General features: G+C 37.3%; 43 protein-coding genes and 1 tRNA gene (1 of these 44 running past the window's edge). 15 read left to right on the top strand and 29 right to left on the bottom strand.

All coding sequences use genetic code 11. The annotated features are described in order from the left end of the window. The 11 genes from RAH34_RS22010 to RAH34_RS21960 all read right to left on the bottom strand — a co-directional run. Positions 1 to 392 carry the 5' end (the start) of a pectinesterase family protein gene (locus RAH34_RS22010; protein WP_306597556.1) on the bottom strand. The gene continues 589 nt to the left of window position 1, outside the view, so 392 of the gene's 981 nt are visible here — the first part of the coding sequence; the start codon lies at positions 390 to 392; its stop codon lies beyond the left edge, outside the window. A gap of 16 nt (positions 393 to 408) precedes the next feature. Further along, entirely contained in the window at positions 409 to 1,317 is a 909-nt protein-coding gene (locus RAH34_RS22005) for an alpha/beta hydrolase (protein ID WP_306597555.1), read from the bottom strand. A 155-nt stretch (positions 1,318 to 1,472) separates the two neighbouring features. Beyond that, complete coding sequence (locus RAH34_RS22000; protein WP_306597554.1) at positions 1,473 to 3,140, bottom strand: glycoside hydrolase family 28 protein; 1,668 nt, start codon at positions 3,138 to 3,140, stop codon at positions 1,473 to 1,475. A 1-nt stretch (position 3,141) separates the two neighbouring features. Continuing rightward, positions 3,142 to 3,987, bottom strand: a complete 846-nt coding sequence (locus RAH34_RS21995) for a rhamnogalacturonan acetylesterase (protein ID WP_306597553.1) — start codon at positions 3,985 to 3,987, stop codon at positions 3,142 to 3,144. 585 nt (positions 3,988 to 4,572) lie between these two features. After that, a complete protein-coding gene (locus RAH34_RS21990) occupies positions 4,573 to 6,216 on the bottom strand; it encodes a glycoside hydrolase 43 family protein (protein ID WP_306597552.1) in 1,644 nt (547 codons plus the stop codon). A gap of 83 nt (positions 6,217 to 6,299) precedes the next feature. Further along, positions 6,300 to 7,553 carry a glycoside hydrolase family 105 protein gene (locus RAH34_RS21985; RefSeq protein WP_306597551.1) on the bottom strand — a complete coding sequence of 418 codons (1,254 nt, stop codon included), beginning with the start codon at positions 7,551 to 7,553 and terminating at the stop codon, positions 6,300 to 6,302. 11 nt (positions 7,554 to 7,564) lie between these two features. Next, a complete protein-coding gene (locus tag RAH34_RS21980) occupies positions 7,565 to 8,623 on the bottom strand; it encodes a DUF4861 family protein (protein ID WP_306597550.1) in 1,059 nt (352 codons plus the stop codon). After that, positions 8,607 to 10,025 (bottom strand): polysaccharide lyase family 1 protein, encoded by a 1,419-nt coding sequence (locus tag RAH34_RS21975; RefSeq protein WP_306597549.1) that lies wholly within the window; start codon positions 10,023 to 10,025, stop codon positions 8,607 to 8,609. The genes RAH34_RS21980 and RAH34_RS21975 overlap by 17 nt, the downstream gene beginning before the upstream one ends. Positions 10,026 to 10,059: 34 nt before the next feature. After that, positions 10,060 to 11,079 carry a pectinesterase family protein gene (locus RAH34_RS21970; RefSeq protein ID WP_306597548.1) on the bottom strand — a complete coding sequence of 340 codons (1,020 nt, stop codon included), beginning with the start codon at positions 11,077 to 11,079 and terminating at the stop codon, positions 10,060 to 10,062. A 75-nt stretch (positions 11,080 to 11,154) separates the two neighbouring features. Continuing rightward, the gene (locus RAH34_RS21965) at positions 11,155 to 12,990 is read right to left on the bottom strand and encodes a RagB/SusD family nutrient uptake outer membrane protein (RefSeq protein ID WP_306597547.1); all 1,836 of its coding nucleotides are present in this window, start codon (positions 12,988 to 12,990) and stop codon (positions 11,155 to 11,157) included. Positions 12,991 to 13,000: 10 nt separating this feature from the next. Further along, on the bottom strand, positions 13,001 to 16,018 hold the full coding sequence (locus tag RAH34_RS21960) for a TonB-dependent receptor (protein WP_114822175.1): 3,018 nt from the start codon (positions 16,016 to 16,018) through the stop codon (positions 13,001 to 13,003). 876 nt (positions 16,019 to 16,894) lie between these two features. On the opposite strand from RAH34_RS21960, the gene kduI reads away from it, so the two are divergent. The 8 genes from kduI (at position 16,895) to RAH34_RS21920 (ending at position 26,817) form a co-directional block, all read left to right on the top strand. After that, complete coding sequence (gene kduI, locus RAH34_RS21955; protein WP_306597546.1) at positions 16,895 to 17,731, top strand: 5-dehydro-4-deoxy-D-glucuronate isomerase; 837 nt, start codon at positions 16,895 to 16,897, stop codon at positions 17,729 to 17,731. A gap of 7 nt (positions 17,732 to 17,738) precedes the next feature. Continuing rightward, positions 17,739 to 18,521 (top strand): gluconate 5-dehydrogenase, encoded by a 783-nt coding sequence (locus RAH34_RS21950; RefSeq protein ID WP_306597545.1) that lies wholly within the window; start codon positions 17,739 to 17,741, stop codon positions 18,519 to 18,521. Positions 18,522 to 18,539: 18 nt separating this feature from the next. Then, positions 18,540 to 19,937, top strand: a complete 1,398-nt coding sequence (uxaC, locus tag RAH34_RS21945; protein WP_306597544.1) for a glucuronate isomerase — start codon at positions 18,540 to 18,542, stop codon at positions 19,935 to 19,937. A 251-nt stretch (positions 19,938 to 20,188) separates the two neighbouring features. Further along, positions 20,189 to 21,196, top strand: coding sequence for a sugar kinase (locus tag RAH34_RS21940; RefSeq protein ID WP_306597543.1), 1,008 nt, complete (start codon positions 20,189 to 20,191; stop codon positions 21,194 to 21,196). Positions 21,197 to 21,198: 2 nt separating this feature from the next. After that, complete coding sequence (locus RAH34_RS21935) at positions 21,199 to 21,867, top strand: bifunctional 4-hydroxy-2-oxoglutarate aldolase/2-dehydro-3-deoxy-phosphogluconate aldolase (RefSeq protein WP_306597542.1); 669 nt, start codon at positions 21,199 to 21,201, stop codon at positions 21,865 to 21,867. Positions 21,868 to 22,083: 216 nt separating this feature from the next. Next, positions 22,084 to 23,610 (top strand): MFS transporter, encoded by a 1,527-nt coding sequence (locus RAH34_RS21930; RefSeq protein WP_306597541.1) that lies wholly within the window; start codon positions 22,084 to 22,086, stop codon positions 23,608 to 23,610. 124 nt (positions 23,611 to 23,734) lie between these two features. Further along, positions 23,735 to 25,198, top strand: a complete 1,464-nt coding sequence (locus RAH34_RS21925) for a tagaturonate reductase (RefSeq protein ID WP_306597540.1) — start codon at positions 23,735 to 23,737, stop codon at positions 25,196 to 25,198. Between the two features lie 5 nt (positions 25,199 to 25,203). Continuing rightward, positions 25,204 to 26,817 (top strand): UxaA family hydrolase, encoded by a 1,614-nt coding sequence (locus tag RAH34_RS21920; RefSeq protein ID WP_306597539.1) that lies wholly within the window; start codon positions 25,204 to 25,206, stop codon positions 26,815 to 26,817. Positions 26,818 to 27,251: 434 nt separating this feature from the next. On the opposite strand, the gene RAH34_RS21915 is transcribed toward RAH34_RS21920, so the two are convergent. Next, positions 27,252 to 28,280, bottom strand: coding sequence for a LacI family DNA-binding transcriptional regulator (locus tag RAH34_RS21915; protein WP_306597538.1), 1,029 nt, complete (start codon positions 28,278 to 28,280; stop codon positions 27,252 to 27,254). 230 nt (positions 28,281 to 28,510) lie between these two features. Next, positions 28,511 to 29,536, bottom strand: a complete 1,026-nt coding sequence (locus RAH34_RS21910; protein ID WP_306597536.1) for an NAD(P)-dependent alcohol dehydrogenase — start codon at positions 29,534 to 29,536, stop codon at positions 28,511 to 28,513. Positions 29,537 to 30,665: 1,129 nt separating this feature from the next. On the opposite strand from RAH34_RS21910, the gene RAH34_RS21905 reads away from it, so the two are divergent. From RAH34_RS21905 to RAH34_RS21890, 4 genes are all read left to right on the top strand, one after another. Beyond that, complete coding sequence (locus RAH34_RS21905) at positions 30,666 to 31,799, top strand: T9SS type A sorting domain-containing protein (RefSeq protein ID WP_306597535.1); 1,134 nt, start codon at positions 30,666 to 30,668, stop codon at positions 31,797 to 31,799. A 222-nt stretch (positions 31,800 to 32,021) separates the two neighbouring features. After that, the gene (locus tag RAH34_RS21900) at positions 32,022 to 34,991 is read left to right on the top strand and encodes a response regulator (protein WP_306597534.1); all 2,970 of its coding nucleotides are present in this window, start codon (positions 32,022 to 32,024) and stop codon (positions 34,989 to 34,991) included. Positions 34,992 to 35,272: 281 nt separating this feature from the next. Further along, entirely contained in the window at positions 35,273 to 35,431 is a 159-nt protein-coding gene (locus tag RAH34_RS21895) for a hypothetical protein (protein WP_162800968.1), read from the top strand. Positions 35,432 to 35,556: 125 nt separating this feature from the next. After that, entirely contained in the window at positions 35,557 to 37,050 is a 1,494-nt protein-coding gene (locus tag RAH34_RS21890) for a hypothetical protein (protein WP_306597533.1), read from the top strand. Positions 37,051 to 37,210: 160 nt separating this feature from the next. On the opposite strand, the gene RAH34_RS21885 is transcribed toward RAH34_RS21890, so the two are convergent. From RAH34_RS21885 to RAH34_RS21875, 3 genes are all read right to left on the bottom strand, one after another. Then, positions 37,211 to 37,522: a hypothetical protein gene (locus tag RAH34_RS21885; protein WP_306597532.1), complete on the bottom strand. Its 312-nt coding sequence runs from the start codon at positions 37,520 to 37,522 to the stop codon at positions 37,211 to 37,213. Positions 37,523 to 37,798: 276 nt separating this feature from the next. Continuing rightward, positions 37,799 to 37,870: transfer RNA gene (locus RAH34_RS21880), tRNA-Arg, on the bottom strand. Between the two features lie 552 nt (positions 37,871 to 38,422). After that, on the bottom strand, positions 38,423 to 39,529 hold the full coding sequence (locus RAH34_RS21875; RefSeq protein WP_306597531.1) for an epoxide hydrolase family protein: 1,107 nt from the start codon (positions 39,527 to 39,529) through the stop codon (positions 38,423 to 38,425). Positions 39,530 to 39,873: 344 nt separating this feature from the next. On the opposite strand from RAH34_RS21875, the gene RAH34_RS21870 reads away from it, so the two are divergent. Beyond that, positions 39,874 to 40,515, top strand: a complete 642-nt coding sequence (locus RAH34_RS21870; protein WP_306597530.1) for an NAD(P)-dependent oxidoreductase — start codon at positions 39,874 to 39,876, stop codon at positions 40,513 to 40,515. Between the two features lie 147 nt (positions 40,516 to 40,662). Here RAH34_RS21870 and RAH34_RS21865 read toward each other — a convergent pair whose 3' ends face one another. Both RAH34_RS21865 and uvrA read right to left on the bottom strand, forming a co-directional pair. Then, complete coding sequence (locus RAH34_RS21865) at positions 40,663 to 41,430, bottom strand: methyltransferase domain-containing protein (protein WP_306597529.1); 768 nt, start codon at positions 41,428 to 41,430, stop codon at positions 40,663 to 40,665. Positions 41,431 to 41,517: 87 nt separating this feature from the next. Continuing rightward, a complete protein-coding gene (gene uvrA / locus RAH34_RS21860; protein WP_306597528.1) occupies positions 41,518 to 44,310 on the bottom strand; it encodes an excinuclease ABC subunit UvrA in 2,793 nt (930 codons plus the stop codon). A gap of 638 nt (positions 44,311 to 44,948) precedes the next feature. Here uvrA and RAH34_RS21855 point away from each other — a divergent pair. Together RAH34_RS21855 and RAH34_RS21850 are read left to right on the top strand one after the other, a co-directional pair. Further along, entirely contained in the window at positions 44,949 to 46,760 is a 1,812-nt protein-coding gene (locus tag RAH34_RS21855) for a TonB-dependent siderophore receptor (RefSeq protein ID WP_306597527.1), read from the top strand. A gap of 72 nt (positions 46,761 to 46,832) precedes the next feature. Further along, positions 46,833 to 47,549 (top strand): DUF2490 domain-containing protein, encoded by a 717-nt coding sequence (locus RAH34_RS21850; RefSeq protein ID WP_110008737.1) that lies wholly within the window; start codon positions 46,833 to 46,835, stop codon positions 47,547 to 47,549. Here the strand turns inward: RAH34_RS21850 and RAH34_RS21845 are convergent. The 11 genes from RAH34_RS21845 to RAH34_RS21795 form a co-directional block, all read right to left on the bottom strand. Then, complete coding sequence (locus RAH34_RS21845; protein WP_034694511.1) at positions 47,546 to 47,992, bottom strand: phosphohydrolase; 447 nt, start codon at positions 47,990 to 47,992, stop codon at positions 47,546 to 47,548. The genes RAH34_RS21850 and RAH34_RS21845 overlap by 4 nt on opposite strands. An 80-nt stretch (positions 47,993 to 48,072) precedes the next feature. Then, entirely contained in the window at positions 48,073 to 48,408 is a 336-nt protein-coding gene (locus RAH34_RS21840) for a YegP family protein (RefSeq protein WP_306597526.1), read from the bottom strand. A 26-nt stretch (positions 48,409 to 48,434) separates the two neighbouring features. Further along, the gene (locus RAH34_RS21835) at positions 48,435 to 48,749 is read right to left on the bottom strand and encodes a hypothetical protein (RefSeq protein ID WP_306597525.1); all 315 of its coding nucleotides are present in this window, start codon (positions 48,747 to 48,749) and stop codon (positions 48,435 to 48,437) included. Between the two features lie 145 nt (positions 48,750 to 48,894). After that, complete coding sequence (locus tag RAH34_RS21830; protein ID WP_306597524.1) at positions 48,895 to 50,670, bottom strand: acyl-CoA dehydrogenase family protein; 1,776 nt, start codon at positions 50,668 to 50,670, stop codon at positions 48,895 to 48,897. 114 nt (positions 50,671 to 50,784) lie between these two features. Further along, on the bottom strand, positions 50,785 to 51,153 hold the full coding sequence (locus RAH34_RS21825) for a four helix bundle protein (protein WP_306597523.1): 369 nt from the start codon (positions 51,151 to 51,153) through the stop codon (positions 50,785 to 50,787). Between the two features lie 54 nt (positions 51,154 to 51,207). Continuing rightward, positions 51,208 to 52,386, bottom strand: coding sequence for an acetyl-CoA C-acyltransferase (locus RAH34_RS21820; protein WP_114822156.1), 1,179 nt, complete (start codon positions 52,384 to 52,386; stop codon positions 51,208 to 51,210). A 105-nt stretch (positions 52,387 to 52,491) separates the two neighbouring features. After that, entirely contained in the window at positions 52,492 to 52,956 is a 465-nt protein-coding gene (gene tnpA / locus RAH34_RS21815) for an IS200/IS605 family transposase (protein ID WP_114822155.1), read from the bottom strand. 81 nt (positions 52,957 to 53,037) lie between these two features. Continuing rightward, complete coding sequence (locus tag RAH34_RS21810) at positions 53,038 to 55,431, bottom strand: 3-hydroxyacyl-CoA dehydrogenase/enoyl-CoA hydratase family protein (RefSeq protein ID WP_114822154.1); 2,394 nt, start codon at positions 55,429 to 55,431, stop codon at positions 53,038 to 53,040. Positions 55,432 to 55,484: 53 nt separating this feature from the next. Next, positions 55,485 to 55,937 carry a MarR family winged helix-turn-helix transcriptional regulator gene (locus tag RAH34_RS21805; protein ID WP_034694513.1) on the bottom strand — a complete coding sequence of 151 codons (453 nt, stop codon included), beginning with the start codon at positions 55,935 to 55,937 and terminating at the stop codon, positions 55,485 to 55,487. Between the two features lie 165 nt (positions 55,938 to 56,102). Continuing rightward, positions 56,103 to 57,026: an ABC transporter ATP-binding protein gene (locus tag RAH34_RS21800; protein ID WP_306597522.1), complete on the bottom strand. Its 924-nt coding sequence runs from the start codon at positions 57,024 to 57,026 to the stop codon at positions 56,103 to 56,105. Positions 57,027 to 57,125: 99 nt separating this feature from the next. Continuing rightward, positions 57,126 to 57,503 (bottom strand): GxxExxY protein, encoded by a 378-nt coding sequence (locus RAH34_RS21795; RefSeq protein ID WP_306597521.1) that lies wholly within the window; start codon positions 57,501 to 57,503, stop codon positions 57,126 to 57,128. Positions 57,504 to 57,671: the final 168 nt, after the last annotated feature.

Below are 57,671 nucleotides of genomic sequence, written 5' to 3'. Positions count from 1 at the left end.
CATGAGCTGTTTTGAATGGTCAGATTACTGATCTTACTATCATCGCCCATTACCAGAAGAGTATAGGAGTTGAAAGTCGTCATCTTTTCATGGAAAGCATCTGTTTTTCCTGAGAAATCATTGTTGGTAATAACCGTATTGTTTCTGTTTTCTCCTTCCAGCGTGATTTTATGCTTTGAAGAGGGAATAATCACTTTCTCATAATAAATTCCTGTTTTGATTTTGATTAAAGCTTCTGCCGGACCAAGATCTCTTACAGAATTGATTGCTTTTTGAATGGTGGTAAAATCTCCGCTTCCATCCTGAGCCACTGTAATGGTAATATACGGTTTGCTTTGCGCCCAGAAAATTTGAACCGCTGGCAAAAACAGAATTATAAATAATTTTTTCATAAGCTCTGGTTAAAAACTATTTCAACACTTTATTTAAAAAATCAACAGTATAGTTCAACGTTTCGGTGAACCAGGGTTCTGCAGACCAGAATGAATGGGGTGAGTCTTTAATTTCATGAAATTCAGTAGGAATGTTATGCGCCTTTAATTTTTTCATCATATCATCTCTTCCGGCATGAAATCTGGGTTGAGAACTGTTGATAAAAAGGGTAGGTGGTGTATTTTTACTCACATATTCCAGCGGTGAAGCTTCTGTCCAGTTTTTTAGGTTGGTATTTCGGTCTCCATCCAGCCAATAGGAGGCATAAGTACTTTCCTCTGCTTCAGGATGAATGAAGGATACAATTCCGTCAATATTGATGATCGCTTTTATATTATTTTTCTTTTGTACGCCAACCAGAGTGGCCATCTGAGCTCCGGCAGATTCGCCCAAAACGGCTATTTTCTTTTTATCTAAAGAATATTTTTTGTGATGAGTCTGCAACCATTGAATAGCGTTTTCTATGTCTTCAATTCCGGCAGGATATTTTGCAACATCCGCAAGACGGTAACCAACAGCGATGACAACAAATCCTTTTGAAGCTAATTCCATAGCCATATATTTTTCATTGTCTTTGCTGCCGGAAATCCATCCGCCACCGTGAACCATTGCGATTCCTGCATGTTTTTTTGAATCATCAATAGGGTAATATACATCGGCTTTTAATGATGAACCGTTGATATTTTTGTATTCAATATCCCTGTCTATTTTAATATTTGAAGGGACCGGGCGATCAATAGGGACAATGAAAGGATATTTCTTCTTTAACTTTTCAAAAGTTCCTTCATTGGTGTAAGGAGAAGCATTCGGTCTGCTTACCTGCCCGAATGCCATCGTCCCTACGAAGAAAATAGAAATATAAGTATGTCTTTTATTAAAAATCATTTTGTCAGATTTTTATATTGAAATCATTAAGAATTTTAAGCTATTAAGATGAATGAAGAAAATCCTTCTGATTGTTAAGTGGAATTTGTAGTGCAAAGTCTAACTTAATATTCTTAAAAATTTAACTCATCTTAATGGTTTATATTCTATCAGATTTATTGTATTGAGTTCTTAGCTACATCCGCTCCTATAGAAACTGTGCTCTTATCAGATCGTAAATCTTTAGGTAAAGCTACAGTTCCGGTTTTGTTTCCTAAAACTTTGATATAAGGTTTTATTGGTGATTCAAATTTCACGGTAGACAGATTGATATTTTTACTGTTATAAACCGTTGCTCCCGTTCCTTCCGTATATTTCAGGGTTACATTCTTTAACTGGATTCCATCTGCATCTACAATAGTCAATGCCTTTTTGGTATCGAATTTTGAATCTTCAATCACAATATTTTTAAGGTTCATTTCGGAAAGACCAAATAAGGTGATAGCTTCGTAAGAGTTGACTGCATTGATGTTTTTAAAGAATATATTTCTGAAAATAGGAGTTTCCTCTGTTACCGGATATACTTTTTCAGGCGATTTGTTTCCTTCCTGTTTCTGTCCTTCTTCTAAAACCGGGGAAGAACCTTCGTAGAACATATTAAAACCAATCGTCTGTGTCGGAATATTAATCATATCAATATTTTTGATGTAAATATTCTCAACAATTCCACCTCTTCCACGGGTCGTTTTGAAACGAAGTCCAATGTCTGTTCCGATGAAAGTACAGTCGGAAACATGAATATTTCTGGCACCTCCGGACATTTCGCTTCCTACAACAAATCCTCCATGACCGTGATAGACGATATTGTTTTTGATGATGACATTTTCAGTAGGCATTCCTCTTTTTCTGCCGTCTTCATTTTTACCGGATTTAATACAGATCGCATCATCACCCACGTCAAAAGTATTGTCGTAGATCAGTACATTTTTACAGGATTCAAGATCTACACCGTCCCCGTTTTGGGAGAACCATGGGTTTCTTACGGTAAGGTTTCTTAAAATCAGATTGGAACACATCAAGGGATGAAGATTCCACGCCGGGGAATTCTGGAAGGTGGGACCATCTAACAATACTTTATCACAACCCACCAGACTCACCATTACCGGACGCAGAAAGTCTTTTACCGTATTCAGTTCGTCTTTGGATATTTTATCAGGAACATTGAAGCTTGAGCTGCTCTCAAATCCTTTTTTATAGCTTTCTGAAGGATACCATGTCTTGCCGTCGGAAGATAATATTCCACCGGATTTGATGATTTCTTTCCATTCCGATTCTGCTACTTTACTTTTCTTAATGGCTCTCCAGGCATCTCCGCTTCCATCAATGACTCCTTTTCCTGTGATGGCAATATTGGTAGCGTTTTTTGCTGAAATAGGCGATTGGCAACGCGTAGTATTTAATCCTTCAAAACTTACATCTACCAGGAGATAATCATTTTTATCTTTGCTGAAAATAATGAAAGCGCCTTCTTCTACGTGAAGGTTGATATTGCTTTTCAATTCAATAGGTCCGGTGAGCCACATTCCTCTAGGCACAACCAATTTTCCACCTCCTTTTTTGCTAAGGTCATCGATTGCTTTTTTGAATGCCTGTGTATTTTTTACATTTCCCCCCGAAACTCCGCCAAATTGAGTGATGGAAACGGTGTTGGCAGGAAAAGAAGTTTCTACAACCTGTGGCATTGTAAACTCAATGTTTTTATAAATATCCATATTCTGAGCATAGGTATGCCCGGAAAACATCATGGTTACGGCTAAACTGATAATGGTAAGTGACTTCTTCATATTATTTTTTTTGAGTTTTAATTATATTTTTAAATTCCTGATAGACCAGCGAAGCAACTATCTTTGCGCCCTCAGGCTGAAAATGGGTATTGTCTTTCTGCCCTTTAGGATAGGCTTCATACGTATTTTCAGGAAGATTCATAAAATAATGACTGGTGGTAAAATCCTGTCCTTTTTTAGTAAAATACTCCATGGATAGTTTGTTTAAATCAATATATGGAACATTCATTTCTTTAGCAATATCAATGGGAGCCTGCCAGTATTCGCCGTGTACATTTTCAAGTTTTCCGTTTTTCCAGGGATAATTTCTTGCTACAGGAGCTACAATAACAGGATTTCCGCCTTTTTGTTTGGTCTGGGAAACAAATAATCTTAAAAATTCTTTATATCCCTGAATATTTACATAACGCTCAGGATGCCTTTCTGAACCGTCATTGTGCCCGAATTGCATGATCACATAATCATTGGGCTGAAGATGTTCATACACATACCGCCATCTTCCTTCCTGAAAAAAAGTTCTTGTACTTCTTCCACCATGTGCCCTGTCAATAACAACTACGGAATCTGTATTGATAGCTGGTTTCAGAGTTTCAATGCTGTCTTTTGCAAAGAAAGGCTGAAATACCTGCCCCCAACCTGTGATGGGATAGCGTACTTTCATATAATCTTTTCCTGGATCATAGTCTCCGGTGTAATCGGCCATCGTAGAGTCTCCGATAAGGTAGATATGCGTTACTTTTTTATTCTGTTTTGATATCATTTTTTTTGCACTATCCTGAGACTGGCATGCTGATAACAATATTACACTGAATAAAAATGAAACGGTTTTGTATATGTTTTTTTTCATTGCTTTTTTGTTGGATTTCCAACATGATTTTATTTTTAATCTCTCGCAGATTTTGCAGATGATCATGTTTGTTATCTTAAAAATCTATTTTATCTGTTTAATTTGCTTGCGTTTATATATTGTTTTGTTGGATTATCGCAAAGACGCAAAGGATTTTAATATTTCGTATAATATTTTAAGGCGCAAGAAAATCTAATATTTTCAGCCAAGTAAGCGGTATTCAATTTTATCGGAGATAAAATCTTTGCGTTCTTATAATTATTTATATTCTGATATTTCATTGCGTCTTAGCGTTTTCCAACATAATTTTATTTTTAATCTCTCGCAGATTGAGCTGATTTTGCAGATGACTGTGTATTAGTTTATCATTAAAATCTGCGTTATCTGCATCATCTGCGAGCGTTTTATTTCTTTTCTGTATGACTTTTTTGTTGGATAATCACAAAGACAAAAGGTTTTTATATGCGTTTTCCAACATAATTTTATTTTTAATCTCTCGCAGATTGAGCTGATTTTGCAGATGACTGTGTATTAATTTATCATTAAAATATGCGTTATCTGCATTATCTGCTTGCGTTTTATATTTTATTTCTTTGTCATTCTGAACCATTCAAAGTCTGCATATCCTCCACGAGGTGCTTTTGTTGTACTGATGCTATACAAACCTACTTTTGCTCCAATCCATTTTCCGGGTTTTGCCTGAAAAATCTCACCGGCTTTGATGAAATTCTTGCCATTTTCACTATAGCTGAATTGACATAAACCATTAGGCTCATTTACATTGACTTTTAAATAGACTTCGTTACTTTTTAATGGGGCTTCAAATAGTATTTTTTCTTCCCCGCCTTTATCTGCTTTTTCCGCTTTCCTGAGTTGGAGATAATAACCATCAGGTTTGTTGGTGATTACCAAAGACGCATGGTCTAACCCCATGATTAATAATCCTGCAGTTTTTCCTTCTTTGGCATCTTCCGGAGTCAGCTTCACCTTGGTGGAGGCTGCAAAAGTCGGAGCCGGAAATTTTTGGGTTAAGAGATTAGGGACATTCCAGAGATTTTTTTCTCCTTCCGGAACTTTGATGGAGAAAAGCCTTAAAAATTTTTGTCCGGGAAGTTTGGATGACCATACAATATTTTCATTAGCACTCCATTGCCATTGCAGTCCTAATTTCTCTCCGTCAAATTCATCGGTTTCAGGAGGCGTTGAAGCAGGGTAGTACTGTCCAACATCAGGCTTTTTATAAGTTGCAACAGGTTCGCCTATTCCGTTTTTATTATAATCTACTCCCATTACAGGCCAGTCTTTTTCCCATTTCATCGGCTGTAGGTGAATGATTCTTCCACCAGCATCCACATCCTGAAAATGATAAAACCAGTCTTCACCGGAAGGAGTATCTACCCATGCTCCCTGATGAGGCCCGTTGATGGTTGTTGAGCCTTGCTCCAATACTATTTTTTCTTCATACGGACCATAGATATTCTTTGATCTCAATACAAGCTGCCATCCTGTAGCTACACCACCTGCAGGAGCAAAAATATAATAGTAGCCGTTTCTTTTATATAGTTTAGGACCTTCAACCGTAGGATGGGCATCATGACCGTCAAAAACATGAACGCCTTTATCCAGAACTTTTGTTCCTTCGGGATTCATTTTATTGAGGGTTAAAATACTTTTTACTCCTGCACGGCTTCCTGCCCAGCCATGAACAAGATAGGCATTTCCATCTTCATCCCAGAACGGACAGGAATCTATTAATCCTTTTCCTTCCATTACCAAGACCGGTTTTTCCCAGATTCCCAACGGATCTTTGGTTTTCACCATGTAAATTCCAAAATCAGGATCTCCCCAATAAATATAAAATTCTCCTTTGTGAAATCTTATGCTTGGCGCCCAGACTCCATCACCTCTTTTCGGAGTAGAGAAATGTTCCTGAGGAAGGAGGTCCTGAATGGCGTAATTGACCAATTTCCAGTTGATCATATCTTTAGAATGAAGGATGGGAAGCCCCGGTGTTTCATTGAAGCTGGAAGCCGTCATATAATAATCGCTGCCCACACGGATAACGTCCGGATCGGAATAATCTGCATATAAAATCGGGTTTCTGTAGTTTTTTCCCTGATCGGCAGCCCAGACTTCGGAAACATAGTTTTTTTTCTGTGCCTGAAGATAAGCAGAAGCTACTGAACACGCTGTAATGGCAATGATATTTACAATATTTTTTGTCTTCATAAAATCAATTATACTTTACCTGACTTACCTATCCTTGTCAAGGTTTTAAACCTTGACAAGGATGAGAATTTCTCAATCTTTTTTTACTTTTCAAATTCTAAACTTGAAAGGATAAAAGGACCTGTTCCTTTCGGATCATTGGAGCGTACTTCTTCATTCACATAATATTCATAAGACCCGCTTCTGTAAGGTGTTCCGCCTAGTCCGGCTACTGCACAGCATTTATTCAAGCTTACTACACCATTTTCATCTACAGTGATTAAATTTTTGATAATTCCTTCATAGCCCTTTTTTGCATAAGCTTTATAGGATTGGGGTAAATAGCCTTTGTTTACAGATTTTATCATGGTGTACACAAACATAGATGAGCCTGTAGCTTCCAGATAATTTCCTTTCTCTCCGCCTTTGTCCAGTACCTGATACCAAAGTCCTGTTTGGGAGTCCTGTACTTTGATGACGGCATCACAATACAATTTTAAATAGGACAGTAGTTTTGCTCTTCCTGGATGATTTTGAGGTAAATAGTCCAAAACATCTACCATGGCCATTCCGTACCAGCCCATTGCTCTCGACCAGAAATTAGGAGAAAGACCTGTTTCTTTATTGGCCCATTGCTGCTGACGACTTTCGTCCCAGGCGTGGTAGAGCAGTCCTGTTTTTTTGTCTAAAAGATGCTTTTGAATCAGGTCAAACTGGTTGATGATATCACTGTATGCCTTTTCAGCTTCTTCTCCTTTTGAAAAATAGTGAGTGTAGTGCGCATAAAAGGGTTCGCCCATGTATAATCCATCCAGCCACATCTGATTAGGATAAATTTTCTTGTGCCAGAATCCGCCTTCTGAAGTTCTTGGCTGACCGTCAATCTGAGAACGCAGGGTTTGTAAAGCTTTCAAATATTTATCTTTTTTCTCCTGCTGGTAAAGGTAAAGAAGGACATTCCCGCAATTCAGCATATCGATATTGTATTTGGAAAGATCGTATGAAACGATTCTTCCGTCTTCTTTTACCATTGTGTCCCCGAAAGTTGTGATATACTGATAATATTCTTTGTTCCCGGTTTTTTCATATAGTCTTTCTGCGCCTTCCAGAACAATTGCTGTTGGATAGCTCCATTTAGGTGCTTTGTTATAATCCAGCATCCAGGCTTGCGGAAATCTTTTTATTTCAGAAAGTAGCATTCTTTGAGACCATGGAAGCTTAGCCGAAATTTTGTCGTTTGTTTCTGAATGTATTTCTGATGAAGTGTTTTGCAATGGCTTTTGTGCACAGGAAAAAAATAATCCGGAACAGGCAGTTGCCATAGCGTAGATTTTAATAGTGTTGTTGATAAAGTTCATGATGTTAAACTTTAAAGTTGTTGAGTTTGATCGAGAATATCCAGTTTTTGATCCAGATCCTGGTAAAAAGATTCTTCGGTTGTTAAGCCGTTGGATTCCTGAGACCAGGCTCCCAGAAAGTAATAGGATACATTTTTAGTCTTTTTGAAGACGATAGTGTGGGTAGATTTTGTTTTCACATATTTATCAAAGCTTTCCAGCGGATAAAAAACTGCCATTCCCAGATTGTCTTCTTTTTTGGCCAGAGTCTGCTGTCCGTAAGTAGCAATATAAGCCCATTTTTTATTTTTGCTGATTCCCTGTTTCATGGGAATATCTTTGAAAGCAACAATTCCGGTACAAAGACCTGAAATACTATTGCTCAGATTCAAATCTACTTTTACGAAACGGTCTTTGGGAAAAATCGTCAGTTTTGACTGCAAATCTACAGCATTGCCCCAGGTTTTCCAGCCTTTGTAAGTAATAAGGGCATAAGACTGATCTTTTTCATTGACTACTTTTGCATTCGTGCTTTTTACAATTTTAAAGGTTTCAACAAAATCATTCTGCTCATCATATCTTCCGTAAGAACCAATTCCTATGGTACGTCCGGATTTCAGAATATCCTGTCCCCACGGAGCATCGTGATGATAAGATTCAAAGCCGTCTTGGCCTACTTCCGGCAGTACAAGCCCTGATATTTTTTTACCGAAAATATCGGTGGCATTTCGCCAATCCAGATAAAGTCTGTAGCCAACCTGGTTGTTTTCAAGACCGATTCCTTCATACCTGATATAAGACGAATGATCGGTATGGGCTTCCGGAAGGGTGAGTTCCTGAACGTTTTTGAAAGCTCCCCCAATGTATTGATTGCCTTCCCATTTTCCACCTTCTTTTACAGAAAGTTCAGCGTAAGAAAATGGTGCTTTCGGGTTTTTCTTAATAGTTTCAATCACAGAAGTCTGTGCTGAAAGATGGGTGCTGATAAAAGCGGCTGCTAGGCCTATTTTAAATAAACTGAGTTTCATACTTTTTTCTGTTGGGTTACCGGTTTCTGATGATGAGTTTTCATGGTTATTGGTTCTGTTCATCAGTTATTTTGCGGACAATATCATTCATGTAGACTTCTATATTGTCATAGTTTTTATCCAGATCCCGGCCGTTGGCATTGGGTGATTTTGGATTCAAACGATGTTTGACTTCCCATTCATCCGGCATTCCGTCATTGTCCGAATCGGGGAGAGGTTTTGCCTGTTTTAAAAGGGGAAATCCTCCTGTGTCATTTTGGGAATCAATGATACCGTTTTTACTTCCTTTTGAGCCTGTGTAAGTGAAGCTTCCGGTTTCAATGTCTTTTATCACGTGACAATCAACAGCATCTCTTACCAGACTTGCTCCACTGGATTTGAGCATTTTCCTGTAAGCTTCCTCCGCAGAATGGGTTTTGATATTATTTTCAATATCATGGGGCTGATTGATTTTAATAGAATTTTTATCCTTTTCTGTTAAATTGTAGCTTGGTTTCATCTGGCTGAAAACACCTTCTGCCCAGTTATCTTTGGTAACTTCCGGACTTCCTTCCATCACATTTCCGTTGATATAGTATTTTCCCCAGACGTTATACACTTCTGTTTTGGGATTTTCATTTTTATCGATGGCGACAATTCTTTGTCTGGTTAAGGTTGCAGGGCCGGGTTTGTAATAATTATTAACGATATTCACGTTCATTCCTTCTCCTCCATAAATACTGTTGTGTCCCCAGTTGTAGATCAGATTATTTCTGAAATCAGTAAGGTCTGTCAGCGCAAATTGACTTCCGGCATATTCACCCAGTCTTGGATTTCTGCTGTCGTGATGGGCATAAATATTATGATGAAAGGATGCGGATTTACCTCCAGCAATTCCACCATAGCCATGTGCTCCTTTCTGATGGACAGAATTTCTAAGGCTTTCTGCAATGAGACACCATTGAAGGGTGGTTTTTTCATTGGCGTAAATGGACACTGTTTCGTCTGTAGACCAGCTCATAGAACAATGATCTACCATCAGATTTTTAATAAACCTAGCTCCCAAAGCATCGCCCTCAAACTTTTTCTGATCTCCCATTCTGAATCTTAGAAAACGGATGATAACATTATTTGCAGCGACAAATGTTTCATAATTGGCAATCGTAATTCCGTCTCCGGGAGCGGTTTGTCCGGCAATGGTAACATCGCCTTCTTTTATTTTTAAAGGAGACTGCAGGTAAATGGTTCCACTGGTTTTAAATACAATATATCTCGGACCTTTTTGGTTCAAAGCGAATCTTAAACTTCCTTCAGAGCTATCGTCTTTCAGGTGGGTTACAAAATAGACCTTTCCGCCACGTCCGCCTGTTGTGAATCTTCCAAAACCTTCAGCTCCGGGAAAGCTCAATACTTCCTGCGCATTAACCTGCGTAGAAATACTGTATAAAAGCCCTGTGGTGAATAGTTTGATGAAGTTTTTTGTCATGATTGAAGGTTTTCGTGTGAATGAGTCCGAATTATTATAAGCTCTTTTTTATATTCCACTGATCTTTTCCTTTAAGAATGTTCTCCGGAGTATATTTTTTCCTTTCTTCTTTACTTAATTGATGCGACCAGGGAACTCTTTGGAGCATATTGGCTCCGGCTCCTTTCGAATTACTTTCTGCATAAAATGTAGTCTTTTCTGCTTCCGTTTTGTTCCAGTTGTGCCATCCTTCAGACCTTATCGTTGAGTTAAGCTCACAGTCAATATAAACGGTTCTCGCAAAAGGCCTCCATGGTCTTCCCAGATAGACGGAATGGTCTTTTGCATTTCCAATAATTTTTGAATTGATAAAAATGAACCCAAATTCATTTCCCTGTGGAGTAGAAGCGGCTGTCACATAGCTTGCTGTTTCTTTGGAGTAAATAATACAGTTCTCAAAAACAGCTGTTCCCGCTCCAAAAATATAATCTGTTGTTCCTTCGATATAGCAGTTTTTAAAATAATTTCTAGACGGTTTTGTTTTGTCTTCAAGATCCTGAGCTCCTTTTAAATATAAAGTATCCTGATTTCCCAGGAACCTGCAATTTTCAAACGCAATTCTGTCACCGGAAGTCAATACGGCAACCGCCTGTCCGACTCTTCCGGAACTGTTTTCAAATGAAATATTTTTCGCTGTAAAATCATTTGAGTAAATAAATATTGTGGATGAACCTGTCGTTCCGATTTCCTTTCCTTCAGCGTTCTTTTTTGAGGCATAATCATCATAAGTAATGATGGTTTTTTCTGGATTTTCACCTTCCAGCAATATCGCTCCCTTTGTTTCCGGAATGGTGATCTTTTCTTTATAAATTCCACTTTTAATAAAAACTTTTGTTCTTGTTAAAGAACTGTTTTCAATAGCATCAATTGCCTGCTGAACGGTTGTGAAATCACCTTTTCCGTCTTTCGAAACCACGATGGTTTTATCCTTGGTTTTGAAAGAAAGAATGCTGAATAAAGCTACCAGAGCAATAGAAAACAGAGCCGTGTTTTTAAAAAAGATGGAAAATTTCATAAAGCAGTTTTGAGATAAAATACAGACTGATCCTGGTGGAAGACAGTCTGTATTTTGATATGAATGTTAAACTATCTAGTATCCGTAATCCTGGGTAAGGTTATAATTTGAATTGATTACATCGAGCGCAATAGGAAGAAGTTCCCTTTTGTTGGGCTGGAAATAATATGCATAACTTTTCACCGGATCTCCACTAATGTAAGATTGTGTCATAGCCAGTCTCCAGTTTACTTTTGTATACCCTGAAGGTGTTGCAACGCTCTGATTCGGATTGTAGAAAACATCAGCTTTGTTGATTCCGTTCACATAAATGTCCATGTCCAGTACATTTTGCTGAGCCGTTTTTGTAGGCACATAATTGGCAACGGTAGAAGCTGGTTTTTTATAAAAAATATACTCGGGAACATTCGCGTAAGCTCCGGTACCGTTCATGAAATCTGTAAGTTTCTGTCGGGTTTCATTGATCTTTGTTTCCAGAAGGTTCCAACGGATCAGATCATATTTTCTCAACCCTTCGCCTCCGAATTCCAATAGCCTTTCCTGAACAATATATTTAAAGAATTCAGTTTTGGAAGTTGGGATGGTTCCTATCTGGCCTACGTTACCGGTATAAGCCCTTTGCCTTACCGCCATTACAGCATCAATGGCTTCCTGGGAAGGTGCGCTGTGAAGTTCATTGTCTGCTTCAGCAAACATTAATAAAATATCGGCATATCGTAGCAATGGCCAGTCGATTCCTAAGTTCTGAGAAGTTCCGGTAATGCTCGTCCATGACTTTCTGAATTTTCCGTCATTCCAGTTGATGGAAGTCTGAAGATCTTCCTGTTTTGATGTGCTTACCCTGAAAATGGCAATATTAACATCTCTCCTCAAATCATATTTGCTGAATTCATAAAAATAGGTAGGAATGGCACTGATACCACCAGCAGATTTCCAGTCAGAATCATCATGTCTTAATCCATTATAATATCCTATTTTTGAATCTGTTCTAGAGTTTCCGCCAAAAGCTCCGACTGCAAAAATAATTTCATTCGTTGTATCCGGAGTGTTGGTATGTAAGGATCTGAAAAGTCCTTCATAGCTAGGGTTCAGCTTGTGCTGCCCGGAAGTGATGATATCTTTACATTCATCATAAGCAATCTGATAATATTTCTGAGGATTTGTGCCCTGTACCATCAATTGTGGGCTTCTTCTCAAAGAATATCCGGCTCTTGCCAAGGCTATTCTGGCTCTTAATCCTTTTACTGCTGCTTTGGAAAGTCTTTGTGCAGTAGTACCTCCTTCAGACTTCCATGGTACCAGCGCTGATGCTTTTGCCAAATCATCAAGGAGTTTTTCATAGATGACATCGCGGTCTGTTTTCGGAATATAAACGGATGGCAGATCTGCAGAAGGGACATCCTGAAAAGGAACATCACCCCAGTTTTTAATAAGATCGTAATAAAACAATGCTCTCAGGGTTAATGCTTCTCCCAGATAGCGGTCCATCAGCTTTTTATCAGCTGCAGATCCGGTTTGATACACTGGAGAGAGAGGAATATTTTTGATCACAAGATTCGCTCTTTCAATCCCGGTGTAAGTATCCAGGAAAGGTCTGAGTAATTCCGTATTGGTAGGCACTGCTCCGAAACAGCTTATTCCTCTTCTGTCGTTGGCATTATAATCTCCGGAGGTTCTGAGATCGTCTCCGGATTGAGAAAGGATGAGATTCATTCTCTGTCCATAGGTATTATCACCCATGGCACTGTTGTAAACCCCGACAAGGGCGGCAAAAGTGTCCGGTGCTGAGTCGAACTGTTGTTTCTCAGCGGTATTGGAAAGGTTTTCTACCTCTAAATAATCGCTGCAGGAATTAAGAGTAACCACGCAGGCAAGAGATAAGAAAAAACTTGAAAATTTATTTTTGTTCATAGCGTTCGTTTTAGAAAGTAATATCTACTCCTGATAAAATAAATCGGCTTCTTGGATAGGCAGAATAATCTACTCCCGGAGTTAATGGATTTCTTCTTGTATTGGCTTCCGGATCAAATCCTGAGTAGCCGGTAATTGTAAATAAATTATTCACGGTAGCGTAAAGTCTCAGATTCTTCACTCCAATGGCTTCCAGAGAGCCTTTTGGGATGCTATATCCAATCGTAAGGTTATTCAGTCTTAAGAAAGAACCGTCTTCAATAGCATAGGAATGAAGGAAGTAAGCACCTGCGGGAGGAGTCCACATCGTTGTATTGGCGTTAAGAGCAGCAAGAGCGGTAGGATCTGTCACCTTATTTCCTGCATTGTCAAACCATCTCCAGCGGTCTGCCACTTCAGCAAGCATGTTATTATCCTTATACAGATACTGAGTCGTGTATTCTATTTTGTTGGCATTGTATACTTTATTGCCTATCGAGAAATTGAAAAGTAAGCTCATGTCCCAGTTTTTATAGCGGAATGTTTGGGTAAAACCTCCGTAGAATTTAGGCTGTGCACTTCCAAGATCGGTCATATCTTTATTATCAATCACTCCGTCACCGTTTAGATCCTGAAGTTTAAGATCTCCCGGCTGTACAGCTTTTGCACCATTGGCTACAGCGGCAGAGCTTGCTATTCCGTTTTTTAAAGTATAGATCTGAGTGGCTGCATCATAATTAAAATCACTCACTTCATACCTTCCTGCTGTCACATATCCCCAATAAGTTCCTACTGGTTTTCCTACCTGTACAAGGAAATCAAACAGGTTATTCTGCCATCCGGAAGGGTAGTAGTAAGAATTGGAACTTGCAGATGCATTATTTCCTAAACTTTTAATGGTGTTTCTGTTGGAGGAGATATTGGCATCAATTTTCCATGAAAAGTTTTCTTTATTGATGATGGTACTTCCCATTGATAATTCTATCCCTTTATTTTCGCTGCTTCCTGAGTTTTGGTATTGATACTCGTATCCGGAAGTCTGTGGTATTTTAGCTAATAATAAAAGGTCTTTGGTATCTGTTTTATAAACATCCAGAGTACCATAAAGTCTTCCTTTGAACAATCCGAAATCAATTCCGGCATTGTATGAAGTAGCTGTTTCCCATTTTACATTGGGGTTTGCCATAATATTTCCGGTGGTTGCACCTGGCGTAACACTGGTTCCGAAAGCATAGCCGTAATCTGAAGAAGACGTAAAGAAGGTGTCATATAAAAAAGCTCCGATTCTGTTATTTCCGGATTTTCCATATCCTAAACGAAGTTTCAGCTCATTCACAAAGTTGCTTTGTTTTAAGAAATTTTCTTCCTTGATTTTCCAGGCTAAAGAAGCAGCAGGGAAGTATCCCCACTGATTGGGGCCAGGTTTGAAAACACTGGAACCATCAGCTCTCATGGAAACTGTTGCAATATATTTGTTGTTGTAGATATAATTGACCCTTCCAAAGAAAGAAGCCAAACGGTCTACCTCTCTTGCCGTTTTAGGAGCATCCTGAACCATTCCGGAAGGCGGTGATGCCAGCTGTGAATTGGCAAAAGCTTCCTGTGCTGAAGAAGATTTCGGGAACCACTTGATATTGATGGAAGTAGATTCACCATCTGTTCTCACAGTTTCCTGACCTGCTAAAAGATCAAATTTATGATTACCAAATGTTCTTCTATAGTTAAGGGTGTTGGTATTGGTGATTCTTCTGGTTTGAGAATTGCTCATAAATACCACAGGCTGATCGTTGTTCTGTCTGGCAAGGCTGGTAACCGGACCGGAAAACTGATTCACAATCTGATCCCTCTGTACATAACCGATGACACTTCGGAAGGTAAAATCTTTACTGATTTTATATTCAATCGTTCCATTTAATAATAAGTCATTTCTTCCGCTTTCTTTCACTTCATCGTTAGCCAATAAAACGGGATTGACAAGATTCGTCTGGTCTGCGAATAAAGGATCAAAATCATCAACATCTACTGTAGAACCTCCTTCAAAAGGTTGATATCTGATGGCATTTCTCAATCGGTTGGTGGTTTGCGAACCTGAGGCAGAAGTTCCTGCTCCGTAGATCATCTGACGGCTGTAGCGTGCGTTCAGGCCAATACTCAGTTTTTTTGAAATATCATAATCATATCTGAAGTTGGCCATATTACGTTTGAATCCGGATCCAATCATCACTCCGTCTTCCTCCACATTATTAAGAGTCAATGAAAATGCAGAATTCTCAGATCCTCCGGACAATGCCACATTATGGGTAAAATTGAATGCTTCTCTTCCGAAAAGCTTATCCTGCCAGTTTACATTTTTTACAGACTTATATTTGTCCAGCTGATCAAAAGTTCCGTAGCGTGTGTTAAAAGTTTCAATATCTTTTGCATCTCCATTCTTATAATATTGTTCATATTGATAAAGAACATACTCATAAGGATCCAGTACACTGATCTTATTCTGAATGCTTCTTACGCCTACAAAACCATTATAATTGATTGTTGTTTTTCCTTTTTTTCTACCTCCTTTTGTGGTAATCAGAACTACACCGTTAGCTCCTCTTGATCCAAAAATAGAAGTGGAAGAGGCGTCTTTTAATACTTCTATTGATTCTATTTCTTTGGGAGATAAAATGGTCAGGGCATTATCCATCTGCACACCATCTACAATATAGAGTGGGGCATTGCTTTGGGTAATGGAGTTTCCACCGCGGATTACGATATCCACATCTGCTCCGGGAGACCCTTCACTCAGAGAAACCTGTACACCGGCCAGTCTTCCCTGGATCGCTTCGGCAGCATTGGTAGAAGGCATATCTTTAAGAGCTTCGCCTTTCACGGAAGAAACAGCGTTGGTAACGTCTTTTTTGGAAACCTTTGTATAGCCTACCAAAACCACATCATCCAGTTTGGTCTCTTTATCTTTTTTCGTTTCTTTTTCCTGAGCCATGGAAAGGACGGGAAGCAGAAAAACAGTTAAATATAACCACTTTATTGATTGTACTCTTTTATCCATTATGTATCCTTATAGTTTTAATTCTTGGTTGAAAGTTTTTTCAATCGTTTTTGATTAGGATTATGAAGTATTCTGCGGATTTTAATGGTCATTACGTATTTTAATCATTTTCTTACGCATTAGTGCAATCGATTGCGTAATTTTTTATAAAACATTATTCTGGCTCCTAAACTAATATTATTTTTCAATACGCAAAGAAAAAAATATTATTTTTTCGTGAATTTATCTGTTTAATGATGTGATCTTTGTAAAATACGTATTGATGGACTGTTTTTAATTAATTGATTATTAGCCTGTTATATTCATATTTGAGCAACTTTAATAAACAACGAAAAAAATCAATTTCTTAAGTGTTTAATGATGATGAAACTTAAAATTTGCTTAAAATGATGTCTTTTTTTGAGGGTGAAAAATCCCAAAATTCATCTCGAGGAAGAAAAATTTTCATCAATTTCTGATTTTTGTCATCTTTTTGAAATTATTAGTGCCTCAATATTTTGTACTTTTTATTAATATTTACGAGTGTATATCATATATGTATTAATTTGATCATATTTTAATCAATATTTCATTGCCTGTTTTCTCTTTTATTTTGGCGTGATTTTATGTTTTAAGTCCGGTTGGTTTCCTGTTTTGGGAAATTTATTGTGGATTTTTTCTCTTAATTTTATCTGCTTTTAAATCTGTTTTAAATTTTATTGATCTGAAAATCAATTGTTTTTAAAATAAAATTAATTTTTTGTTAACTACTTAAAGAATAATTATATATTTAACCCCACAAGTATTTCTGCAATTTTAGTGTAATTTTATGCAATCGATTACATTGAGTTTAACAGGTTTGCGAAAACCGTAAAAAGAAAAAGTAAAAATAGTAGTATGGCACAATCAGAATTTCGTTACGCCCATCATCCTGAAGATGTGAAAAAATATACCACAGAAGATCTCAGGAGGGAGTTTCTAATCGATGATTTATTCAATGAGGATAAGATAAAACTGGTCTATTCTATGTATGACAGGCTTATTGTAGGAGGCATAATGCCTTCTTCCAGAGCTTTGAAACTGGAACCCACCGATGATCTGAAAGCAGAAAACTTTCTGGACAGAAGAGAGCTGGGAATCATCAATGTAGGTGGAGCAGGGAAAGTAACCGTAGACGGAAATGTATATGAGCTTGGAAATAAAGAAGCTTTATACATCGGAAAAGGAGCTCAGGAAGTGATCTTTGAAAAGACAGGTGAAGAACAGCCTTATTTTTACATCAATTCAGCTCCCGCACATCATGCCTATCCTACAAAGAAAATCACCAAAAACGAAGCTGAAATTGTGGAACTGGGTGAGGAAAAATATGCGAATAAACGTACTATCAACAAACTGATTGTTAATTCTGTGGTAGAAACCTGCCAGCTCCAAATGGGTATGACAGAGCTTCATCCCGGTAGTGTGTGGAACACGATGCCTGCGCATACCCACACCAGAAGAATGGAAGCTTATTTCTATTTTGACCTTGAAGAAGGGCAGACGGTAAGTCATTTTATGGGACAGCCTCACGAAACACGTCATCTGTTTATGAAGAACAGACAAGCGGTATTGTCTCCAGAATGGTCTATTCACTCTGGGGTAGGAACTGCCAATTATACTTTTATCTGGGGGATGGCCGGAGAAAATATGGATTACGGCGATATGGACGGTATTAAAACAAACGAACTAAAGTAATTTTCCCATGAATTTATTTGATTTATCCGGTAAGGTAGCAGTTGTTACCGGCGGTACTCACGGATTAGGAATGGCAATGGCAGAAGGACTTGCTGCGGCAGGGGCTGAACTGGCCATTACCAGTACAACGCCATCAAAATTGGAAGAAGCGTTGAATTATTACCACGAAAAAGGGTATCAAGCAACGGGCTATATTTTTGATGTGACAGATGAATTGGAAGCTGCCCAGAAAGTAGCTTTAATGGAAGCCACTCATGGAAAAATAGACATCCTTGTCAATAATGCGGGAATCATCAAACGTATTCCTGCTCTTGATATGGAAGTGGAAGACTTTAGAAAAGTAATTGATGTAGATCTTACCGGACCTTTTATCATGTCGAAATTAATCGGGAAATATATGATCAAAAGGAAATCGGGGAAAATTATCAACATCTGCTCGATGATGAGTGAGCTGGGACGTGATAATGTAGTAGCCTATGCTTCTGCAAAAGGCGGCCTTAAAATGCTTACCAAAAATCTGGCAACAGAATGGGCAAAACACAATATTCAGGTGAACGGAATCGGTCCCGGATATTTTGCAACCTCCCAGACAGAACCCATCCGTGTGGATGGAAATCCTTTCAATGATTTTATCATCAGCAGAACACCGGAAGGAAGATGGGGAAACCCGGAAGACTTGGCCGGAACTGCCATTTTCCTGGCTTCTGATGCAAGCAGATTCATCAACGGACAGATTATTTACGTAGATGGAGGAATCCTGGCTACCATTGGAAAACCTGCTAATGAATAACAACAGATTAGACAAAAAATGAAACCTTTTATAACAGATCAATTTTTATTACATAATAAATATGCTGAAGAACTTTACTTCAGATTTGCAGAAAAGCAGCCCATCATTGATTATCATAATCATTTGATTCCTAAAGATATTGCAGAAGACACTGTTTTTGATAATATCTCCAAAGTCTGGATTGCTGGTGACCATTACAAATGGAGAGCCATGAGAACGATGGGAGTCAATGAGAAATTCATCACGGGAGATGCCTCAGACAAAGAAAAATTCGAAGCCTGGGCAAAAACAGTTCCGTATACTTTGAGAAATCCTTTGTATCACTGGACTCATCTGGAATTGAAAAGATATTTCGGAATTGATGAACTACTGAATGGAGACAATGCATCGGAAATCTATGAAAATATCACCGCTCAGCTTCAAACGCCTGAAAAATCTACCAGAGGTCTTTTGAAAATGATGAATGTGGAGTCTCTATGTACTACAGAAGATCCTACAGACACTTTGAATTACCATCAGGATCTGGCGAAAAGCGATTTCAGTATCAAAGTAAGCACCGCATTCCGTCCTGATAAAGCCATTCTGATTGAAAACCACAACTTTGCAGATTATATTGCAAAACTGGGGGCATCAGCAGGGATTGAAATCAATTCTTACCAGACTTTATGTGATGCTTTGCTTAAAAGGATCGAATATTTCCATAAAAACGGATGCAGGCTGTGTGATCACGGTTTGAACAATATTTCTTTCGAAGAGGCTACAGAAGCGGAAGTGAATGCTATTTTCAATGATAAATTAGCCGGAAAAGTGATTGCCGAAAAGCAGGTGAATCAATTCAAAACAGCGATTTTATTATTCTTAGGGGAAGCTTATCACCAATACGGATGGGTTCAGCAGTTCCATTTAGGAGCTTTGAGAAATAACAATGAAAGAATGCACAGAATTCTAGGACCTGATACCGGCTGGGATTCCATCGGAGACTTTGTGCAGGCGGAAACATTGTCCCGATTTTTGAACACTTTGGACGGAAAAGATAAACTTACAAAAACAATTTTATACAATTTAAATCCTGCGGATAACGAAATTTTCGCCACAATGATCGGGAATTTCAATGACGGAAGCATCAAAGGAAAAGTACAGTTTGGTTCCGGATGGTGGTTCCTTGATCAGAAAGACGGGATGATCAAACAGATGAATGCCCTTTCCAACATGGGATTAATAAGCTGTTTTGTAGGGATGCTGACGGATTCCAGAAGTTTCCTTTCTTATCCTAGACACGAATATTTCAGAAGGGTATTGTGTAATCTTTTTGGCGAAGAAATGAAAAACGGTGAACTGCCTGATGATATTGAACTGATCGGGAAAACCATATCAGATATCTGCTATCACAACGCAAAAAATTATTTTGATTTTTAGTTTTCAAATAAGATAATATCATCTCACAGATTGAGCAAATTTTGTTGATTTAAAATGATCCGCGTAATCAGCTAAATCTTCGTGAAAAAAAATTAACCATTAAGAGAATGTAAAAGTGAAGAATTGTTAAGAAGAAAATCAAAGATTTTTAAATGATATGATCTTTTATTTTCAATGTATTCAACTTCAAAATTACCAAAGGAAGAAAAAACATTTGTGTCTTTTGTGGTTAAAAAAAGCTAATTAAAATTATGAGTAACAAAATAGTCACATTCGGTGAAGTGATCATGAGACTTTCCCCACCCGGAAACAGAATGATGAAGCAGAGCCACGAAATGGAGTTCTTTTTTGGAGGAACAGAGCTGAACGTTGCGTCTTCATTGGCAGCAATGGGTGGTGAAGTAAGGCATATCAGCTGCGTTTCAAATGATTTTGTAGGAGAATCTGCAGTTTCTTTCATCCAAAGTTTTGGAATTGATACCACTTTCATTCATAAAAATGAACATCCTTTGGGACTGTATTTTCTTGAAGTTGGTTCGTCTGTCCGTGCCAGCAGAATTGCTTACAACAGGCTGAACGGTTCTTTTGCCAATATCAACCCTGAACATATCAACTGGGAAAAGGCGCTTGAAGATTGTGAGTATTTTCACTGGACAGGTATCAGCCCCGGTATTTCAGAATCTGCATACGAAGCATTGAAGGAAGGTCTGAAAACAGCTCAGAATAAAGGAATTGAAATTTCCACAGATCCGGCTTACCGTTCCAATCTCTGGAAATATGGCAGAAAAGGACATGAAGTACTGAAAGAACTGGTTTCTTATTCCACCATTTTTATCGGAGGAGTAAATGAGATCAATGAAATTCTTGAAACTCAGTTTTCCTTAGATAAAGAAGGTTTCATTGAAGCCTGTAAAGAATTAAAACAACAAATTCCTTCTGTTCAAAGAGTTTTTGATAAAATAAGAATTGGGGTTACAGCCAGCACTCAGCAAACCCAGGGAAGAGCCTGGGTAGATGAAAGCTATTTTGAAACGGAACTTCTGGAAATTAATCCTGTTGTGGACAGAATTGGAACCGGAGATGCTTTTGCTGCAGGGTTAATTTATGGATTAAAACATTTTGATCCTAAAAAAGCGTTGAGTTTTGCCAATGCAGCCTGCGCGGTTAAACATACCATTCCCGGAGATATCAACTATGCAGGTGTGGAGGATATTCTGGAAGTAATGAACGGAAATTCAGGAGGAAGAATAAAAAGATAACTATGGCCAGATTTAATAGAATAGAAGTAGCCTTAATGGCAAAGCAGACAGGGATTGTTCCTGTGTTTTATCATGCAGATCTTGATGTTTGCAAGAAAATTGTAAAAGCCTGTTTTGATGGAGGAGCCCGTGTTTTTGAATTCACCAACAGAGGTGATTTTGCTCACGAGGTTTTTGCTGAACTGGTAAAATACGTTGCTAAAGAAATTCCTGATATGATCCTGGGAATTGGCTCCGTGCTTGATCCGGCAACCGCTTCATTATATATTCAGAATGGAACGAACTTTATCGTAGCTCCCATTTTAAATCCTGAAGTGGCCAAGGTCTGCAACCGGAGAAAAATTGCATGGATGCCTGGCTGTGGCTCTGTTTCAGAAATTTCTTATGCTGAAGAACTGGGAGCAGAGATTGTAAAGATCTTTCCGGCAACACAAGTAGGTGGACCGGAATTCATCAAAGCCGTGAAAGGCCCGATGCCATGGTCAAACATAATGCCTACAGGAGGAGTCATTCCCACGAAAGAAAACATCAGGGAATGGATTTCCGCAGGTGCTTATTGTGTAGGACTAGGTTCGCAGCTGTTTGTGAAAAATGAAAACGGGGAATATGACTATGCAAAAATCACAGAAGCTGTAGTCCATTCAATACAGATCATTAAAGAACTAAGATAATTGTTCTAATCATTTTAATGAAGCCATAAAGGGAAGTCAGACAGATTAATTAGACCTAAAAGGATCCTAGTATTCATCTAATTAATCTCAATCCCTTAATCAAATTCAAATGGTTTAAAAAATTAATAATTTCCGTACTGAAATAGTATGGATAAGGAGTTTTTTGCTCCATTTTGTTGCTAAAATCAATAAAAATCAATACTATTAACGATTGATATGAATAAAGAAATATCCCCGAAACCAACTCAGTTCAGATGGACGATCTGCGTGCTTCTTTTTATTGCAACGACCATCAATTATATGGATCGGCAGGTGCTGTCACTCACCTGGAAAGATTTTATCGCTCCCGAGTTTCACTGGAATAATAATGACTATGGAAATATCACGGCGTTATTTTCTATTTTCTATGCCGTAAGTATGCTTTTTGCCGGGAAGTTTGTAGACTGGATGGATACTAAAAAAGGCTTTCTCTGGGCTATCGGAATCTGGTCTGTAGGAGCAGTTATTCATGCCTTTTGCGGAATTGCCACTTCAGGAGTTCTTACGGGAAACTGGCTGGTTGGTTTTCAGGAATCTAAAGACATTATCGGAAGAGTAGATAATGTGGGCGCCATCATCAGTACCAGTGTTACCTTGTTTATTTTTGCCCGTTTTGTGCTGGCCGTTGGGGAAGCAGGGAATTTTCCAGCTGCGATAAAAACTACTGCAGAATATTTTCCAAAGAAAGACAGAGCGCTGGCAACCAGTATTTTTAATGCCGGAGCAACGGTTGGAGCTTTAGCTGCACCGGTTACCATTCCTTTTATTGCAAAATCGATGGGCTGGGAGTGGGCGTTTATCATTATTGGTGCTTTAGGTTTTGTGTGGATGGGGCTTTGGGTATTCTATTACAAAAAACCTCATGAGCATCATAAAGTCAATGAGCATGAGCTTACTTATATTCAGCAGGATCAGGATGATTTTGCTAGGGAAGGTTCAACGGCATCAGAAAAGAAATTTTCCTTCAAAGAATGTTTCAGTTACAGACAGACCTGGGCTTTTGCTTTCGGAAAGTTTATGACAGACGGAATCTGGTGGTTTTTCCTGTTCTGGACACCGGCCTATCTGAGCTCTGTTTATAAAATGGATTCTACCCAAAGTGCTTTACCATTATTTGTTCTCTATATGATTACGTTATTTTCCATAATTGGAGGATGGCTTCCGAAGTACTTCGTGGAGAAGAAAGGAATGGATGCATATTCCGGAAGGATGAAAGCGATGTTGATCTTTGCTTTTTTCCCTTTACTGGCTCTTTTAGCGCAACCATTAGGCTCTGTTTCATATTGGATTCCGGTATTAATCATTGGAGTGGCAGGAGCAGCTCATCAGGCATGGTCAGCAAATATCTTCTCAACGGTAGGCGACATGTTTCCCAAAAAGGCGATCGCCACCATCACAGGAATTGGCGGAATGGCAGGAGGGATCGGTTCTTTTTTAATCAATAAATCATCAGGAGTACTATTTGATTATGCTCATAAAGCATGGACTACTATTGACGGAATGCCTTTGCTTGAGAAATATCCGCAGTACATCAATGAACGTTTACCAGAGAATTTTCTTCACGATCTGGAAAAATCCGGGGCTATAATTTCTGATGGAATTGATAAAGGATATATGATCATTTTCTCAGTTTGCGCCGTAGCTTACCTCATTGCATGGAGTGTGATGAAAACGTTGGTTCCGAAATATAAAGTGATACAATAGAGATGAACAAAAGGCAAAAAGCTTCTTTGCTGAGTAAACGCCTTTGCGAACGAAAGTAAGCGCAATTTTACAGGTCTTTGCAGACATTGCGTTACAACTCAAAAATATAGTAAGATTAGAAAAAATGGAAAATCAGATAAAACAAAAACTCAATCGTGAATTCTATGATTCTCAGGAAAAGCTTCCTATTAAAATAATACAGTTTGGAGGCGGGAACTTCATGAGAGGATTTACAGATTATATTATAGATCAGTTAAATAAAAAGACAGATTTCAATGCAGGAATTGTGAATGTACAGCCTACACCGGGAGGTTCTGTTCACAAGCTTGAAGAGCAGGATAATCTATACACTCTTTTTACGAGAGGAATAAAAAGAGGTGAAATTATTGATGAAAAACGGGTGATTTCTTCCATTCAGAAGTCCATCAATCCTTATACACAATATGACGAATTCCTCGCTTTAGCAAAAGAAGAAGAATTGGAATTTATCTTTTCCAATACCACAGAAACCGGGATTGCTTATGATGAAACCGAAAACTATCATGCCGGACCACACAAGAATTTTCCGGCAAAACTGACGGTTTTATTATACGAAAGATTTAAGCATTTCAATGGTTCACCGGAAAAAGGTTTGAGAATCATTCCTTGTGAACTGATTGAAGACAATGCTTTAGCTTTAAAAAATATCATCCTTCAATATGCCCAACACTGGAATTTAGAAGAGGGTTTTGTGCAATGGATTGAACAATCTAATTGTTTTCATAATACATTGGTAGACAGGATTGTTCCTGGTTATCCAAAAGACGATGCAGAAACCTATGAAGAGCAGTTGGATTATGAAGACCGGATGATGGTGGTTTCTGAAGTGTTTTTACTTTTTGTCATTCAGGATGCTAAAAATTTAAATGAAAGAATTCCTTTTGATCAAATTAATGAACAGATTCTGGTGGTAGATGATATTCAGCCGTATCGTGTCAGAAAAGTAAGAATTCTGAATGGTGGGCATACTTTGATGCTGGCTCCAGCCATTTTATCAGGAAAAGAAACGGTAAAAGAATCCATTGATAATCTTTTCATCGGGAAGTTTTTAAAAGATACCATTTTCAATGAAGTCAATCCAACTTTAGGATTGGATGAGAATGAATTGAAAGATTTTGCAGAAGAAGTTTTCGACAGATTTAGAAATCCTTTTATTAAACATCATCTGGCAAGTATCGCTTTATATTTCGTATCTAAATTTAAAGTAAGAGTCCTGCCAAGTTTATTGAAATATGTGGAAACTAATCAAAAATTACCGCTTAATCTAACTTTCTCTTTAGCGGCTCTCATCAGATTCTATCAGGGGAATTTTGAAGGCAAAGCACTTCCATTGAATGATGAGCAGACAATTACTGAACGTTTCAAAGAAATCTGGGTAAACAATGATTATGAAAAAGTAGCAGAATTTGCCTTAACTGAAACTTCTTTCTGGGATATGGATCTGACAGAAGTTGAAGGCTTGAAAGACGCTGTAGCAAAAGCTTTGTGGGAAATTGATCATCACGATGCAGAAACAGCGTATCACCATTTTGTTCAATTCTATTCTTAAAGATTATGCAGAAGAAAGTATTGAAGGTAAATCCCAAAGATAATGTTGCCGTAGCTCTGGTTGATCTTTATCAGGGTGAAACGGTTACTTTGGATCATTTGACCTATGAAATCATAAAAGACACGAAGGCCAAGCATAAATTTGTCACGGAAGAGCTTTCGGAAGGTGATGCCATTATCATGTACGGTGTTTTGGTAGGAAAAGCCAGCCAGCCGATTCAAAAAGGTGAAGTTATCACGACAGAAAACGTAAAACATCAAAGCGCAAAAGTAAAAGGTAAAACAGAAACAACTGCCTGGACAGCTCCAAATGTAGAGGAGTGGAAAAACAGAACATTCATGGGATATCACAGAGAAGACGGACAGGTAGGAACAGAAAATGTATGGCTGTTTTTTCCTTTGGTTTTTTGTGAAAACAGGAATGTGGAGATTTTGAAAGAGGTTTTTGAAAAAGAACTCTTATTCGAAAAAGTGACAAAACATCAGCTTTTGCTGAGATCTCTGGTCAATAATTCAGATACGGAAATCATTGCTGAAGAAGATCAGGATGGGCGTATATTTAAAAATATTGAAGTTAAATTCATCACTCATCAGGGCGGCTGTGGCGGAATTCGTCAGGACGCTGAAGCTTTGGGACGTTTATTGGCAGGATATGTTAATAACCCGAATGTAGCCGGAGCAACTGTTTTGAGTCTCGGTTGTCAGAATCTTCAGGTTCAGATTTTCAAAGATGCTTTGGAAAAGATCAGTCCTGAGAATAAAAAACCGATTATTGTGTATGAACAGCAAAAATCCGGAACAGTAGATGAAATGCTGAGCGGGATCATCAAAGATTCTTATGAAGCGATTAAGAAAGCGAATGAAATTCAAAGAAAACCGGCACCCATTTCAAAACTGGTATTAGGATTAGAATGTGGTGGTTCGGATGGCTTTTCAGGAATTTCTGCCAATCCGGTTTTGGGGCAGCTGTCAGATTTAATGGCAGGAATTGGCGGTGCAACTATTCTTTCAGAATTCCCGGAACTATGTGGAGTAGAGCAGGAGCTGGTGAACCGTTGCGTGAATGAAAAAGATGCAGAAAGATTTTTACAGTTGATGAAAGACTTTGAAGAATCAGTCGTTGCTGCAGGATCTGGTTTTGATATGAATCCGTCACCGGGGAATATTAAAGATGGATTGATCACTGATGCCATGAAATCTGCAGGAGCGGCTAAAAAAGGAGGTTCATCGCCTATCAATGATGTTCTTGATTTTACGGAATATATTAATAAACCGGGATTGAATTTATTGTGCACACCAGGAAACGACGTAGAGTGTACAACAGCTTTGGTTGGCTCGGGCTCCAATATCGTACTATTTACAACAGGCCTTGGAACTCCTACCGGAAATCCTGTCGTTCCTGTAGTGAAAATATCATCCAATACTTCACTTTCAGAAAGAATGCCTGATATTATCGATTTCAACACGGGAGATGTGATTACAGGGGAAAAGACAATTGACGAAAAAGCAGAAGAGCTGCTGGAATACATCATCAAAGTAGCCAGCGGAGAAATAAAGACCAAAGCTGCCATTTTAAATCAAAACGATTTTATTCCCTGGAGAAGAGGAGTTAGTTTATAAAATGTTTTTTTAATTATAAATATTAATTAGGGATGAAAATGCTTTCTACATGGTAGGAGGCATTTTCTTTAATATAAGAACCGCTAACATTTACATCAATAGGAATGGGCTACTATCCTGAGCGTAGTCGAAGGAAGCCCGTTTAATGAAAATAAATACGATCATTGGCTTTAGCCAAAACTTAAATATAGAATAATTTAGATTCTTCCTTCGTCAGAATGACAAACAGGTTGTTGGTGGCTTGTGTGGCATATCTTAAAGGAGTACACTAGTTGACACAGTAATTTTACATCAATAGGAACGGGCTTTAGCCCGTTTAATGAAAAGAAATATCATCATTGGCTTTAGCCAAAACTTATAAATAGAATATATTTTAGATTGTTCCTTCGTCAGAATGACAAACAGGCTGTTGATGGCTTACGTAAACAGAAATACTATTTTCTCTTAGAAGACTTCCTGATATAAAGCTGTGGCGTAAGCACCACCTTTTTCTCAATAGAAACTCCGGAACCGTTTTCTTTGACGCTTTCTAAAAATACCTGTCCCGCCATTTTTCCCATCAATACAGGCGTTTGGTCAACAGAACTGATCGGAAGTTCCATAAATTGGGTAAAAGGCTCATTGGAAAATCCGATGATAGCCACCTCCTGAGGGATTTTGATGTTTCGTTTTTTCAATTCCTGGCAGGCACCTAACGCGGCAAAATCACTGGACGAAAATATAGCATCGGGAACAGATTTTTTACTCCAAAGTTTTTTGATAGCTTCTGTGCCTTCTTCAATAGAACTGCCTGTAAAAATGATATTATCCTCTTTTACAGGAAGGTGATGATCTGCTAAAGCCTGTTTATACCCGTTAAGACGGTTCTGATAAATTTCAAGGTTAAGATCTCCAGCAAAATGGCATATATTTTTATAACCTTCCTTGATGAGATGCTCCGTTGCCATATATCCGCCTCGATAATCATCAATAGTTACCGTGCTAATCCCTGAAATATCTTTTTTACGGTCAAAAAAGATAACCGGTGTATTGGAAGTATCTATAATGCTTTGGATATGGCTGATGTCTGTTGTTGTTTTGGAAACAGACATAAAAATACCATCTACCTGAGCATTCAGCAACGTATTAAGCTGTCTTTTTTCAATATTTACATCTTCGTGGCTCTGACAGATGATCACATGATAGCCGAGTGGGGAAAGTTCTTCCTCAATTCCTCTGATCACCGATGAAAAGAAATTGGTATTGATATACGGAACAATGATTCCTACGTTTTTGGTTTCACCGCTTTTTAAAGCTTTGGCAAGGTTGTTCTGCTTATAGTTCATTTCCTTGGCCGTTTTGCGAACCAGCTCTTTGGTAGCCTCGCTTATTCGCGGGTGGTCATTCAATGCTCTTGAAACAGTTGCCACACTTACGTTGAGCTTATTGGAAATATCATAGATTGTGGCACTTTTCTTATTCATACTGATTTTTTCTGAGCGTTTTTATGAGGTCTGAACAGCAGACGTTATTGACGTAAATTTAATCAAATTATAGCTATTTGAAAGGAAAAAGATGCATTTTAAATTCCTTTTTTGCATATTTCAGATCTGTTCTGGTTTAATTGGATTTAAATATCTGATTGAGTGAATACTAGGTAATAGAAAAGCCGAAAGTAAAACTACTTCCGGCTGTATATTCTATTTTCATTTTATTATGGAATCAAAACAGCTCTTCCTTTGATCTTTCCGTTTCTCATTCGGTCATAAACTTCATTGGCCTGATCCAGATTATATTTTTCAATTTCAATATGAATTTTTTTCTGTCTTGCCAAGCCTACCACTTCCATAAGCTCAACTCGTGATCCCCAATAAGGATTCGTCATGCTCACTCCAAATGGAAGCCCGGACATGCTATACTGATAATGGCCGCCACCCAATCCAACAATAGTAAGATCACCATCCAGACTCACAATTTTAGTTCCAAGTTCAATGGTGGATGTTGCTCCTACAAAATCAATGACCACTTTAGCTTTTTTAATGCCTGTAATTTTCTGAATCTGCTCCGCAGCATCGGCATCTTTTGAGTTGACAGTAAATGTAGCTCCCAATTCTTTGGCAAAAGCCAGTTTTTCATCCGTTACATCACAGGCAATGATGGTACTGCCACTGATTTCTTTAAGGATCTGAAGAGCAACATGTCCAAGTCCTCCTACACCAATTACTACAACGTATTCATCAGGGGTTAATTTAGACAACGATCTTTTAATCGCAGAGTAAGGAGTCAAAGCTGCATCAGTAAGCGGAGCGGCAATCACAGGATCCAGATCATAAATAGGAACCAATAATCTTGAAGAAGGTACAAGCATATACTCGGCCATCCCTCCGTCTAATCCCAAACCACCTCCATAAGCCATTTCAGACTGATGGTCACAATAGTTTTCTTTAGATTGCTGACAGGGTTTACAATGGCCACATCCCCACGGACCATACACGAGAACGGCATCTCCTTTTTTATAGCCTTTCACATCCGGGCCTGCTTCTTCGATCCAGCCGGCATTTTCATGACCTAATGTGAATACTGAACCTCCTACAGTTCCTTCATCAATAATATGAAGATCTGAATGGCAAACCCCTGCTCCTCCAATTTTTAATAAGACTTCATCACCTTTAGGACTGGGTTTTTCCATATCATTGACCACACGGACATCTTTGTGCCCGAAAAAACGTACTGCTTTCATAATTGATTATTTTAAACTTATACCTTAAAAATACGAAAAATGATTCTAAATATCGATTGATTTCTATTATAATAAACTAATATATGTCAGTGAATTAAGGAGTATATTTTGATGTCATTCGCTTGAGAATTGTTAAATTAAAAAAACTTCTAATCATTTTATAACGGCATATGATTCAGATCATATCCGATGGAGTGAACACTTAATTATATTTGAGCATTGAAAATTTCATATTTCTGACAAATTACAGTATAACCTCTCAGTGATTCGGGAGGTTTTTTTTGTGGGGAAATTGAAAAGGTATTCTTCTATAGTGTATTGATTATAATTTTTTAAGTATCAGTTTTATTCTCCTATTTCATACATTCCACCAATCTAATACAGAAGATTTCAACACTTTATTTTTATTGATTAAATAGCAGCGGAAGCAAAATCAGAAAAAAGTTTCAGAATTACAAATGACAATGTTATCGGTTAAAACAAACCAAAGTCAAAGTTCAACAATATAGATCCACTTCAATACATATTGAAAAATAGGACAAACAAAATCTACACAAATGCAATTTTATATCTACAGGATTGTTTTGTTACTTCATTAATGATCACTGTAGATTTGCTAAATCAGAAGAAGTACTGGTAAACACTCACAGCTTATGTCTGGTCATTTCAATGTATGATATTCTGGAAAGCTTATAGATCAGTTTGATTCTGATCTTAAGTAAGGAGATCTGAAGTGAGGAGTATCATCAATTACTTTTCAGCAAAACGATGGCTTTAAAACAAATGTTGAACCCGATTTAATCATTTAAAATTAATCGATCCGATAATAAAAAATAACATTTTTTCATGTTATAATTCATTTGGTTGTATCCCCGGAGAGATCCGGGGATTTTTTTGTTGTAAAGTCTTGTCAATGTTCCAATAATACTTTTTGAGGTACTGTATCACATAAACATATCCTAAATTAATTTGACAAAAAGCACCATTAAAATCTACAGAGCTATAATTTATATCTACAGAATTGTTTCGTTATTAGCTGATTTGTCATTGTAGATTTGCCCCATCATAAAAGGTACCTGATGAAACGCACTGTTTATTAATTGATAAATCAATTAAAAATTATCTCAGAATGAAAAAAACGTATTTTCTACTTCTTTTAGCATTTTCATGTTTAAGCTTTGGGCAAACTAACAATACCTGTTCAACGGCCACCCAGGTCTTGCAATTGCCTTATACCTTTGATCAGACAGACGGGGTAACATCTCCAAATGATGGATTTGTAACTGCTTGTACAGATGGAATGAATGATGGACTTTGGTATTCTTTTACAGGTGATGGAGGTTATGTAAGTATTAAAGCCACTACTATCTCAGATTGGAATCATCAGATTGGGATATATACAGGGAGTTGTACTGATCTGGTATGCAGTGGAACAGCAAATAGTGAAGGAAAAGGCGTGGGAAAAGTTGAAACACTTACCATTTCTACTGTACCGGGAACCATCTATTATGTAAATGTAGGTCAATATTCCGGGGGCACAGACTCACCGGAAGGAAATTTCAAAATAGAAATAAGCAAGGTGGACGTATTTCTTGCACCCACTAATGATAAATGTTCAACAGCTACGAAGGTTACTCAATTGCCCTATGCATGGCCTCAAATCAATGGTATTTATGCTGCCAACGATGGCTTGATAACTGCTTGTTCAGATGGAATGAATGATGGTCTTTGGTATTCTTTTACAGGAGATGGAAATAATACAACTATTAAAGCCACTGCTATGTCTGACTGGGATCATCAGATAGGAGTATATACTGGGGCGTGTACTGCTCTTGTATGTGCAGGAACAGCAGATAATGATGATGAAGAGGGAAGTGTCGAAACGATCACTATTCCTACAATAGCCGGAACTACCTACTATGTAAATGTTGGTTATTATGGTGACTCTATTGATCATACAGAAGGGAATTTCACTATTGAGATTACTAAAGAAGCTTCATTGGCAACTAGTGAGACTTCAGGTTCAAAAGCAAACAACTCTGTTAAATTATATCCCAATCCATTCAAAGATGTTTTACATATTTCTGATATCACAAATATAAAGTCAGTGTTGATTTATGATATGTCAGGGAAGCTGATTAAAACTATAGACAAGCCTGATTCTGTTCTTTATTTAGGAGAGTTAAAGCAAGGAACATATTTAATTACGTTGCAAAAAAAAGATGGCTCCAAACAAACGTTGAAAGCGATTAAAATAATTTAATAGTAATGTCTGTTAATACAAAATAGCATATTTTTGTGTTATAATTGATTTGATTTTATCCCCGGAGAGATCCGGGGATTTTTTATAGCTTGTGGTAAAAGTCAATGATGAAAGTTGCCATAGTGTACTCCTATTCAAATATCTCCTGACAAATTTCTAAATTAATTTGTTAATATTATAAAATGACCTATTTTTAGTATTTTATTGCCAAAATACGATTAAATGCCAAAAAAAATTATAAGAAATCTCAAAATTGGAGTAGTGATTTCTTTGATGCTTCTGATTGCTAGTTCCATAGCATCTTATATCAGCATCCATAAGCAGATGGAGAATAGGAAAGACTTACTAAAAAATAAGGAATCTATAAGCTTAGCAAAAGATATCTTAAGCACTCTTTTAAATGCTGAAACGGGAAACCGGGGCTATCAGCTTACCGGAAGAGAAAATTTTCTTGAACCTTTCAATAAAAGCAGGAGTGAATATCCGATGCTTGTTTCTGATAGAGGTAGACTTCATCTTAGAGATAAAGACCAGATTAATGTCCTCAATGAATTGCTGCATACTTCAGAAATGATGATGAAGGAATATGCATTGCTTATTGAGAATCGTAAAAAAGGAATAGTGATGAGTCCGGAAGAACTTGTACAAAACAAGGAGGCTATGGACAGATGCCGCACGCTCGTTCAGAAATTTGTAAAACAGGAGGAAGCTCAACTTGCCATAAAAAATGAAGATCTGAACAAGTCTTCCGAGTTGACCGTGTTGTTCATCGTTTTTTCTGCCATGGCCGCCATTGGGGTAACAATTTTTGTTTATATACAACTAAAATCTGACCTTATCCGTCGTGGGAAGTTGGAAAAAGATCTGTTTAACACTAAGGAAATGCTTGAGGAAACAAGCTTAGTAGCCCAAGTAGGAGGTTGGGAAGCCAATATGAAGACCGGAAAGCTCTTCTGGTCTCAAAGTACAAGAGAAATTCACAAACTGAAAGATGATTTCGAGCCGACTTTCGACAGTGCCCTTGAATTTTACAAAGGGAAGAGCGGAGAGAGAATAAAATACCTTTTTAACAGGGCAATACAACAAGGAATTACTTTTGATGAGGAGCTCCAGCTTTTGCGTAATGATGGCGTAATGATCTGGGTAAGAGTAAAAGGGATTCCCGAATTTGAAGGTGATAGCTGCAAAAGGGTTTTCGGAATCATTCAGGACATCGATGCTTTCAAAAAGATGTTTCTGGAGGTTACCCGGAAGGAGGCTATCATGCAGTCTTTTGCCACTGATGTTCCTGTTCCTTTGGCTATGTTTGATAAAGACCTTAACTATGTTGCTGTAAGCAACAAGTGGAAAGAGGAATTTAGTATGAATAATGTAGATCTTATTGGTCATAATCTTTTCACGATATCCACTAATATTCCTAAAGAAAGAAAAGAGATTTATGACAATGCGCTGTTGGGAAAAACGTATATCAACGGTGACTATACGCTAAAGGTAGAAGGAAAAGAACAAATTCAGCATTATGACCTTAAAGTCGGTCCATGGTATCTTACAAAAGATGAAGTAGGGGGAGTAATTATTTCCATACAGAATATTACAAATGCTGTAAAGATAAATGAAGAACTGAAAAATGCCAAGGAAACAGCAGATATAGCCAGCAAAGCAAAATCCGAATTTCTTGCCAATATGAGTCATGAGATCAGGACTCCTTTAAACGGAGTCATTGGTTTTTCAGATCTTCTCCTCACGACACCACTGAATGAAATACAGATGCAATATCTGAATTATATCAATGAATCAGGGGAAAACCTGCTCAGTATCATCAATGATATATTGGATTTTTCTAAAATAGAATCCGGAAAAATGGAACTTTTGATTGAAAAATGTGATGTTTACGATATGTTGAGTCAGGTTATCAATGTTATCATTTATCAATCCCAGAAAAAAAACATTGAACTTCTTCTCAATATTGAACCGGGCCTTCCAAAAATACTTTTTATGGATGAAGCAAGGTTAAAACAGATCTTGATCAATCTTCTTGGGAATGCTGTGAAATTCACAGAAAAGGGAGAGATCGAGCTAAAAGTAGAGAAATTGCGCATGGATGATAATACTGTTACTTTGCGTTTCTCAGTTAGAGATACAGGGATCGGAATCCCTGTTGAAAAACAGAAATACATTTTTGATGCCTTTACGCAGGAAAACAGTTCCATCAGTAAACAATATGGTGGCACGGGTCTGGGGCTTACTATTTCGAACAATATCCTTGGATATATGGGAAGCCATTTGTCCTTGAGCAGCACAAAGGAAAAAGGTTCTGTATTTTTCTTTGACATTGAGATTCCTTACGAGATCTCTCAATTGAAAGAGGAGGATGAAATTACTATTAAAACAGCCCTGGTGGTTGATGATAATGAAACCAACAGGATCATTCTTGAGCACATGCTTAGCTATAAGAATATCAAATCCACCTTGGCTTCTAATGGGATGGAAGCATTAGAAATCTTGTTGAAAGGAGAACGGTTCGATGTGATTCTGATGGATTATCATATGCCTCTGATGTCCGGATTGGAAACAATTGATAAAATGACAGGGCTATTCAATCAGCGAAAAGAGACTGCTCCATTTATAATACTTTCTTCTTCTTCTGAAGAACTGAGCATATTTACCTCGGTGAGGAAAATACAAAATGCACATTTATTGTTGAAACCTATCAAATCACATGAACTGTACAAAACCTTAAAAAAAGTAGATCGAAGTTATACCGTAGAAATTAGTAAGGATCAGTCTGAAAAAGTTTCGCATTTAATTGCCCCGGAATTAGAAGTGCTTTTGGTTGATGATAATGTTGTGAATATGGTCCTGAATAATAGAATGGTGAAGGCTATTGCTCCCGGTATACAACTAACGGAAGCGGTCAATGGGCTGCAGGCTTTGGAGGAATGCAGGAAAAAGCAGTTTTCCATTATCTTGATGGATGTGCAGATGCCGATAATGAGCGGTATTGAGGCTACACAAAATATCAGAATGCTGCCGGGATATGAACATATACCTATCATCGGCGTTACAGCCGGAAATGTTCTCGGAGAAAAAGAAAGGTGCCTTGAAGCAGGAATGAATGATTTTCTTCCCAAACCTGTAAGAAAGGCAGACCTTATTGAAGTACTCAAAAAATATATTAGTGTCCAGAATTGATGAAAAAATAGTGCCCGATTTCTTTTGTTAATTAGATGACAATATATTTTGAATGTAGTCATGATATTATTTAATTAATAAAAAGCAGCTACCTAAGACTTTTATGATTCGCGTCATAAGAAGATTTTTATTATTTCACCATATTTGGAATAATAAAACTATCCATGAAATAAGGACAACATAAAAATTTGTGAAACTAAAAATTACCAAAGATTATGATAGACTTATTTTCACTAAAAGGCAAAAGGAAGGACATTGTCATAATGTACTTTAAGAAAAAGATGTATAGACTGATCGATAAAGGCAGATGGATTACAGTTATGATCTACAAATGGTATAAAACGATGACCATATCCTGTTTGGTTTCCAATGATCTGGTTTGTTTAATTATTGTCAGAACCAGGATTACGCCGTTTTACGAAAAGTATACAGTACTGTAGACTCTTATTGATTTACTGATTCTTACTTAGGATACCACTTGGATAACACAAAATTAGTGTTATCCCGGTGAACCGTATCCATGAACATCCACTGTTACAACACCAAAACACCAAAATCTTTTAATATGAAAACGCAAACAATTTCTTTTACAGGAAAACTTTTTATTGTGTTAATGGCTTTCCTTACTGTATTTTTAGTTAGAGGGCAGGTTGGGATCAATACAACAACTCCTCACCCTAGCTCTATTTTAGATCTTAATTCCACAACCCGCGGACTTCTGCCTCCCCGTCTGACAACATCTCAGAGGATTGCAATTGTTTCGCCTGCGGATGGATTAATCGTGTACGATACTACTCTCAAATTGCTTTATTATTATGCTGCTAATACTGCAGCGTGGTATCCTGTTGGAACTAATACCTCCGAAAGATTAAATTTTAAACTCATAAAGTCTACTGATGTTTTAGCTACGGTACTCGCAGCGGAGCTAAGTGCAGGAGGAGGGGCAAAGTACCTTTTGAATGCTGATACATTATATGAAATTAATGGACAGATAGTTTTTGACAAACCGATAGAGCTTAATAATGCTTATATACATGGGCTTGATACGAATAATGATATTATTGTCAGGACCACCGGAAATATTTTTGAAGGATCTACAGGTGGCAGTATTAAGAGCGTTACCCTTAGTGCAGCATCCGGAAATGTTTTTAATATATCAGGTACTGCTACCCAGAACCTTATCTTCAGAGATAGTGTAGTAGCAAACTCGAGCAATGTGGGAATCATTTCCGGGCTTGGACTGGTGTTTCTTAGTATTATCCAGTTTGTTGGAAACAGCAATGGTATTACCTATAACAATATCGGACAGCTGCTTCTCAGCAATATGGGATGGGCGGCTAATAATTCAGGGACCTATGAAAAGCTTACGGGAACCTTTACATCGGTTGAAAAACAGGGAGGATTCAGCCAGGTCAATGGCTCTGCCATCGGTTTTGATGTGTCAACAATCGGACTTACCATTACAGGAGATGCGGTGATAGAATCCGTTGTATTTACAGGAACCAATACAGCAGGATATGTAAAGCCTTATACTACAGGAACGTATTCAGGATATAATTTTAATAATAGCTGGACGGTAAGAGCAGCAGGACTTCCTACTGAAGCGGATACTAATGCAGTCGGAGATTTTTCAGTAGATTATACGGTGGGGACGGGAATAGGTGTAAGCTTTAACAGTTCTAATCCCAGCAATATTGTAAAAATCGGTACTGCTTCATCTGTTTCTACTTCTTCAAATCTTTTCAGATTTACTACGGATGGGGTTCCTAACAGACTAAAGTACGTTGGGAAAAAGAAAAGAATTTTCCAGGTAACAGGTTCTGTGTCATTCCAGGTACCTGCAGCCGGAACTTATATTATCTATATCGCAAAAAACGGAACTGCAATCAGCCAGTATAAAGTATATGGACGAGGAGCTGCTATAAATGATATTGTGGTAGTACCTATCAACGGTACAACCGAATTATCCACCAACGATTATATTGAAATATTTGCACAACGTTATACAGGAATAACAGGGGATATCGTAGTACCTAATATGACAATAACAATTAAATAATTGTATTATTTTCTGAACTTAATGATACACACCATTTAGAGGGTTAAAAAATATAACCGCACGGTTAAAAATGTAATTCTCTTGAATGGTTCAGCATAACCGATATAAAAAACATTTTTTATATCGGTTATGCTATGTAAACGTAATTGTATTCCAATTCCTATTTGTTTACATTTCGGGATCTTCCGTGCAGGTTATGTGCACTGTCTGAAACTGCAGCATTGATATTGCCCGTACCATTACCCGTATTATTATTACTGGTTTTTCTTCCTCCGACATGAGTCTTTGTATTAATACTGTCATTGCTTGTTGTAATGCTTTGAGTATCCCCGCCTGTTGAAACTGCAGTATCTGAGTGATTTTTCTGGGAGTAAGCGGAGTCGTTAACAGACACATTATTTGTTGTCTCTTTTTTTGTACAGGCCGAAATAATAAAACCTGCTGCTGTTATTGATAAAAATAATTTTTTCATAAAATATTGTATTGGTGAATGAGTCGAAAATCAAATTTCGAAATTTAACATTAGTAATGATATGAGCACGATCATAATAGTACAGATCTTGAAGATGGATTTGAAATGATAATAAAAAGACATTAATATATTTAGTAGAAAGTGTAAGCAGATGCCACAACTTAAAGGTACCACATGTACTGTGTAAAAGTTATACATGTTCCTGGAAAAATGGTTAAATGACCATGATGATTTTAAATAATAAACAGGCAGTCAGATTGTGACGGACAGCATTTGTGGCCCCGCCGGGAATCGAACCTGGATCTAAAGTTTAGGAAACTTCTATTCTATCCATTGAACTACGGGGCCAGGTTTGAATCATAAAATTACAAATTTTAAATGCAGCAAAGTGTTGGGTGTACGTATTATCGCACAGAGAACCAGAGATACTTGAGACAATTTTTTTATTGAGTTGAATAAGTGTAATTTTCAGAAAGCTTTATTTAAAAGGGGATATGGATAAAAGAATCTGCCCTTTAGAGGCAGATCCAGTAGATAAATACATCTCATTTTTTTAATTAGACAACAATAAAAAGCACAGCCGACAATGCTGTGCTTAAATTTTTATTTCAAATTTAATTGCAATTTCAAGAGTAGTAAGAAAAGCAAATAAAGTTTCCACTTCGATGTTTATTACATAGTAAATGTAGTAATTATTTTAATACGAAATATGAATTAAATGTTAAAATTCACAAGTTATCCACAAAAAAATGTGGATAACTTGCGGAGCTTTCTAAAATTACTGTTCAGAAAGATATTTTAAGACAAAATCATTCAGCGTTCTTTCCTCTTCACATGTCACTTTTTTATTCATATTTCCATCAATAGTCATATAATATTTCTTCATGAAAAACTATTCCATCATACAGAATAAAAGAATGATCTCAGTTCATCTGCAAATATATAAGGTAATTCCAGGGCGGCAAAATGACCACCTTCATTCATCTTTTTAAAGCTGGTGACGTTCACAAAACGTTCTGCCCATTCTTTGGGAAACTGAGCCTCACGGGGAAATACAAGTACTCCTGCAGGAACATTGCTTTTTTGATGAACCTGTCCACCGCTCCATAAAGCTGCTGCATCTTCTTTGTACATTCTGGCAGAAGATCCTATGGTTTGTGTTACCCAATAGATCATAATATTAGTAAGGAGTTCATCTTTTCCTCCGAATGCTGCTTCAATCAGTTCAGGTGGTGCGCCTGCATTGGTAAAGCTTATGATCCAGGCTGCCAGCCCGACAGGAGAGTCATTGAGACCATAGGCCAGCGATTGAGGCTTGGTAGACTGTACCATAGCATAAGCACCTTCACTGTACCACCATTGCTGAACAAACTGTGCGAATTTCTGTTCCTCTTCACTCATTGTTGTGAAATCTTCCTGGCCGGTAGGATAGCCGACATCTGTAAGGTGAACGGATTCCAGTACTTCAGGGTATTTTGAAGTCAATGCTTTTACGACTCCCATTCCGATATCTCCTCCCGCAGCACAGAATTTTTCATAGCCAAGCACTTCAGTCATCAGTTTTTTCCACAGATCTGCCACCTTCTCACTGCTGACCGCTGTTTTATCAGAAAAGCCAAACCCAGGAATGGAAGGAATAACAAGATCAAAGCTCTGTTCACCTTCCGTAAGCAGTGGAATAATTTTATGAAAGCGGTAATAGCTGTCTGGCCAGCCATGCGTAAGGATCAGCGGTTTAGGATTTGAGCCTTTTCCTCTGATGTATTGAAAGTGAATTAAAATTCCGTCAATCCGGGTGATATACTGTGGATGCTGATTCAATTGCTGTTCGTGCATCTTCCAGTCGTAATCATTGATCCAGTATTGGACAAGTTTTTTCAGGTAGGCCTCGTTGGTTCCGTAGTTCCAACCGGAGCCTTCAGGTTCTCCCGGCCAGCGGGTATTTTGCAGACGGTTTTTGAGATCAGTGATAACCGATTCAGGGATGTTTACTGTAAAGGGTTCCATATTATGATATTTTATTGGTGTAAAGTGGATTGGACGGAATGTATTGATAGTAAGTTAGTTATCAAAGTTAAAAACTTTCTCTTTTAATATGTGTTGTCAAAATCATAAATTTTTGATTTTTTAATGATGAAAAATAGGTAACTTTAATTCATTAAAATCTCGTAATACATATTACTATGCGTCAGGTTCTTTTTAACCTGAACATCTTAGGTTCAATTTTCTGAACCCAATATCTTTATTATATCATATCTAAAAGCAAAGACAATACGTCATTTGCAGTATCTACAGTCATCAGCGGTTGATCTGCTATTGATTATTGATAATTAATAATTAAAAAAATCATTATGAAAACCTATAAAATTGCCATCATCGGCGGAACCGGAAAATCCGGACAATATCTGGTACAAAACCTTCTTGAGAAAGGATATCACCTTAAACTTTTACTAAGACATCCTGAGAATTTTACTCTCCAAAATCCATTAATTGAAGTGGTAGAAGGAGATGCAAGGGATACAACAGCGATCGATCAATTGATTGAAGGAACTGATCTTGTGATGAGTACTTTAGGACAGCCAAAAGGTGAGAAGTCTATATTCACCGATGCTGCAAAAAATATCATCAAAACAATGAATCATTATGGGATTAAGCGTTATATTGTGACGACTGGTCTCAGTGTAAATACAGCATCTGATCATAAAAATGAAAGCGTAAAAATGGCTACAGACTGGATGTACCAGAACTATCCTGAGACCACAACGGATAAACAAAAAGAATATGAAATTCTTCAGGAAAGCAATCTTGACTGGACTTTGGTAAGACTCCCTCTGATTCATCTTACAGAGGAAAAATTTCCAATAGAAACAAACCTCACAGACTGCAAAGGTGAAGGGATCAGTGCTGCTGATCTGGCGGAATTTTTGGCTTCTCAGGTTCAAGATTCTGAGTATATCAGGAAAAGTCCGTTTTTGTATAATGTGAAAGAGTAAAGAATATATAAAGAAGAAACTGCCACAGTTTTGTCATTCTGAATGAAACGAAGTGTAATGAAAAATCTCATATCATTGGTTATTAATGAGATTCTTCCTTCGTCAGAATGACAATTGTGGCAGTTTTTTATTGGGTGTTAAGATTTTCTATTTCTTACGTCCATACATCAGGATGCGCTTGAATGCACAGATAGCCGGATATTTTGTAAACCTTTTTGCGATACGCGATTTAAATTCGGAGATGAAATTTTCTTTCTGTTCTCCTTCCAGACGCTCCAAATAAGGCAATAATGCTGTACCTGAAATAAAGGCGTATAAGGCTTCGTGATCATCTGCAATGATGGGGTAGACCTTCTGAAATATTTCAATATCCTGAATTCCGTTATCAAATAATATCTGGGCATAATCGTCCATTGAAAGCACTGGTGAATCACGGTTAAAATGATTTAACTGCGACTTGTAAGGCTCTTCATCTGCCATTTCTGTTAGAATCTGATTCAGGATATTTTCCTTCTGAACGGGCATTTGTATGGCTAACTGTCCATTCTGTGAAAGTAATCCAATGATTTTAGGAAATAAAGTTTCGTGATCATCAGCCCACTGTAAAGCGGCATTACTGAAAACAAGATCCCATTTCTGATCAGACTGTGCTGTCTCTTCAATGGTCTGAAGCTTAAAATGCAGATTTTCCTTTTCAAACTTCTTTGATTTCTCAAGCATTTCTGCTGATGAATCTATTCCCAAGAATGTAGAGCCTGTGAGTTTTTCCGTAAGAATAGAGGTCTGTTCTCCGGTTCCACAGCCTAAATCAATAGCTTTAATATTGTTTTCGGGCTTGATTAACGCTGCTAAATCATAAAAGGGTTTGTAACGTACATCTTTGTATTGATCATATAATTCGGGATTCCAGGGCATAAATAATAATTTTGTAGTGGGTTGATAAGTTGAATAAAGATAAGTAATCTCAATAAAAAACCGGCTGTTTTTAAAACAGCCGGTTTTTTATTGTTCAAGTTTTTCTTTGATGTATTTTGCCGTATAAGACTTTTTATTTTTAGTCAGATCTTCGGGTGTCCCTGCAAATACAACCTCGCCGCCATGTTTTCCAGCTTCCGGGCCGATATCGATAATATAATCGGCACATTTGATGATGTCAGGCTGATGCTCAATAACAATCACCGAATGTCCGAGATCGATCAACGCCTGTAATGACTTCAGTAATTTCTGAATATCGTGGAAGTGAAGCCCCGTGGAAGGTTCATCAAAAATGAATAACGTTTTATCCGTGGTTACTCCTTTTACAAGGAATGAAGCCAGTTTCACACGCTGTGCCTCACCTCCGGAAAGGGTAGAAGAGCTTTGTCCCAGCTGTAAATAACCTAAACCTACTTCCTGCAAAGGTCTCAGCTTCGTTACGATCTTTTCTTCATTATTATCTTTAAAGAATTCCAATGCTTCATCTACCGTCATATGAAGAATGTCAGAGATGTTTTTCTCATCAAATCTTACTTCAAGGATTTCATTTTTGAATCGTGTTCCTTTACAAACCTCACATTCAAGCTCAATGTCTGCCATAAACTGCATGGAAACGTTAATCACCCCTTCTCCTTTACATTCATCACATCTACCGCCATCCACGTTGAACGAGAAATGTTTAGGCTTATAACCCATCATTTTGGCTACTTTTTGTTTGGCAAAAAGATCACGGATATCATCGTAAGCCTTTAAGTAAGTTACAGGATTTGAACGGGATGATTTTCCAATCGGGTTCTGATCAATCAATTCAATATTTTTGATCAGTTTCTTCGGGAATTCTACAGCATCATAATCTCCTTTTTTACCACCCATTCCAAGTTGGATCTGGATGTCATTGGTAAGGATTTCTTTCATCAAAGTAGATTTTCCACTTCCTGAAACTCCGGAAATTACAACCAGACTTTCCAGAGGAACGTCTACATCTATATTTTTAAGATTATTCTGACGCGCTCCTTTAATGTGAATCCATTCTTTTCCTTTTCTTCTTTTCTTCGGAACTTCAATCTCCAATCTTCCGGTAAGGTATTCTGAAGTAAGGGTGTTGGCTTTTTTCAAGTCTTTATAATCACCCGCAAATACCAGTTCACCTCCAAGATAACCTGCTTCCGGGCCAATATCAATAATATAGTCTGCCGCTCTCATCACATCCTCGTCATGTTCTACTACAATAACGGTATTTCCAAGATCACGAAGGTTTTTCAATACTTCGATCAGGTTTTCGGTGTCTTTAGAGTGCAGTCCGATAGAAGGTTCATCCAATATGTAAATAGAACCCACCAGAGAACTTCCTAAACTGGTTGCTAAGTTAATTCTCTGGCTTTCTCCTCCTGAAAGGGTATTGGACGTTCTGTTTAAGGTTAAATATCCTAATCCTACCTTTAATAAAAATTCCAGGCGGGTGGTGATTTCATAGATCAGTCTTTTGGCCACTTCTTTGTCATGATCTGAAAGTTTTAATCCATTAATGACAGGAGCCAGCTCATCCAAAGGAAGTTCAATCATCGATTGAATATTGTGTCCGTCTACTTTTACCCAGCTTGTTTCTTCACGCAGTCTCAATCCTTCGCACGTCGGACAAAGGGTTTTTCCTCTGTAACGGGAAAGCATTACTCTGTACTGGATTTTGTATAGGTTTTCTTCAAGCATTTTGAAGAAATTATTGATGCATGGGAAACTGCTCTTTCCGTCACCTTTCCAAAGGAAGTTTTTCTGTTCTTTGGTTAGCTGATGGTAAGGTTTGTGAATCGGGAAGTCACCTGCTTTTTTGATGAAATCCTTTTTCCATTCGCTCATGGTTTCTCCCCTCCAGCAGACAACGGCATCTTCGTAAACAGACAACGTTTTATTAGGAACTACAAGATCTTCATCAATTCCGATTACTTTTCCGTATCCTTCACATGCCGGACATGCTCCGTAGGGGTTATTAAAGCTGAAAAAATGAACGTTGGGTTCAAGGAACTCCATGCCGTCCAGCTCAAATTTATTGGAGAATTCTTTTACTTTGTCAGTATCTGTATTCTTTAGTGAACAATAGCCGCGACCTTCATAGAATGCCATTTGAATAGAGTCCGCAAGTCTCTGTAAAAAACTTTCGTCTTCTTCGTACGAGAAACGGTCGATGACAAGATTGATGGTCATTCCCTTTTCAGGAGTGAAACCAAAGCTTTCCAGATCTTCAATTCCCGCAACGTTTCCATTAATTTCAAGCCTTGTGAAACCTGCCAGTTTTAAAACATTTAAGGTTTCTTTGAAATTGTCAACATCATATTCCAGTGGAGCGGTCAATAGAAAAGAAGTATCCTTTTTAGACGCTTTAATAAAGTCAATCACATCAGAAACGGAATCTTTTTTCACTTCTTCTCCGGAAACCGGTGAAAAAGTTTTACCAATCCTCGCAAATAAAAGCTTCATATAATCGTAGATCTCTGTAGAAGTTCCCACAGTAGAACGCGGATTGGAAGAAATGACTTTCTGCTGAATGGCAATAGAGGGGGCGAGTCCTTTGATATCATCTACTTTTGGTTTTTCTAATTTTCCCAAAAACTGACGGGCATAAGAACTTAAACTTTCAACATACCTTCTCTGTCCTTCTGCATAAATAGTATCAAAGGCCAAAGAAGATTTTCCACTTCCTGAAACCCCTGTAATAACAATCAGTTTGTTCTTCGGAATCAGGACATCTATATGTTTCAGATTGTTAAGATGTGCATTCTTAACGAAAATCTGTTTTTTTATATCTATTTCTGTTGTATTAGCCATATTTTGTTTATTCATAAAAGTAACTGTAAAGCATTAAAACTTTCAGTATAATGGTGTTTTGCCTAAGAATCTTTCCAGGCTGTCATCAATTGAACTTTTACATAAATTCTGAATTCATCTGATATTTTGTCATCACATTCCCAAAGAATGCCCACAAAATTACTGCTGAAAAAAGAATGTTTTCATCGTAAAATTAAGACCCACAAAATTACGAAATTTTAGCGAAAAATTTACGCTTATCTTATTGTTAAAAATTGTTATTATCAACAAGAAATCAGAAGACAAAAAGAGAAATAGGTCCGTTGATACATGATAAAAAAGAGTGTTTTTTGTGGACTTAATGTTGTTTTACGGTTTATTTTACAGTGTTTTATATAATTTTTTAAAATATATTGTGTTTTTTTGTTTAACTATTGTTTTATGTTATAAAATTAGTTAAAATTGTACCCGTAAATATGTAATATAGAAATGAGAAAATTATTCAGAGATCTAGTTACACATTTAATGAGAAAAAGATAGAATTACTCCCTCACACAGATGCAGCATAGGTTGCATCTTTTTTTATGACAACTATCATTTGCCTGTCTTGGTGAACTCCCTTACTTTTGGACTCTGTTAAAAAAACTACGGAAACGATTATGATCAAAAAGATAGGAAGTGCTTTTTTTCTGGGATCTTTACTTTGGGTAAACGCACAGGAAAAGACAACAGATATTGAAAGCATTGAATTTCAGGGAAAATTTATCTCTACACCTTATAAAAGTGCCAATCAGAACATCAGTGTGATCACCAGAGAAGACATTGTAAATTCTCCGGCTAAAAGTATAGACGAAATCCTTCAACAGGTACCAGGAATGGATATCAGAAGGAGAGGAGCTAATGGGGTGCAGAGTGATATCGGTTTCCGTGGAAGTTCTTTTGAACAGGTTCTTCTATTGTTGAATGGAATCAGGATGAATGATTCCCAGACCGGACATAATAATATGAATATTCCGGTAGATCTGGACGATGTAGAAAAGATAGAAATTATAAAAGGCCCGGCAGCAAGACGTTTCGGACAGAATGCTTATGCCGGTGTTATCAATATTATTACTAAAGCTGTTCCGGGGAAAAAAGTCAGGATAAGTGCAGAGGGAGGTGATTATGGTTCTTATGGTCTTGGATTTAATGCTCAGATTGGAAATGAGAAGTTCACGAACTCCCTTCAGGCGAATTCTGCTTCTTCAGAAGGGTATATGTTCAATACGGATTATGAAATCAGAAATGTATTTTATCAGGGAAAGCTGAATATCAAAAACGGAGATGTAAGAGTACAGGCCGGGTTTTCGGAAAAGAAATTCGGAGCCAATGGTTTTTATGCTTCCAGTGCTGCTACAAAGCAGTATGAGGAAACACAGGCTTCTATCGTAAGTGTAGCCCATCAGCAGACTTTTGGAAAGCTGAAGCTTAACTCCAATGTATACTGGAGAAGAGGACAGGATATGTACCTTTATGACCGATGGAATCCGGATTTTTACCGAAACATGCACATCGGAAATAATGTGGGTGGAGAAGTAAATTCCAGCTATCAGTGGGGATTGGGAACAACCGGAATTGGGGTTGAACTGAGAAAAGAATTTTTAGTAAGCAGTAATTTGGGTGACCGAAACCGTTTTGTATCTCAGGTTTTCTTTGAACATCATTTTTCATTACTGGATAAAAAACTGAACATCAGTCCGGGAATTTCATGGGCCAATTATTCTAAGGAAGGAAACTTCTTCTATCCGGGGCTTGATGTAGGCTATAACTTTAATACTAATTCTAAAATCTACGGAAACATCGCAAAAGTACACCGTGTGCCCACTTTTACCGAATTGTATTATGTAAGTAAAACAGAGCAGGGAAATCCGGATTTGCAGCCTGAAAATGCCTTGTCATCAGAGCTTGGATATCAATATCAGAATAACAGGATTTTAGCAAAAATAAGTGGATTTCTTAGGAATTCCAGCAACTCTATTGACTGGGTGAAAAAAGACCTGAGTGATAAAGTATGGTACGCTCAGAATGTAGGAGATATCAAAACCAGAGGAATCGAAGCAGAGTGGAGCCACAGACCGACCGACTGGTTAAAATATACTGTTGGTTACACGTATATTGACAGCAAATATGAAGAAAAAGCTGGTGTGGTTTCAAGATATATTCTGGACAATCTGAAGCATCAGTTCGTGTCCAAATTAGAGGTGAAATTCCTGAAAAACTTTACCAATGAGCTTGTTTACCGCTACAATGAAAGGGTAAATCTGGGAACGTATAACCTTGTAGATGAGAAGCTGAGCTTTGCTAAAAAAGATTACTCAGTATATGTGTTGATTAACAATTTGACCAACACAACATACACCGAAGCATTTGGGGTAGGAATGCCGCAAAGATGGTTCCATATTGGTTTTTCTTATACAATCAATATTAAGTAATTGTTAATTTGAACATGAATAAAAGTTAATATTAACAAATTGTTAAAAAATATACATTTGCAAAAATTTTTTATGAAACGTCTTATAGGTTTAGGATTATTACTTGGAATATCTTTTTTTAAAGCACAGGAACATATTTCCAGCTTCAATGCAGTGACTCTGACCTATAAGTTTCATCCGAAATTTTTCCTTTATGCTGAAGGGCAGATGCGTGGTAACGAAGATTATACCTACCCTGATTATTATGAGATAAAAGGGGGATTAGGGTATAATCTTACCAAAAACCACAAACCTTTTGTGGGGCTGGGGAGATATGTTAACTATAAAGAACACAGCCTGAGCAGAGAAGAGTTCAGGGTATGGCTTCAGGACGTTATTGATGTTAAAAAAGGCATCGTAAAGTTTGAAAACCGTTTTCGTGCTGAAAAGAGCTGGTTTTATGAGCCAAAAACAGATCAGACTTCCCAGAGAATGCGTTACCGATACCGTTTGAACGTAAGTGTTCCTTTGAACGCCAAAACGATCAAGAAAGGAACTGTTTTCGCTAATGCTTATGATGAGGTATTCTTTGTCTCTCCGATGAAGCCTACTTTCGCCAGAAACAGAGTCTATGGCGGTTTCGGCTATCAGATCGATGATTATTTTGGAATCGTGAGCGGATATCTGTGGCAGCGTGAATTTGAAGCAAAAGGAAACAAAAATTTACATTTCGTTTACCTTGCGTTAAACATCAATATCGACGGAACAGACCACCATACGAAAACTTATGATTTCCCGGGTGCGGATTAATATTTCTCTATGAGGTAACGATAAGCTTTCAGATATTTATTAAATCTTTTAATATCCTTAGGAGTAAGCTCTCTGTTTACTCTTCTAAGGTCCATATTATCACGAAGATCATTCAGCTTTACAGCAACAGATAGGAGAGATCTTTCTGTTCTTTTGATGAATTCATCATAATCTTCTTCCGGATCAAGCTTTGTAAGACAGCTGATGGCAAAAATAATATATTCAGGGAATCCTTCCGATCTTAAATAATCCAGGCTGAATTCCAGTGGGTGATCCTCCACAACATCGTGCAGAACCCCTACAATCTTTTCATCCAGTGTTTTACCATAATTCATTACACGCATTACATGGGCAATGTATGGGGCATGGTATTTATCGGTTTGTCCTTTATGTGCCTTGTCGGCGATTTTGATGGCTTTATTCAGTAATTCTTCTTTTGTCATTTCTAATGAAAAATAGAGTACAAAAATAAAAAAAGCCTTAAAAACTAAGGCTTTTTTTATGAAGATTATTTCACATGATTTTATAAGCTGGTATCATCCTCTATATGAGCATGTGGAGCATTGTTTTTTACGGATTCTATTCCGTTTTCCATACCATTGTCAGATTCATACATCTGACTGGTTCCTATGATCTGTCCGTTTCCTGCCTTTAGATTAAAATAACATCTGCCGTCATTGGCTGTATTTCTTTCAAATTTTGAATCTTCCTGTGCATTGGTTTTTACAGATCCGATTCCACTTTCGCAGGATGGTTTGGTGCTGTATCCCTGGCTGGTTAAAATAACCTGTCCGTTTCCAGCTTTGAGGTTGAACTGAAAGTCTCCGTTTGTTCTTTTAGAGATAATAAATTTTCCCATGGTAATAGTTTTTAGTTTGTGTTATGTTATTTGGATGGTAGTATTTTTTTCCGGTTGACCTGAAGCTTATCAGAAGTAATCGTATTTAAAATTTTATATTGTGAATAATCCTTTGAAGGTTCTCTTAAAGCCAGATAAAGAGTGGTATCATTGGGCTTAACCGTTAATATTTTGTAAAGTTCTTTTTGAGGTTGATCGGGTTTCAGAGCAAAATATCCCGGGAATTTACCTTTAGCAATAATTTTTGTCGTATCCATCTTGGGAACAGGAAGTACATTGTCTTTTTTTTGTGCTGAAAAAGTAACGGAAATAAGGAGTATTGGAAATAATAAAATTTTCATGTGTTATGTATTTTAAAATAAAAATAATAATTTTTTTTGAATAACATTGCTAAATACCGTTAATTTCAATACATGTCATCATTGATAAAGATCAAAAAAGCGCCTCAAAAATTGAGACGCTGAATCAAATTTATGTTATTAAAGACTAATAAGCTCCTTTCTCGATATAGTGAGCGGCTACTTTTTCAGTAAGCGCTACTACATTCGGATGGTTGGTATATTTAGTGAATCTTCTTAATCCTGAAAGCATCATTCTCTGCTCATCTCCTTCAGCGAAAGAAACAATTCCTTCTTTAGCGGCAGTGATGATTTTCTCAACCGCTTTGTAAAGGTTTAACTGAGCCATAGCTGCTTCTACAGATTCAGGAGAGAAGTGTTTTTCTGCTCTTAATACTGCAGATTCTGCCATGTAGATCTGGTTAAGGATTTCAGAAGCATTCAATAATAAATGCTGTTGTTTCTCAATATCCATCATGTATTTCTGAAGAGCTGCTCCGGAAACCATTAAGAATACTTTCTTAAGGTTTGCGATAATTGCTTTTTCTTCACTCATGAATTCTGAATAATCAGGAACTTCAAATGAAGGGATACCCATCAATTCTTTACTGATGGCCATAGCAGGAGATAAAAGATCCAATTCGCCTTTCATTGCTCTCTTAATAAGCATTCCTACAGCTAATAATCTGTTGATTTCATTGGTACCTTCATAGATTCTTGAAATTCTTGAATCTCTCCATGCAGCTTCCATAGGAGTATCTTCAGAGAATCCCATCCCTCCGTATACCTGGATTCCTTCGTCTGCTGTGTGTTGAGCAAGGTCAGAAACAAATACTTTAAGGATTGAACATTCTACTGCGAATTCTTCTACACCTTTTAATTCTGCTTCCTGATGGCTTAATCCACCTGCTACCAATTCGTCAATTTTATCCTGAACGTTTTTAGCCGCTCTGTAAGAACCTGCTTCACTTACGAAAACTCCGGTTGCCATTTCAGCAATTTTCTTTCTGATCGCTCCGAAAGTAGCAATAGAAACCCCAAATTGTTTTCTTTCGTTAGAATACTGGATAGAGTGGTTTAAGATTCTTCTCTGGGCATCAAGACAAGCGGCAGCCAATTTGATACGGCCTACGTTCAATGCATTTAAAGCGATCTTGAAACCATTGTTTCTTTCTCCTAAAAGATTTTCCACAGGAATTTTCATATCATTGAAGAAAACCTGACGGGTAGAAGAAGCACGGATACCTAATTTATGTTCTTCCTCACCGAAAGTTAAGCTTTCAGGATTTTCAAGTTCTGATCTGTTGATCACAAACCCTGTAATATTTTTATCATCATCAATTTTAGCGAATAATGTAAATGTATCTGCAAATCCTGCATTAGAGATCCACATTTTCTGGCCGTTGATGATATAATGTTTTCCGTCTTCGGAAAGTTTTGCTTTTGTTTTTCCTGAATTGGCATCAGAACCAGCATCCGGCTCTGTCAAACAGTAAGCACCAAACTTTGTTCCAGCGGCTAAATCCGGAAGGTATTTTTTCTTTTGCTCTTCAGTTCCGTAAAGAACGATTGGCAATGTTCCAATTCCGGTGTGCGCTCCATAAGCTGTAGCCAGTGAACCTGTAGTTCCGGAAATATAATCACAAGCAAGCATTGTAGTCACAAAGCCCATCCCAAGACCTCCGTATTCTTCAGGAACAGCGATTCCCAACATTCCCATTTCGCCCAGTTTACGCATGGTCTCTTCAGTAAATGCATAATCTTTCTTCTCAAAACGTTCTCTTTGAGGAACAACTTCTCTATCTATAAATTCCTTCGCAGAATCACGAAGCATCTTTTGTTCTTCATTCAGTTCTTCAATACTGAAAATTTCGTTTGCAGGAATCTGTTTGATTAGGAATTCCCCGCCTTTTAATGTAGCCATATATTATTTTGTTTTTAAAATTTTTTAAGACCTTCAGATAATAGACGGATAGATGATAGATTATTAGTGGCGTCTATTTTCTATCTGTCTATTCTCTCTTTGTCTTTTGTCTTATTAGTCTTTATTTAAAGTATTCTGAAATACCATTGTTGCTTTTTGAAATTCTTCAATCTTAATTTCAAAGATTTCAGTTTTTTCATCAGATAAATATTTTCTATGATTTGCTAACAATACTTGTGTTTGTAATTCAAATGAAGAACCTAAAGAAATATCCAAAAAATGACTAAAAGACTTATTTGTCCTGCTTGAACCTTCAGCTATATTTGATGGAATTGAAATTGCACATCTGTCCATTTGATTTTTCAAACCATACTTTTCATAAGTCGGAAAAGTATCTGTAAGATCTAAAGTTAATCTTGATAATTCCATACTCATTTGCCAAATTTTACGCTTTTTAAAATTGTGCCTCTTAAAATCATTCATACATTTTTGGTGTCTTTAAGTCTATTATCTATCCGTTTATTCTCTATTTGTCTATTAAAGAAGTTCAAAAATAGAAGCTGCACCTTGCCCTGTTCCTACACACATAGAAACCATTCCGTACTTGTTGCCTCTTCTTCTCATTTCGTCAAGAAGTTGTACTGTTAGTTTTGTTCCTGTACATCCAAGCGGGTGCCCAAGGGCAATTGCTCCTCCGTTTACGTTTAAGATGTCAGGATTTAAACCTAATTCTTTTTTGATAGCAACAGATTGCGAGGCGAAAGCTTCGTTGAGCTCGATCAAGTCGATATCTTTTAATTCTAAACCTGCCTGTTTCAATGCTTTTGGAATAGCATAGATCGGACCCATTCCCATGATTCTTGGTTCTAATCCGGCTGCAGCATAAGCTACTAATCTTGCCTCAGGCTCTAATCCTAATTCTTTTACCATTTCCTCACTCATTACCATTACAAAAGCCGCTCCGTCACTCATTTGAGAAGAGTTTCCGGCAGTTACGCTTCCTCCGTTGGCAAATACAGGTCTTAGTTTTGCTAATCCGGCTAAAGAAGTATCAGCTCTGGGCCCTTCATCTACTGAAAAATCAAACTTTTTAGTCTGCAGTTTCTGGTTTTCGTCCAGGAAATTATACTCTACAGGAATCGGAACAATCTGATTGGCAAATTTACCTTCCTGATTAGCTTTTAAAGCCTTCATATGAGATTCAAAAGCAAACTGATCCTGTTCTTCTCTCGTAATATTATATTGTTTTGCAACTTCTTCCGCAGTGTAACCCATTCCCCAGTAATAATCAGGGTTTGTTTTTGCGATATCCGTTTCAGGAACCGGCTTATAACCTCCCATCGGGATGTATGACATTGACTCTGTACCACCTGCGATGATACAATCCGCCATACCAGCCTGAATTTTTGCAGAAGCAATAGCAATTGCCTCACTTCCTGATGCACAGTATCTATTCACGGTTACTCCCGGAACTTTATCGGTATTTAACCCCATCAAAGAGATCAGACGCGCCACATTAAGCCCTTGTTCAGCTTCCGGCATTGCATTTCCTACGATAAGGTCATCAATTCTGTTTTTATCTAATTGGGGTAGCTCAGCCATTAATTTTTCAATAACGGTAGCCGCCATTACATCAGGTCTTGTAAATCTTAAACTTCCTTTTGGAGCTTTTCCAACGGCAGTTCTGAAACCTTTTACTATGTATGCTGTTTTCATTTTTTTTGTTTAATTAAATTGTTTTAAGAATTTTTTGCCTCGTAGAGGTAAACTGTTCATAGATTTTTGTTTTTGCTTTTTGAGGAGCTCCGTAGGAGCGACCTGTTAATCATTAATCCATTCAAATAAATATTTTGGATCATATTCTATCTCAAATTTTGACATAAAATCCAGATATTCTTCTCTAAAAGTTTTCTTTTTATGATGTTCTTCCTGATCTAAAATATATTTTACAACAGAATCGACACTGCTTTTAGAATAAGAAAAAGCTCCGTACCCTTCCTGCCAATTGAATTTTTCATTCATCCATCCTTTTTCATTAATGAATTTTGAAGAACCTGCTTTAATATCTCTTACTAAATCTGAAACCGCAAGTGTCGGATTCATACTTACAAGAATGTGCACATGGTCAGGCATTGCAAAAACTGCGAATAATTTTTGATTTCTATTGGAAACAATACCTGTAATAAACTGATGTAATTCTTCTCTGTTTTCTTTTGAAATCAGATTTTGTCTTCCTTTTACAGCGAAAACAATTTGAATATAAATCTGAGTGTAGGTGTTGGCCATACATTAACAGGTCGCCTCTACGAGGCTTTCCAATTTTAAATTATTCATGCTATTAACAGTTCGCTCCTACGGAGCTCTCTATTAGTTTCTCAAAGGTTTCCCATTTTGCAACATGTACTGAATTCTCTCTAAAGTTTTTCTTTCTCCACAAAGCTGAAGGAAAGTTTCTCTTTCAAGATTCAATAGATATTGTTCTGTTACTACTGTTGGTTCAGATAAATTTCCGCCTACCATTACGTTAGCCAGCTTATCAGCAATTTTTTTATCGTGTGCAGAGATGAAGTTTCCGGTTAGCATCTGGTCTGTTCCTACATAGAACATTCCTAATGCATCTTTACCCAAAACTTTTACTTTTTGCTCAATTGGCTGAGTATATCCTTGTTCTGCTAATAATTTTGCTACTTTTTTAGCTTCAGCAATCTGTCTGTTTTTGCTAACTGAAACAATGTCTTTCCCTTTTTCAAGGATTCCCATATCGTAAGCTTCATAAGCGGAAGTCGCTACTTTACCCATGGCGATGTTCATGAAAGCATCACGAAGTCTGTTATTTTTAACATCATCATTGTGGAATTCTCTGGAAGTTCTTAAAGTCAATTCTTTAGTACCACCACCACCAGGAATTACTCCAACTCCGGTTTCTACAAGTCCGATATACGTTTCTGCCGCTGCAACCACTCTGTCAGCATGCATGGTCATTTCGCATCCTCCACCTAAAGTCATTCCGTGAGGAGCAACTACTACAGGAATAGAAGAGTAGCGTACTCTCATCATTGATTTCTGGAAGTAAGCGATTGCCATATTCAAATCATCCCAATCCTGCTCAATAGCCATCATAAGGATCATAGCAAGATTAGCACCTACAGAGAAATTTGCTCCTTGGTTTCCAACTACTAATCCGTCATATTCTTTTTCAGCTAAGTCGATTGCTCTGTTTAATCCGTCAAGAACTTCGCCTCCAAGAGAGTTCATTTTTGAACGGATCTCGAAGTTGATGATACCATCTCCTAAATCTTCAATAGCAGCACCTGAATTGCTCCAAAGTGTTTTGTTTTTTCGGATATTATCTAAGATGATGAATGCATCCTGACCAGGGATTTTGTTGTATTCTCCTGAATTTTTATCAACATAAATGCTTTGTCCTTCGTCATTAACTTTATAGAACGTTTCTACGTTTTTCACCCAGTCAGAAACCTCGTATCCTGCATCTTTTGCAAGTTCAATACCTTTCTGAACACCTACAGCATCCCAGATTTCAAATGGACCGTTTTCCCATCCGAAACCAGCTCTCATCGCGTCGTCAATTTTGTAAACTTCGTCAGAGATTTCAGGAACTTTGTGAGAAACATACGCGAATAATGCTCCTAAAGATTTTCTGTATAATTCGCCAGCTTTATCTTTACCACCAATTAATACTTTGAATCTGTCAATCGGTTTATCAATAGCTTTTGTTAATTCCAGAGTAGGGAAGGATGATTTTCCTTGAAGTTCATACTCTAAAGTATCAAGGTTTAATCCGTGAATTTCAGATTTTCCTTCTGCATTTTTCACTTTTTTATAGAAACCTTGTTCTGTTTTTGAACCTAACCATTTATTATCCATCATTTTCTGGATATAAGGAGGAAGGGCAAATACATCATTGAAGTCGTTCGCTTCCGCACCGCTTTGACGAACTCCGTTGGCTACCATTACCAAAGTATCAAGACCTACAACATCAGCTGTTCTGAATGTAGCTGATTTTGGACGTCCAATTACCGGACCTGTTAATTTATCAACATCAGAAACGGTAAGTCCTAATTTCTGTACATTGTGAAGAAGATCCATCATAGAGAATACCCCGATTCTGTTGGCGATGAAAGCAGGAGTATCTTTAGCTAAAACTGTCGTTTTACCTAAGAATTTTGCCCCATAATTCATATAGAAATCGATGATCTCAGGATCTGTATCATTAGTTGGGATAATCTCTAAAAGAGGAAGGTATCTTACAGGGTTAAAGAAGTGGGTTCCTGCGAAGTACTTTTTGAAATCCTCGCTTCTTCCTTCTGTAAGGAAATGAATAGGAATACCGGAAGTATTAGAAGAAATTAAGGTACCCGGTTTTCTGAACTGTTCAATCTTTTCGTAAACAGACTTCTTGATGTCAAGCCTTTCTACGACTACTTCAATGATCCAGTCAGTGTTTTTTATTTTCGGCAAATCGTCATCGAAGTTTCCGATTTTAATTCTGTCTGCAAACTTTGGAGAGTAAAGAAGTGCAGGACTTGCTTTTTTAAGTTTTTCAAAGTTTTCGGAAGCAATTCTGTTTCTTACGACCTTGTCATCTTTGGTCAAACCTTTTTTTTGTTCAGCTTCAGTAAGTTCAAAAGGAACAATATCCAAAAGTGATACTTCAACGCCGATGTTGGCGAAGTGAGCAGCGATTCCGCTTCCCATAATTCCTGAACCAAGAACCGTTACATGTTTGATTCTTCTTTTCATATGTAAATTTTTATTTGTATAAGATGATATGAGCCCGAAGGTTACATCACAATTTATTTTCTGTTATTTAACAATTCGTTTGCTATTTTCATGATCTCGGTCATCACGTCTTTGAAAGCATCCAGCTTTTCCGGAGCTATTTTTTCCATGACTTTCTTGTTGAAATTCACAACGACTTCCTTAGACATATTTCTGGAATTTAATCCTTTGTCTGTAAGTTTAATAATCACCTCTCTTTTATCAGTGGTGGTCTTTTCCTTATAGATGTATCCGTTATCTTCAAGAAGTTTGATGATTCTCGTTAATGAAGTGGGTTCAATAGCCATCTTCGGACCAAGATTGGTACTTCGGGTTCCTTCTTTGGGATCAATTTTAAGAAGTGTGAGTGCCTGCACCGCTGTGGAATCATGTTCCTGGGCTAATTCTGTGTACATTTTAGAAACAGCCAGCCAGGTCTGCTTTAAAATTAAATCTACGTTTTCTATTTTTTCTTTATTATTATCCATCATTTTTGCGCCAATGGTTTTACCCAAATTTAATAAATATTATGCATGCATAATATTTATTAACGTTAAATTTTGTTAATAGGCTGTAAATAAACGGATTAAATTGTATGATTAGCATAATACTATGCATGCATAGTATATGGATAAATCAAAGAAAACTCAGTATTAATGAATGTTTGAGACTAAATTGATGATTTCTTCAAAAGATTCACATTGATAAGCGGTGGAATCTTTAGTAATAACCCAAAAAGGGTTCTGAAACTCGAAATTAAGCTCAGACAGGTCTTTTTGGAAGTTTTTTTGAAGCAGAGAATACAGCATTTCCTTATGAAACTGGGGTGCAGAAATAAATGGCGGAATAAAAGTCTCATTAATTTGAAATAAAGAAGCATTGGTAAGTTCATCATGCTGAAGCAAAATGTCCTCCACAATCCCTGAATACAGATGGTTTTCCTTTACATACCATATTTTGTCTGCAAACTCTTTGGCCAGCCTCCAGTCGTGGGACGAAAACAGAATAAGTTTGTTCTGTTCCTTAGCCAGCTTTCTCAAGGTTTTTAGAATAATGATTTTATTTTTCTCATCCAGATGCGTAGTAGGTTCATCCAAAATAATGATAGGTGAGTTTTGAGTAATAGCACGCCCGATAAATGCCTTCTGAAGATTTCCATCTGACAGATTTTTCAAAAGAGTATACCGGTACTGATTCAGATCCAGTTCTTCAATAATATGAGCTACTTCTTCGCGGTCTTCTTTTTTTAACTCAAAATAAAAAGGGTAGTAGATGTACTTTCCGAGAGAAATAAGATCTTCAACCGTATAATGCTGTGGAATAACCGATTTTGAAAAGACAATGGCAATGTTCTCCGCAATTTCTTTTACGGAAAGATTTTTCACATTTTTTCCATTAATAGCAATCTCTCCGTGCAGTAAAGGCATTTGATGCAGAATAGATTTGATCAATGTTGTTTTCCCTACACCGTTATTACCAATCAGCAGGCATACATCACCAAGCCTTAAATCTGCATTGGCATTGGAGATTAAAGTTTTAGTGTAGCCGATATTAGCCTGTTTAATTTGTAGGTGCATGTTTCTGTTGGTTATACGTGAAGACGCAAAAATGTTTTACAAAAATAATGTTTTAAGGCACAAGGAATTTGACTTTGTGAAATTTTTATCCAGTTTATTTTATAAGTTGTTCACAATTCTTGTTACTCCGTTTTTGAAGACATCAGATTGAAAGTTGAGCAGCATACCCAATTTGCAATTTGACATTTTTAAATAGGTGAGTAATTGAGCTTTATGAGTAGGACTTATGTAGTCAACTGCTTTTATTTCCAGAATCACTTTGTTTTCAATTATCATATCAAGCCTGAAAGCGTTTTCTATTCTCAAATTTTCATAAATAATAGGAAGTAGTTTTTGTTTTTCTACAAGAAATCCTGACTTTGTTAATTCATAGAACATACATTCTTCATATACATGCTCAAAAAGTCCTGCTCCAAGCTTTTTATGAATCTTTAATCCTGTTTCAAAAACAATTTTTGAAATTTCATTTTCTGTCATTTGTGGTGTTTTGTTGAACCTAAATATAAGAATTGTTAGGGAAAGGATATTATGTCTTAAAATTTTTTATTTAAGTGTATTGTTGGGTAAGCGCAAGGGCGCAAAGTTTTTTATACAATTTGTATATTGTAAGGCGCAAGAAAATCAAAGATTTTCAGCAAGGATATG

Source organism: Chryseobacterium sp. WLY505, from assembly GCF_030846215.1.
GTDB lineage: Bacteria > Bacteroidota > Bacteroidia > Flavobacteriales > Weeksellaceae > Chryseobacterium.
Note: the sequence above shows the minus strand (reverse complement) of the source record. Positions and strands in the feature narration are given on the sequence as shown.

Excerpts from the sequence above, each read along its gene's own strand:
- RAH34_RS22005 (WP_306597555.1), bottom strand. The coding sequence starts at position 1,317 with ATGATTTTTAATAAAAGACATACTTATATTTCTATTTTCTTCGTAGGG.
- RAH34_RS22000 (WP_306597554.1), bottom strand. The coding sequence starts at position 3,140 with ATGAAGAAGTCACTTACCATTATCAGTTTAGCCGTAACCATGATGTTT.
- RAH34_RS21995 (WP_306597553.1), bottom strand. The coding sequence starts at position 3,987 with ATGAAAAAAAACATATACAAAACCGTTTCATTTTTATTCAGTGTAATA.
- RAH34_RS21990 (WP_306597552.1), bottom strand. The coding sequence starts at position 6,216 with ATGAAGACAAAAAATATTGTAAATATCATTGCCATTACAGCGTGTTCA.
- RAH34_RS21985 (WP_306597551.1), bottom strand. The coding sequence starts at position 7,553 with ATGAACTTTATCAACAACACTATTAAAATCTACGCTATGGCAACTGCC.
- RAH34_RS21980 (WP_306597550.1), bottom strand. The coding sequence starts at position 8,623 with ATGAACAGAACCAATAACCATGAAAACTCATCATCAGAAACCGGTAAC.
- RAH34_RS21975 (WP_306597549.1), bottom strand. The coding sequence starts at position 10,025 with ATGACAAAAAACTTCATCAAACTATTCACCACAGGGCTTTTATACAGT.
- RAH34_RS21970 (WP_306597548.1), bottom strand. The coding sequence starts at position 11,079 with ATGAAATTTTCCATCTTTTTTAAAAACACGGCTCTGTTTTCTATTGCT.
- RAH34_RS21965 (WP_306597547.1), bottom strand. The coding sequence starts at position 12,990 with ATGAACAAAAATAAATTTTCAAGTTTTTTCTTATCTCTTGCCTGCGTG.
- RAH34_RS21960 (WP_114822175.1), bottom strand. The coding sequence starts at position 16,018 with ATGGATAAAAGAGTACAATCAATAAAGTGGTTATATTTAACTGTTTTT.
- kduI (WP_306597546.1), top strand. The coding sequence starts at position 16,895 with ATGGCACAATCAGAATTTCGTTACGCCCATCATCCTGAAGATGTGAAA.
- RAH34_RS21950 (WP_306597545.1), top strand. The coding sequence starts at position 17,739 with ATGAATTTATTTGATTTATCCGGTAAGGTAGCAGTTGTTACCGGCGGT.
- uxaC (WP_306597544.1), top strand. The coding sequence starts at position 18,540 with ATGAAACCTTTTATAACAGATCAATTTTTATTACATAATAAATATGCT.
- RAH34_RS21940 (WP_306597543.1), top strand. The coding sequence starts at position 20,189 with ATGAGTAACAAAATAGTCACATTCGGTGAAGTGATCATGAGACTTTCC.
- RAH34_RS21935 (WP_306597542.1), top strand. The coding sequence starts at position 21,199 with ATGGCCAGATTTAATAGAATAGAAGTAGCCTTAATGGCAAAGCAGACA.
- RAH34_RS21930 (WP_306597541.1), top strand. The coding sequence starts at position 22,084 with ATGAATAAAGAAATATCCCCGAAACCAACTCAGTTCAGATGGACGATC.
- RAH34_RS21925 (WP_306597540.1), top strand. The coding sequence starts at position 23,735 with ATGGAAAATCAGATAAAACAAAAACTCAATCGTGAATTCTATGATTCT.
- RAH34_RS21920 (WP_306597539.1), top strand. The coding sequence starts at position 25,204 with ATGCAGAAGAAAGTATTGAAGGTAAATCCCAAAGATAATGTTGCCGTA.
- RAH34_RS21915 (WP_306597538.1), bottom strand. The coding sequence starts at position 28,280 with ATGAATAAGAAAAGTGCCACAATCTATGATATTTCCAATAAGCTCAAC.
- RAH34_RS21910 (WP_306597536.1), bottom strand. The coding sequence starts at position 29,536 with ATGAAAGCAGTACGTTTTTTCGGGCACAAAGATGTCCGTGTGGTCAAT.
- RAH34_RS21905 (WP_306597535.1), top strand. The coding sequence starts at position 30,666 with ATGAAAAAAACGTATTTTCTACTTCTTTTAGCATTTTCATGTTTAAGC.
- RAH34_RS21900 (WP_306597534.1), top strand. The coding sequence starts at position 32,022 with ATGCCAAAAAAAATTATAAGAAATCTCAAAATTGGAGTAGTGATTTCT.
- RAH34_RS21895 (WP_162800968.1), top strand. The coding sequence starts at position 35,273 with ATGTATAGACTGATCGATAAAGGCAGATGGATTACAGTTATGATCTAC.
- RAH34_RS21890 (WP_306597533.1), top strand. The coding sequence starts at position 35,557 with ATGAAAACGCAAACAATTTCTTTTACAGGAAAACTTTTTATTGTGTTA.
- RAH34_RS21885 (WP_306597532.1), bottom strand. The coding sequence starts at position 37,522 with ATGAAAAAATTATTTTTATCAATAACAGCAGCAGGTTTTATTATTTCG.
- RAH34_RS21875 (WP_306597531.1), bottom strand. The coding sequence starts at position 39,529 with ATGGAACCCTTTACAGTAAACATCCCTGAATCGGTTATCACTGATCTC.
- RAH34_RS21870 (WP_306597530.1), top strand. The coding sequence starts at position 39,874 with ATGAAAACCTATAAAATTGCCATCATCGGCGGAACCGGAAAATCCGGA.
- RAH34_RS21865 (WP_306597529.1), bottom strand. The coding sequence starts at position 41,430 with ATGCCCTGGAATCCCGAATTATATGATCAATACAAAGATGTACGTTAC.
- uvrA (WP_306597528.1), bottom strand. The coding sequence starts at position 44,310 with ATGGCTAATACAACAGAAATAGATATAAAAAAACAGATTTTCGTTAAG.
- RAH34_RS21855 (WP_306597527.1), top strand. The coding sequence starts at position 44,949 with ATGATCAAAAAGATAGGAAGTGCTTTTTTTCTGGGATCTTTACTTTGG.
- RAH34_RS21850 (WP_110008737.1), top strand. The coding sequence starts at position 46,833 with ATGAAACGTCTTATAGGTTTAGGATTATTACTTGGAATATCTTTTTTT.
- RAH34_RS21845 (WP_034694511.1), bottom strand. The coding sequence starts at position 47,992 with ATGACAAAAGAAGAATTACTGAATAAAGCCATCAAAATCGCCGACAAG.
- RAH34_RS21840 (WP_306597526.1), bottom strand. The coding sequence starts at position 48,408 with ATGGGAAAATTTATTATCTCTAAAAGAACAAACGGAGACTTTCAGTTC.
- RAH34_RS21835 (WP_306597525.1), bottom strand. The coding sequence starts at position 48,749 with ATGAAAATTTTATTATTTCCAATACTCCTTATTTCCGTTACTTTTTCA.
- RAH34_RS21830 (WP_306597524.1), bottom strand. The coding sequence starts at position 50,670 with ATGGCTACATTAAAAGGCGGGGAATTCCTAATCAAACAGATTCCTGCA.
- RAH34_RS21825 (WP_306597523.1), bottom strand. The coding sequence starts at position 51,153 with ATGAATGATTTTAAGAGGCACAATTTTAAAAAGCGTAAAATTTGGCAA.
- RAH34_RS21820 (WP_114822156.1), bottom strand. The coding sequence starts at position 52,386 with ATGAAAACAGCATACATAGTAAAAGGTTTCAGAACTGCCGTTGGAAAA.
- tnpA (WP_114822155.1), bottom strand. The coding sequence starts at position 52,956 with ATGGCCAACACCTACACTCAGATTTATATTCAAATTGTTTTCGCTGTA.
- RAH34_RS21810 (WP_114822154.1), bottom strand. The coding sequence starts at position 55,431 with ATGAAAAGAAGAATCAAACATGTAACGGTTCTTGGTTCAGGAATTATG.
- RAH34_RS21805 (WP_034694513.1), bottom strand. The coding sequence starts at position 55,937 with ATGGATAATAATAAAGAAAAAATAGAAAACGTAGATTTAATTTTAAAG.
- RAH34_RS21800 (WP_306597522.1), bottom strand. The coding sequence starts at position 57,026 with ATGCACCTACAAATTAAACAGGCTAATATCGGCTACACTAAAACTTTA.
- RAH34_RS21795 (WP_306597521.1), bottom strand. The coding sequence starts at position 57,503 with ATGACAGAAAATGAAATTTCAAAAATTGTTTTTGAAACAGGATTAAAG.